Annotated in this window: 50 protein-coding genes (2 of these 50 cut by a window edge); 31 read left to right on the forward strand and 19 right to left on the reverse strand. The window is 49.6% G+C overall.

The window, feature by feature from the left end; all coding sequences use genetic code 11:
* The 3 genes from RS889_RS07970 to RS889_RS07980 all read right to left on the reverse strand — a co-directional run.
* Positions 1 to 742, reverse strand: partial view of a 2OG-Fe(II) oxygenase gene (locus RS889_RS07970; RefSeq protein ID WP_315710137.1) — the 5' portion only. It extends 614 nt beyond the left edge of the window; the window shows 742 of its 1,356 coding nt (coding positions 1–742); its start codon is at positions 740 to 742; its stop codon lies beyond the left edge, outside the window.
* Positions 743 to 753: 11 nt separating this feature from the next.
* Positions 754 to 1,515: a TIGR02466 family protein gene (locus tag RS889_RS07975; RefSeq protein WP_315710139.1), complete on the reverse strand. Its 762-nt coding sequence runs from the start codon at positions 1,513 to 1,515 to the stop codon at positions 754 to 756.
* A gap of 198 nt (positions 1,516 to 1,713) precedes the next feature.
* The gene (locus tag RS889_RS07980; RefSeq protein WP_315710142.1) at positions 1,714 to 2,562 is read right to left on the reverse strand and encodes a 3-hydroxyacyl-CoA dehydrogenase family protein; all 849 of its coding nucleotides are present in this window, start codon (positions 2,560 to 2,562) and stop codon (positions 1,714 to 1,716) included.
* A gap of 84 nt (positions 2,563 to 2,646) precedes the next feature.
* On the opposite strand from RS889_RS07980, the gene RS889_RS07985 reads away from it, so the two are divergent.
* Positions 2,647 to 3,387, forward strand: coding sequence for a 4'-phosphopantetheinyl transferase family protein (locus RS889_RS07985; protein ID WP_315710143.1), 741 nt, complete (start codon positions 2,647 to 2,649; stop codon positions 3,385 to 3,387).
* 289 nt (positions 3,388 to 3,676) lie between these two features.
* On the opposite strand, the gene RS889_RS07990 is transcribed toward RS889_RS07985, so the two are convergent.
* Entirely contained in the window at positions 3,677 to 4,564 is an 888-nt protein-coding gene (locus RS889_RS07990; RefSeq protein WP_315710144.1) for a PhzF family phenazine biosynthesis protein, read from the reverse strand.
* Positions 4,565 to 4,766: 202 nt separating this feature from the next.
* Between RS889_RS07990 and RS889_RS07995 the strand changes: the two genes are divergently transcribed.
* The 14 genes from RS889_RS07995 (at position 4,767) to RS889_RS08060 (ending at position 19,991) form a co-directional block, all read left to right on the forward strand.
* Complete coding sequence (locus RS889_RS07995; protein ID WP_425475144.1) at positions 4,767 to 6,335, forward strand: ABC-F family ATPase; 1,569 nt, start codon at positions 4,767 to 4,769, stop codon at positions 6,333 to 6,335.
* Positions 6,336 to 6,959: 624 nt separating this feature from the next.
* Positions 6,960 to 8,087 carry a hydrogenase 2 small subunit gene (gene hybO, locus RS889_RS08000; protein WP_315710147.1) on the forward strand — a complete coding sequence of 376 codons (1,128 nt, stop codon included), beginning with the start codon at positions 6,960 to 6,962 and terminating at the stop codon, positions 8,085 to 8,087.
* 3 nt (positions 8,088 to 8,090) lie between these two features.
* Positions 8,091 to 9,107 (forward strand): hydrogenase 2 operon protein HybA, encoded by a 1,017-nt coding sequence (gene hybA, locus RS889_RS08005; protein WP_021016606.1) that lies wholly within the window; start codon positions 8,091 to 8,093, stop codon positions 9,105 to 9,107.
* Complete coding sequence (hybB, locus tag RS889_RS08010; protein ID WP_021016605.1) at positions 9,094 to 10,293, forward strand: Ni/Fe-hydrogenase cytochrome b subunit; 1,200 nt, start codon at positions 9,094 to 9,096, stop codon at positions 10,291 to 10,293. The genes hybA and hybB overlap by 14 nt, the downstream gene beginning before the upstream one ends.
* Positions 10,271 to 11,977, forward strand: a complete 1,707-nt coding sequence (gene hybC / locus RS889_RS08015; protein ID WP_315710148.1) for a hydrogenase 2 large subunit — start codon at positions 10,271 to 10,273, stop codon at positions 11,975 to 11,977. The genes hybB and hybC overlap by 23 nt, the downstream gene beginning before the upstream one ends.
* A complete protein-coding gene (locus RS889_RS08020; RefSeq protein WP_315710150.1) occupies positions 11,977 to 12,477 on the forward strand; it encodes a HyaD/HybD family hydrogenase maturation endopeptidase in 501 nt (166 codons plus the stop codon). Before hybC ends, RS889_RS08020 begins: the two co-directional genes overlap by 1 nt.
* Positions 12,478 to 12,526: 49 nt before the next feature.
* Positions 12,527 to 13,024 (forward strand): hydrogenase-2 assembly chaperone, encoded by a 498-nt coding sequence (gene hybE, locus RS889_RS08025; protein ID WP_290183181.1) that lies wholly within the window; start codon positions 12,527 to 12,529, stop codon positions 13,022 to 13,024.
* Positions 13,025 to 13,028: 4 nt separating this feature from the next.
* Positions 13,029 to 13,370, forward strand: coding sequence for a hydrogenase maturation nickel metallochaperone HypA (hypA, locus tag RS889_RS08030; protein WP_021016601.1), 342 nt, complete (start codon positions 13,029 to 13,031; stop codon positions 13,368 to 13,370).
* Positions 13,371 to 13,447: 77 nt separating this feature from the next.
* Positions 13,448 to 14,497: a hydrogenase nickel incorporation protein HypB gene (gene hypB / locus RS889_RS08035; protein ID WP_315710151.1), complete on the forward strand. Its 1,050-nt coding sequence runs from the start codon at positions 13,448 to 13,450 to the stop codon at positions 14,495 to 14,497.
* Positions 14,488 to 14,775 carry a hydrogenase maturation factor HybG gene (gene hybG / locus RS889_RS08040; protein ID WP_021016599.1) on the forward strand — a complete coding sequence of 96 codons (288 nt, stop codon included), beginning with the start codon at positions 14,488 to 14,490 and terminating at the stop codon, positions 14,773 to 14,775. Before hypB ends, hybG begins: the two co-directional genes overlap by 10 nt.
* Entirely contained in the window at positions 14,762 to 15,877 is a 1,116-nt protein-coding gene (gene hypD / locus RS889_RS08045; protein WP_315710152.1) for a hydrogenase formation protein HypD, read from the forward strand. Before hybG ends, hypD begins: the two co-directional genes overlap by 14 nt.
* Positions 15,877 to 16,905: a hydrogenase expression/formation protein HypE gene (gene hypE, locus RS889_RS08050; RefSeq protein ID WP_315710153.1), complete on the forward strand. Its 1,029-nt coding sequence runs from the start codon at positions 15,877 to 15,879 to the stop codon at positions 16,903 to 16,905. Before hypD ends, hypE begins: the two co-directional genes overlap by 1 nt.
* 193 nt (positions 16,906 to 17,098) lie before the next feature.
* Positions 17,099 to 19,384, forward strand: coding sequence for a carbamoyltransferase HypF (hypF, locus tag RS889_RS08055; RefSeq protein ID WP_315710155.1), 2,286 nt, complete (start codon positions 17,099 to 17,101; stop codon positions 19,382 to 19,384).
* A gap of 130 nt (positions 19,385 to 19,514) precedes the next feature.
* A complete protein-coding gene (locus RS889_RS08060) occupies positions 19,515 to 19,991 on the forward strand; it encodes a YlaC family protein (protein WP_315710156.1) in 477 nt (158 codons plus the stop codon).
* A 165-nt stretch (positions 19,992 to 20,156) separates the two neighbouring features.
* Here the strand turns inward: RS889_RS08060 and agp are convergent, their stop codons facing one another.
* Positions 20,157 to 21,467 carry a bifunctional glucose-1-phosphatase/inositol phosphatase gene (agp, locus tag RS889_RS08065; RefSeq protein ID WP_315710158.1) on the reverse strand — a complete coding sequence of 437 codons (1,311 nt, stop codon included), beginning with the start codon at positions 21,465 to 21,467 and terminating at the stop codon, positions 20,157 to 20,159.
* Positions 21,468 to 21,680: 213 nt separating this feature from the next.
* Between agp and RS889_RS08070 the strand changes: the two genes are divergently transcribed.
* On the forward strand, positions 21,681 to 22,016 hold the full coding sequence (locus RS889_RS08070; RefSeq protein WP_315710160.1) for a YgaC family protein: 336 nt from the start codon (positions 21,681 to 21,683) through the stop codon (positions 22,014 to 22,016).
* 115 nt (positions 22,017 to 22,131) lie between these two features.
* Here the strand turns inward: RS889_RS08070 and RS889_RS08075 are convergent, their stop codons facing one another.
* Positions 22,132 to 23,157 carry an IS630 family transposase gene (locus RS889_RS08075; protein ID WP_315710871.1) on the reverse strand — a complete coding sequence of 342 codons (1,026 nt, stop codon included), beginning with the start codon at positions 23,155 to 23,157 and terminating at the stop codon, positions 22,132 to 22,134.
* Between the two features lie 893 nt (positions 23,158 to 24,050).
* On the opposite strand from RS889_RS08075, the gene fdnG reads away from it, so the two are divergent.
* Genes fdnG through fdhE form a run of 4 tightly spaced genes read left to right on the forward strand, consistent with a single transcriptional unit; the run spans position 24,051 to position 29,582 of the window.
* The gene (gene fdnG / locus RS889_RS08080) at positions 24,051 to 27,101 is read left to right on the forward strand and encodes a formate dehydrogenase-N subunit alpha (protein ID WP_315710162.1); all 3,051 of its coding nucleotides are present in this window, start codon (positions 24,051 to 24,053) and stop codon (positions 27,099 to 27,101) included.
* Positions 27,102 to 27,113: 12 nt separating this feature from the next.
* Positions 27,114 to 28,034, forward strand: a complete 921-nt coding sequence (gene fdxH / locus RS889_RS08085; protein WP_315710163.1) for a formate dehydrogenase subunit beta — start codon at positions 27,114 to 27,116, stop codon at positions 28,032 to 28,034.
* Positions 28,021 to 28,656 (forward strand): formate dehydrogenase cytochrome b556 subunit, encoded by a 636-nt coding sequence (gene fdoI, locus RS889_RS08090; protein ID WP_315710164.1) that lies wholly within the window; start codon positions 28,021 to 28,023, stop codon positions 28,654 to 28,656. The genes fdxH and fdoI overlap by 14 nt, the downstream gene beginning before the upstream one ends.
* The gene (fdhE, locus tag RS889_RS08095; RefSeq protein WP_315710165.1) at positions 28,656 to 29,582 is read left to right on the forward strand and encodes a formate dehydrogenase accessory protein FdhE; all 927 of its coding nucleotides are present in this window, start codon (positions 28,656 to 28,658) and stop codon (positions 29,580 to 29,582) included. Before fdoI ends, fdhE begins: the two co-directional genes overlap by 1 nt.
* A 49-nt stretch (positions 29,583 to 29,631) precedes the next feature.
* On the opposite strand, the gene rpiB is transcribed toward fdhE, so the two are convergent.
* Positions 29,632 to 30,087: a ribose 5-phosphate isomerase B gene (rpiB, locus tag RS889_RS08100; RefSeq protein WP_021016588.1), complete on the reverse strand. Its 456-nt coding sequence runs from the start codon at positions 30,085 to 30,087 to the stop codon at positions 29,632 to 29,634.
* A 419-nt stretch (positions 30,088 to 30,506) separates the two neighbouring features.
* On the opposite strand from rpiB, the gene alsR reads away from it, so the two are divergent.
* The 6 genes from alsR (at position 30,507) to alsK (ending at position 36,668) form a co-directional block, all read left to right on the forward strand.
* Positions 30,507 to 31,385: a transcriptional repressor AlsR gene (gene alsR / locus RS889_RS08105; RefSeq protein WP_021016587.1), complete on the forward strand. Its 879-nt coding sequence runs from the start codon at positions 30,507 to 30,509 to the stop codon at positions 31,383 to 31,385.
* Positions 31,386 to 31,541: 156 nt separating this feature from the next.
* Positions 31,542 to 32,474: a D-allose transporter substrate-binding protein gene (alsB, locus tag RS889_RS08110; protein WP_425475119.1), complete on the forward strand. Its 933-nt coding sequence runs from the start codon at positions 31,542 to 31,544 to the stop codon at positions 32,472 to 32,474.
* 57 nt (positions 32,475 to 32,531) lie between these two features.
* Positions 32,532 to 34,064 (forward strand): D-allose ABC transporter ATP-binding protein AlsA, encoded by a 1,533-nt coding sequence (gene alsA / locus RS889_RS08115; protein ID WP_315710166.1) that lies wholly within the window; start codon positions 32,532 to 32,534, stop codon positions 34,062 to 34,064.
* Between the two features lie 11 nt (positions 34,065 to 34,075).
* Entirely contained in the window at positions 34,076 to 35,023 is a 948-nt protein-coding gene (gene alsC / locus RS889_RS08120; RefSeq protein WP_021016584.1) for a D-allose ABC transporter permease, read from the forward strand.
* A 9-nt stretch (positions 35,024 to 35,032) separates the two neighbouring features.
* Positions 35,033 to 35,707: a D-allulose 6-phosphate 3-epimerase gene (alsE, locus tag RS889_RS08125; protein ID WP_021016583.1), complete on the forward strand. Its 675-nt coding sequence runs from the start codon at positions 35,033 to 35,035 to the stop codon at positions 35,705 to 35,707.
* Position 35,708: 1 nt separating this feature from the next.
* Positions 35,709 to 36,668 (forward strand): allose kinase, encoded by a 960-nt coding sequence (gene alsK / locus RS889_RS08130; protein ID WP_315710169.1) that lies wholly within the window; start codon positions 35,709 to 35,711, stop codon positions 36,666 to 36,668.
* Between the two features lie 248 nt (positions 36,669 to 36,916).
* On the opposite strand, the gene RS889_RS08135 is transcribed toward alsK, so the two are convergent.
* Positions 36,917 to 38,110 (reverse strand): multidrug effflux MFS transporter, encoded by a 1,194-nt coding sequence (locus RS889_RS08135; protein WP_315710170.1) that lies wholly within the window; start codon positions 38,108 to 38,110, stop codon positions 36,917 to 36,919.
* Positions 38,107 to 38,712: a TetR/AcrR family transcriptional regulator gene (locus RS889_RS08140; RefSeq protein WP_315710171.1), complete on the reverse strand. Its 606-nt coding sequence runs from the start codon at positions 38,710 to 38,712 to the stop codon at positions 38,107 to 38,109. Before RS889_RS08140 ends, RS889_RS08135 begins: the two co-directional genes overlap by 4 nt.
* A gap of 129 nt (positions 38,713 to 38,841) precedes the next feature.
* Here RS889_RS08140 and RS889_RS08145 point away from each other — a divergent pair, with 129 nt between their 5' ends.
* From RS889_RS08145 to RS889_RS08155, 3 genes are read left to right on the forward strand one after another with little or no spacing between them, the layout of a single operon-like run.
* Positions 38,842 to 39,984, forward strand: a complete 1,143-nt coding sequence (locus tag RS889_RS08145) for an efflux RND transporter periplasmic adaptor subunit (RefSeq protein ID WP_484480295.1) — start codon at positions 38,842 to 38,844, stop codon at positions 39,982 to 39,984.
* A gap of 2 nt (positions 39,985 to 39,986) precedes the next feature.
* Entirely contained in the window at positions 39,987 to 43,127 is a 3,141-nt protein-coding gene (locus RS889_RS08150) for an efflux RND transporter permease subunit (RefSeq protein WP_315710174.1), read from the forward strand.
* Entirely contained in the window at positions 43,128 to 44,555 is a 1,428-nt protein-coding gene (locus tag RS889_RS08155) for an efflux transporter outer membrane subunit (RefSeq protein ID WP_315710176.1), read from the forward strand.
* A gap of 114 nt (positions 44,556 to 44,669) precedes the next feature.
* Here the strand turns inward: RS889_RS08155 and RS889_RS08160 are convergent, their stop codons facing one another.
* Positions 44,670 to 45,446, reverse strand: coding sequence for a transporter substrate-binding domain-containing protein (locus RS889_RS08160; protein WP_315710178.1), 777 nt, complete (start codon positions 45,444 to 45,446; stop codon positions 44,670 to 44,672).
* Between the two features lie 69 nt (positions 45,447 to 45,515).
* Positions 45,516 to 46,679 carry a methionine aminotransferase gene (locus RS889_RS08165; RefSeq protein WP_315710179.1) on the reverse strand — a complete coding sequence of 388 codons (1,164 nt, stop codon included), beginning with the start codon at positions 46,677 to 46,679 and terminating at the stop codon, positions 45,516 to 45,518.
* 157 nt (positions 46,680 to 46,836) lie between these two features.
* Here RS889_RS08165 and RS889_RS08170 point away from each other — a divergent pair, with 157 nt between their 5' ends.
* Complete coding sequence (locus RS889_RS08170; protein ID WP_315710181.1) at positions 46,837 to 47,718, forward strand: LysR family transcriptional regulator; 882 nt, start codon at positions 46,837 to 46,839, stop codon at positions 47,716 to 47,718.
* 436 nt (positions 47,719 to 48,154) lie between these two features.
* Positions 48,155 to 48,622 (forward strand): AraC family transcriptional regulator, encoded by a 468-nt coding sequence (locus tag RS889_RS08175; RefSeq protein WP_315710183.1) that lies wholly within the window; start codon positions 48,155 to 48,157, stop codon positions 48,620 to 48,622.
* Between the two features lie 201 nt (positions 48,623 to 48,823).
* Here the strand turns inward: RS889_RS08175 and ggt are convergent, their stop codons facing one another.
* The 8 genes from ggt to RS889_RS08215 form a co-directional block, all read right to left on the reverse strand.
* On the reverse strand, positions 48,824 to 50,587 hold the full coding sequence (gene ggt / locus RS889_RS08180; RefSeq protein WP_315710184.1) for a gamma-glutamyltransferase: 1,764 nt from the start codon (positions 50,585 to 50,587) through the stop codon (positions 48,824 to 48,826).
* Positions 50,588 to 50,983: 396 nt separating this feature from the next.
* The gene (locus RS889_RS08185; RefSeq protein WP_315710186.1) at positions 50,984 to 52,237 is read right to left on the reverse strand and encodes a glycosyltransferase; all 1,254 of its coding nucleotides are present in this window, start codon (positions 52,235 to 52,237) and stop codon (positions 50,984 to 50,986) included.
* A 150-nt stretch (positions 52,238 to 52,387) separates the two neighbouring features.
* A complete protein-coding gene (locus tag RS889_RS08190; RefSeq protein WP_315710187.1) occupies positions 52,388 to 52,696 on the reverse strand; it encodes a hypothetical protein in 309 nt (102 codons plus the stop codon).
* A complete protein-coding gene (gene dhbA / locus RS889_RS08195) occupies positions 52,671 to 53,429 on the reverse strand; it encodes a 2,3-dihydro-2,3-dihydroxybenzoate dehydrogenase (RefSeq protein ID WP_315710188.1) in 759 nt (252 codons plus the stop codon). Before dhbA ends, RS889_RS08190 begins: the two co-directional genes overlap by 26 nt.
* Positions 53,426 to 54,304: an isochorismatase family protein gene (locus tag RS889_RS08200; protein ID WP_315710189.1), complete on the reverse strand. Its 879-nt coding sequence runs from the start codon at positions 54,302 to 54,304 to the stop codon at positions 53,426 to 53,428. The genes dhbA and RS889_RS08200 overlap by 4 nt, the downstream gene beginning before the upstream one ends.
* A gap of 3 nt (positions 54,305 to 54,307) precedes the next feature.
* Positions 54,308 to 55,936, reverse strand: coding sequence for a (2,3-dihydroxybenzoyl)adenylate synthase (locus RS889_RS08205; RefSeq protein WP_315710190.1), 1,629 nt, complete (start codon positions 55,934 to 55,936; stop codon positions 54,308 to 54,310).
* Positions 55,933 to 57,135, reverse strand: coding sequence for an isochorismate synthase (locus RS889_RS08210; protein WP_315710191.1), 1,203 nt, complete (start codon positions 57,133 to 57,135; stop codon positions 55,933 to 55,935). Before RS889_RS08210 ends, RS889_RS08205 begins: the two co-directional genes overlap by 4 nt.
* Positions 57,136 to 57,321: 186 nt before the next feature.
* Positions 57,322 to 57,671 carry the final stretch of a TonB-dependent siderophore receptor gene (locus RS889_RS08215; protein ID WP_315710193.1) on the reverse strand. It continues 1,867 nt past the right edge of the window, so the window shows 350 of its 2,217 coding nt (coding positions 1,868–2,217); its start codon lies beyond the right edge, outside the window; its stop codon occupies positions 57,322 to 57,324.

The following is a 57,671-nucleotide window of genomic DNA, read 5'->3' on the forward strand; positions in this document are numbered from 1 at the left end:
TTCTCACTACCGGGCTGCCTTCCAGTCGGTAGCGGATCGCCGCCTGCCGGTTTACCCACTCTACCTTCTGTTGCAGCATCTCCAGCGGTGGCGTAGGAAGTGACAGAGGAAGGGCGGTGGCGGCCGCAAAGACGGTGGTATCAGCCAGGTTCTGGTGATGAAAAGTACGATCTTGCAGGGTAGCTACCCGGGCTAATTCAGGCAATGCGACGTCGTAGTGCAACACAATCGCGGCGCCGGTGACTTTGTGGCGTCGAAACCCGCTACTGATTAGCATAGCGCCGGGCAGGAGTGGTATCGCTTCGCCCTCTTCGAACGCTAGCCAGCAAGCAGTATCAGCGTCACCTGATGAGAAATCAAGGCGGACATCAACACTCAACGCATGTCTGCCACGCAGGTAAGGTTCACAACTTTCTGGCGTTCGAACCTGCAAGGACAAATTGAGTACGGTAGCATTGTTCAGTGGGATATTGCGCTCACGCAAATAGCAGTAAAGCTTATCCACCGAGTTCCTGAATGCTTGCTGTTGCTCGCCGCCAAACAGTAGCTTCACGGTGCCGGTGAAGTCATGATACCAGTACTCTTCGGGAAAACCCTGTACAAGCTGTTGGCAGTCATGCCAAAGCGCTTCACTGGAGATATACGGGAAAACAACGGCATCCCACAAGATATGCCCCTGGTGCGGGACCAGAGTGTAATCATCAATAGATTGGTAATAACGGGTGATCGTGGCGAGGTGCATTTTTCATCCTGTTAAACTGGGCGCGGTGTTTCATCTACATCGATTCGCGGGCCTGCCAATAGGGTATTTCTGAGCCTACTGTCAAATTTTTTCCAGTTTTCAGGTGAGGGCATCAAAAATTCTGGGGTTGCCTGACCCATATTTTGTCTGGCGGTAATAATGATATCGTATGAGATAGAGATACGCTCTTCATCGGTCTGGTTGGCAAGCACATCATGAGGTTGTTTGGCTGGAAACAGCAGTAGACGCCCTTCAGTAGGATAATAATTCACATGAGTATAATTAAATGCATTATATTCGCTATAGCCCTCGGTCATATTTGAATCTATACCATTAGACAGTTCGTTACTTTTTTTATCATTAAAAAAACGAGTCTGTCCGGCATCGCCTTCTTTCGGGATAGAGACATAATAAACCGCGCTTAGGTTGGCATTATGATGAGCGTGACGTGAAACCCACTGGCCTTTATTCGCGATAACTGGCCAAGAGCGTTGTATATATAACTCAATTTTATCCAGATCGTGTCCCAGCGTTTTTAGATAAAGTAGTACATGGCGTTCAATTTGCTGTGTTAACCAGGCGAAAACCGGGTCGTTATGTATCCCATCGACTTTATGCACGTCCCCCGTCCAACTGGCTGTTTCTGAGGTGCGTTTTTCACCGGAACCCGCTCGCAACTGCTTAATTCGTTCAATATATACCGCTTTATATTGCTCATGTTCTGGCAGGTCTTCATAGTAAATAGCTAGAGGAAACCAAGCGTCAATAGCCATACAATACCCTTTGTTTTTTGCGATGAAGGCGGTTGTTGATTCTGCTCAATCAGTATTGGCGACGCTGATAGATCTGTCCAACCGGACTTCTGGTCAACACAAGAGCGTGAAATTTATTTTCATCTCTTGGTTTTAATTCTGAGGTTAATTAAATCAAAATAGTGAGTGTGCTATGTCTTTAACGTTGATTATTTCACATTAATATTTATAGAAGCCCTGACCAGACTTTCTGCCATACAGACCAGCGTCTACCATCTGTTGTAACAGCGGAGCCGGGCGGAATTTGGGATCCGCTAAACGTTGATATAACTCTTCCAGCGTCAGTAATACGGTATCCAATCCAATTAAATCAGCCGTTTCCAATGGCCCGGTTTCATGGTTGTAACATTGTCTAAAAATGGCATCGACCTGTTCAGCACTGCCGATTTTTTCTTGCACGACCCTGATAGCTTCATTGATATATAGATGGGAAATACGGTTGGCGACAAAACCAGGGGCATCGTTCACGACAATGTGGCGTTTATTAATCTGAGCGAGGAATGACGCTGCGCGATCAATGGTGGCATCGCTGGTGTGTTTTCCTCGTATGGTTTCGACCACCGGTTTCTGCGGAACCGGATTCATAAAATGCATGCCCAGCACTTTGTCTGCCCGCCGCGTTAAATCGGCCAGGCGGGTAATTGAAATGGCCGAAGTATTGGCCGCAAATATACAGTCAGGAGGGCAAATATCATCTATCTCAGGATAGATTTTTACTTTAGTGGTCCATTTTTCAGTGGTATTTTCTATAACAAAATCAACATCTTGAATATCATTTAGTGACGTTGTTACGTGGATAAGTGAAAACAGGACATTCAAATCCAGATCCCGATTCATTTTGCCCATCAACATATTTAGCCGAATATTTTGCCGGATTGTTGTCAGGGCATTTTCCAGAATAGCTTGCTCAAGATCCACCAGGATGACATCAATATGATGCTCTGCTAATACCTGACTGATGCCGGTACCCATGACACCCGCACCGATAACGGCAACTTTACCGATCATGTTAGATCCTTATTCTTGTACCAAGATTTTCTTGGCATTACGATAGAAACTTAATGATGTTCAGGAAAGGTAGAGCAAATAACAATGTCTTTTTCTAGCTCATTTCTGCTGACTCAATTTATGAAACTGACGGTTTCCCCTTTAGTGTACAACGCGAATTTACATGTCGCCAATTGCTGGTTCGATATCAGTCGGTTTGATGACGACTTGTTTATAAAAGAAAATATTTTCCTGCCGGCCACGGTGAAATGTTCGACGGGAAAAAGGCGCGCCGAATATTTTGCTGGCCGTTATTTGGCAAAGCAGTGTCTTACCGAAATGGGAATACAACAGTTTAATGTATTTAGCGATAGCAACCGGTGCCCGATATGGCCGGAACATTTGCTGGGATCGATCAGCCACAGTAACGATAGCGCCATATGTATTGTTGCTAAGAAAAAAGATTATGTTGCAGTTGGAGTCGATACAGAAAATTGGGTTGTTCAGGCAAACGCAGCAGAAGAGCTTGGCAAGGTTGTACTCGATCAGCGTGAACGGTGGCTGGTTAACACGATGAGTGAAGGGCTGGATAAATACTTTACGCATATTTTTTCTGCCAAAGAATCTATATTCAAAGCGCTATATCCGGCGGTGGGGCGGTATTTCAATTTTTCTGCGGCTAAATTGATAAGTATGGATCTGCCGCAGAATTTATTATGTTTCGAACTGGCGGAGAACCTGGCTGACGCCTACTGCGAGGGCGTGCAGCTACGGGTCTGGTTTAACGAGTCGGCAAGCGGCGTCACCACGTTGTGCCTGATTGAACACAAAAATATTTCCGGATGAGTGATTTTAGCCGTGCGGCAATGATAAAGGCGTCTTGCAGATCGAGATAGGCGGGGCAACCACAGCGCAAGGCGCGCCATCGGCTGACGGAGACGAACTTATCGCTGCGTGCCCCCTAAAAATTGGTTTTATCATCAATCTGACAGGAGAATGCTATATTTCATTACCCTGGAGTATTAAAAATAAAAAATTATATTGTATTGGCTTTTCTCATTATTCTGCGGGCAGAAAACGAAACGGGTTAGCCAGCCATGCTTCCCCGCTATTATTGGTATCTTGATGAGTAATGCTAGATTTTGATAATACCGTCGATAAGGGTTTGGCTGTATCCCCCGATCCAGGGATGTCCATCGATATAAGCTACCTTCACTCGTCCACTGTGATTGAGGATTGTGCCCTGACGGACGCTGTAACCCAGCTTCAGCTTTGTGTCCATGTTATCTGGATAATATTCCATTTGTAGTAACCGGGCGATGCAGGCATTGGCGCTACCTGTCACCGGATCTTCAACCAGTTGTCCATTCTCTATGGTAAATACTCTGACTTCATAATCGTCCTGCATTGTGTTGTCATGAGGCCCGTAAAGGGCAAATCCATTGGACTGGCATTGTTGAAGCAGAGATTCGAGCGATGCCAGGTCGGGCCGGACATTCAGGCAGGTTGTTGCTGTTTCCATGCGTACCGTAATCCAGCAGGTCCCCATACGGACGTTGGCGGGCGCATAACGGTGATCTCTCAAACCGTGTTGTAGTGTCGCATCAATCAATGGGTATAGTTCTTCATGGATGACGTCAATGCAGGCCTCGGGTGCCCGAAACGCGAGCTGACCATCGGCGGCGATATTGATGGATACCAGGCCAATGCCACACTGCTGGATAAGCTGGCCGGAAACATGTGGTTTCAGTCCTGCTTCCAATAAGGCATGTGCGGTGCCCAGCGTGGGGTGCCCAGCAAAGGGAAATTCTGACACCGGTGTGAAGATGCGCACCTGATAATCGGCTGCCGGGTCGGTAGGTGGAAATACGAAGGTGGTTTCAGAAAGGTGAGTCCAGCGCGCGATATCTTGCATTTGCTCATCACTCAGACCGTCAGCATCCAGTATAACGGCCAGTGGGTTGCCTTTGTATGCAAGGTGAGTGAAGACATCGACTTGCTTAAACTTACGTTCTGACGGCATCGGGCACTCCTTTTTGGGCAATGAAAGTGCCCATATTATGGTTATTGAAAGACATTTGTCCTGTGGGGGATAAATATTGGGTCAGAAGAGATTAAAACTCACACAAATCTGACCGGGATTCTGACTCCGGCTTATGGCATAATGCGCGCCAAATCACATTTTAACGTGAGTAAGTGCTGTGTTAAGTACCAACAATATTACGATGCAATTCGGCAGTAAGCCGCTATTTGAAAACATTTCCGTGAAGTTTGGCAATGGTAACCGCTATGGGTTGATCGGTGCCAATGGTTGCGGTAAGTCCACCTTTATGAAAATCCTTGGCGGTGATCTGATACCGACCGCGGGCAACGTGTTTCTCGAACCTAATGAACGATTGGGGAAACTGCGTCAGGATCAGTTTGCGTTTGAAAACCATACTGTACTGGATACGGTGATTATGGGGCACGCTGAGCTGTGGACGGTAAAGGAAGAACGTGACCATATTTATTCCATGGCGGAAATGAGCGAAGAAGATGGGTATAAAGTCGCTGATCTGGAAATAAAATATGGCGAAATGGATGGGTATACTGCCGAGGCCCGTGCTGGTGAGTTGCTGCTGGGCGTCGGTATTCCGCTGGAACAGCACTATGGGATGATGAGTGAAATTGCGCCTGGCTGGAAGTTGCGTGTATTGCTGGCACAGGCATTATTTGCTGATCCTGATATTCTGCTGCTGGACGAACCGACCAACAACCTGGACATTGACACGATTCGTTGGTTGGAACAGGTGCTGAATGAACGTAACAGCACCATGATCATCATCTCCCATGACCGTCACTTTTTGAATATGGTATGTACCCATATGGCGGATCTGGATTATGGTGAGTTGCGTATTTATCCCGGAAATTATGACGAGTATATGACGGCATCGACGCAATCTCGTGAGCGTCTGCTGGCGGATAATGCCAAGAAAAAAGCGCAGATCTCTGAATTGCAGTCATTTGTCAGCCGTTTCAGTGCCAATGCTTCCAAATCCCGTCAAGCGACGTCCCGAGCCCGTCAGATAGAAAAAATCCAGTTGGAAGAGGTGAAAGCCTCCAGCCGCCAGAATCCGTTCATCCGTTTTGAACAGGATAAGAAACTGTTCCGTAACGCATTAGAAGTGGAAGGACTGACTAAGGGTTTTGATAATGGCCCACTGTTCAGCCAGCTAAAATTGCTGATTGAAGTCGGCGACAAGGTGGCTATTCTCGGTAATAACGGGATTGGTAAATCGACGCTGATGAAAACACTGGTCGGTGATTTACCACCGGATGCCGGTACGGTGAAATGGTCTGAGAATGTAAAAATTGGTTATTATGCTCAGGATCATGAATATGAGTTTGAGGACGATCTCACCGTATTTGACTGGATGAGTCAGTGGAAACAGGAAAAGGATGACGAACAGGCGGTACGTAGTGTATTGGGTCGTCTTCTGTTCTCCCAGGACGATATCAGAAAGAATGTCAAGGTATTATCCGGCGGAGAGAAAGGCCGTATGTTGTTTGGCAAGCTGATGATGCAGCGTCCGAATGTATTGGTGATGGACGAACCAACTAACCACCTGGATATGGAATCCATTGAATCACTGAACATGGCGCTGGAAATGTACCCAGGTACGTTACTGTTTGTGTCGCACGACCGCGAATTCGTTAGCTCATTGGCGACACGTATTCTGGAAATTACACCGCAGAAAGTGGTGGATTTTTCCGGTAATTACGAAGATTACCTGCGTAGCCGTGGTATTGAGTAATCGTTAGCGTCAATATACATGGTAATTACTCAAGGTAGTGGAGGAATCTCCGCTACCTTTTTTTATCATCTAATCTCGAATTCGACTTGGTAAGATTAAATCTATTTCAGTATGAAAACAGCGATGAATATCGTGAATGCCACTAAAATTTGCTCCCAGAGAGTGTGTTACTTGCTTAGGAAAAGATAATATCCGTCAGACTTTTTTGCTTTTTAAACTAAAGTATTTAAAGTAACTATAATGCAGTGGTGAATATAAGCCTCATGGTAATAAATGCAGGTTAAAATAACAAAATGAGCATCAGCAGTTTTAATGGAAATTCACTAAAATCAACATAGTATTTTATTTTATTTTTGAGTAATTATCTGTGTTAAATCGATTAAGCACTATCAGTGAAAGTGAAAATAGTGGTCTTAACGAGTGATTGCGATAATTTCTCATTCCACCGGATGACAAAAAATTTCTAAAAGACAGCATGTGTATACAGTCACAGAATATACATAAATAAGATGGTTATTCTCCTGCGGATTGATAGAGATCAAGTCGGTTAAACTAATTTCCTCATTACCATATTCCCACACATCCGCGTGTTACTCCGTCTGAGTTACAGGAGAATAATAAAAAATGAGTGGGGAAAATTTAATGCTTTCCCATCACGGCGTTAATCGTCGTGATTTTATGAAGTTATGTGCAGCACTCGCCGCAACCATGGGGTTGACTGATTCAGCTGCGGCAGAAATAGCGCAATCCATTACATCACCGCAGCGTCCACCGGTGATTTGGATTGGTGCTCAGGAGTGTACCGGCTGTACTGAATCATTATTGCGTTCGACTCACCCGACCGTTGAGACTTTGCTGTTAAATACCATTTCGTTGGAATATCACGAAGTGCTGTCCGCTGCTTTTGGTGAGCAGGCAGAAGAGAACAAACACCGCGCGATTGAACAATATAAAGGGAAATATGTACTGGTGGTGGATGGTTCGATACCGATAAAAGACGGTGGCATCTACTGCGTGGTGGCGGGCAAGCCGATTGTCGAACATATCCGTAACGCAGCAGAAAACGCTGCCGCCATCATTGCCATCGGTTCCTGTTCCTCCTGGGGCGGCGTTCCGGCAACGGGAGGAAACCCGACTGGTGCCGTCAGCTTGCAGGACGTGTTACCGGGTAAAAAGGTCATTAACATCCCCGGTTGTCCACCTAATCCACACAACTTCCTGGCCACTGTAGCCCATATTATTACCTATCAACGAGCTCCTGCCCTGGATAGCCATAACCGTCCGATGTTCGCCTATGGTCGTTTGATTCATGAAAACTGTGAACGTCGCCCGCATTTCGACGCCGGTCGTTTCGCCAAAGAGTTTGGTGATGAAGGTCATCGTCAGGGATGGTGTTTATACCATCTGGGCTGCAAAGGGCCGGAAACCTATGGCAACTGTCCGACGCTGGAGTTCTGCGATATCGGCGGCGGTATCTGGCCGGTAGGGATTGGCCATCCATGTTATGGCTGCAACGAAAAAGGGATTGGTTTTACCAAAGGGATTTTCCAGTTGGCTAACGTGGAGAATCCAACGCCACGAGTTGAAAAACCGGCAACTAACAGTCCTGAAGGTGGACAGAGTTCGGCGACAGCGACCGGGCTTATCGGTGGTGTGCTGGGTGCGGTTGCGGGTGTCAGTCTGATGGCGGTACGCGAACTGGGACGTCAGCAAAAACAGAAGGATGCCGGAAAATCATCCCGGGAGGATTGAGCCGTGAACAGACGCAATTTTTTTAAACTGGCTTCTGCCGGTGCGTTACTGGCCGGCACACCGCTGGCCAGTCAGGCGGAGGCGACCAATAAGCCGCCGATCCCCGGCGCACTCGGAATGCTGTATGACTCCACGTTGTGTATCGGCTGCCAGGCATGTGTGACCAAATGCCAGCAAGTCAACCATCTGGAACACAACCCGGACAGTAAAATTTACACCGGCGGTGCGCCGACCTGGTCCAACAACGACAAACTGAGTCCTTATACCAATAACATTATCCAGGTATGGAGCTCGGGTGATGGTAAAAACAAGGATCAGGAGCAGAACGGTTATGCTTACATTAAAAAACAGTGTATGCACTGCGTTGATCCTAACTGTGTGTCGGTGTGTCCGGTTTCCGCATTAAAGAAAGATCCAAAAACCGGTGTGGTGCACTATGACCCTGACATCTGTACCGGGTGTCGCTACTGCATGGTGGCCTGTCCGTTCGATGTGCCGAAATATGACTATGAAAATCCGTTCGGCAAAATTCATAAATGCGAATTATGCAATCAGCCCGGTGTTGAGCGCCTGGATAAAGGCGGCATGCCTGGGTGTGTTGAAGTCTGTCCTACCGGCGCGGTGATTTACGGTACTCGTGAGGATCTGCTGGCAGAGGCCAAACGCCGTTTGGCACTCAATCCGGGTGATGAGTATCACTATCCGCGTCAGATGTTGGATAAAAACGATACCTATCTGCACGCCGTTCCGAAATATGATCGCTATGTCTATGGTGAAAAAGAAGCTGGCGGCACGCAGGTACTGGTGTTGGCGGGTGTGCCTTACCAGAATCTGGACTTGCCAAAACTGGATGAGCTTTCTACCGGCGAACGTTCCGAGCATATTCAACACACGCTGTATAAAGGCATGGTGCTACCACTGGCGTTATTAGCCGGGATTTCCGTACTGGTCCATCGCAATACCCGTGAAGACAGGCAGGACCATGATAAGTCACAGGAGGACGATCATGACGGCGCATAAAGCAAGTCCGTTGGGTGGGCGCCTGGTCAGTTGGCCCGTGATGCTGCTAGCACCGTTTGTGGTGATCTGTGCGGTGCTTATTCTCAAACGTCTGGTGTTGGGGCTTGGCTCGGTGGCTGACCTGAATGGCGGGTATCCGTGGGGGATCTGGATCTCCTTCGACCTGCTGGTCGGAACCGGGTTCGCCTGTGGTGGCTGGGCGCTGGCCTGGGCGGTATATGTCTTTAACCGTGGTCAATACCATCCATTGGTACGCCCGGCGCTGCTGGCCAGCCTGTTTGGCTATTCGTTGGGGGGGCTGTCCATCACCATTGATGTCGGACGTTACTGGAATTTACCGTACTTCTTCATTCCCGGTTTCTTCAACACCTCATCGGTGCTGTTTGAAACAGCAGTCTGTATGACCATCTACATCGGGGTGATGGCCCTGGAGTTTGCGCCGGTCATCATGGAGCGCTTTGGCTGGAAGGTTTCGCTCCAGCGGATGAATAAAGTGATGTTCTTTATCATCGCGCTGGGGGCGTTACTGCCGACCATGCACCAGTCCTCAATGGGGTCGCTGATGATTGCCGCTGGTTATAAAGTGCACCCGCTGTGGCAGAGTTATGAACTGTTGCCGCTGTTGTCGCTGTTGACCGCCTTTATCATGGGATTCTCGATTGTTATTTTCGAAGGCTCGCTGGTGCAGGCGGGGCTGAAAGGACGGGGACCGGATGAAAAAGTGCTGTTTAACCGGTTGGCACGCGTCACCGATGTATTGGTGTTACTGTTTCTGGTGGTGCGTTTCGGCGAAATTTTCTGGCACCACAAGACCCGTTATCTGCTGGCATTTGATCGCTACTCCATCATGTTCTGGTGTGAATCGGCACTGATGCTGTTCCCGCTGCTGATGTTCCGTCTGGAGCGTTGTCGCCGCGACTCGCGCTGTCTGTTTATCGGCGCAGTCAGTATGTTATTCGGCGCCGCTTTGTGGCGATTGAGCTATTCACTGCTGGCATTCAATCCTGGTGGTGGTTACCACTATTTTCCTAAAGCGCAGGAAATTCTGATTTCCATCGGTTTCGTAGCGATTGAAATCTGCGCATACATCTTGTTAATCCGCCTGCTGCCGGTACTTCCCGCGCTGGAAGGCGTTCATAAGAATCATCAGGCCGAGGTAAAGCATGAGCCAACGCATCACCATTGATCCCATTACCCGCATTGAAGGGCATCTGCGCATTGATTGCGAAATTGAAAACGGGAAAGTCACCAAAGCCTGGTCATCCGGCACTATGTGGCGCGGCATGGAAGAGATCGTTAAGGGCCGCGATCCACGTGATGCCTGGATTATTGTGCAACGTATCTGTGGCGTATGTACCACGGTGCACGCGATTGCTTCTGTACGTGCAGTAGAAAATGCATTGGGTCTGAACGTACCGGTTAATGCGCAATACATCCGTAACCTGATTCTGGCGTCACATAGTATTCACGATCATATCGTGCATTTTTATCAACTTTCCGCGCTGGATTGGGTAGACGTCACTTCGGCATTGAAAGCCGATCCACAAAAAGCGGCTAATTTGCTGAAAGGATTGTCTGCGTGGCCACTCAATAGCGTCGCGGAATTTGCCAAGGTGCAGCAGAAGCTGAAGGATCTGGTCGCCAGTGGGCAACTAGGAATCTTTGCCAACGGTTACTGGGGACACCCGGCGATGGCATTGCCGCCGGAAGTCAATCTGATTGCCGTGGCGCACTATCTACAGGCGTTGGAATGCCAGCGTGACGCCAACCGGATTGTGGCGATTCTGGGGGGTAAATCACCACATATCCAGAATCTGGCAGTGGGTGGCGTTGCCAACCCCATTAATCTGGATTCGCCAAGTGTGCTAAATCTTGAGCGTCTGATGTATGTGAAAAGCTTTATTGACCGGCTGGGGGATTTCATCGAGCAGGTTTATAAAGTGGACTGTGCCGTTATTGCGGCCTATTACCCACAATGGTTGACGTTGGGTCGTGGGGCTGATCACTATCTGAGCGTGCCGGAATTGCCGACCGATGACAAGGGCGGTAGCTTCCTGCTGGCGGGGGGCTACATTGAAAGCGGCAATCCTTCCACCTTCCGGCCGATTACCAGTCATAACGATCGGTTCCTGATCGATGGCATCAAGGAGAGTGGTAAGCACGCCTGGTACAAGGATGACGAACCACTGGCGCCGTGGGAAGGACTCACCCGTCCTGATTACACCGGCTGGCAGGAGGATGGGAAATACTCCTGGGTGAAATCACCGACGTTCTACGGCAACACGGTGGAAGTAGGGCCACTGGCCTGGTTGTTATGCAGTCTGGCTGCCAAACACAAGGATACAGAAACCCATTTTGCACAGCTTGGCGCTGCTTACCGGAAACTCAGTGGCCGCACGCTGGAAGAGAAACAACTGCACTCCACATTGGGCCGTGTGATTGGTCGCACCATACACTGTTGTGTGTTGAAGGATACGCTGGCACACCAATGGCAGGCGTTGGTAACCAACATTGGCAAAGGTGATCACGAGACCTTCATTAAGCCGGATTTTTCTCCGGATACCGAGTTCCGCGGCGTTGGTTTCGGCGAAATGCCACGCGGTATGTTGTCGCACTGGGTGGTGTTCAAAAACGGCAAGATAACCAACTATCAGGCGGTTGTGCCATCGACCTGGACCTCCAGTCCGCGTAACTATGAAGATAAAGCGGGTCCGTATGAACAATCACTGGTGGGAACGCCAGTGGCCGATCCGCATAAACCGTTGGAAGTAGTTCGTACCATTCACTCGTTTGACCCTTGCATGTCCTGTGCGGTGCACGTGGTGGATACGGTAAACGCCAATGAAGTCACACGGGTGAAGGTGCTGTAATGAATATACTGGTGTTGGGGATAGGTAATCTGCTGCTGAGCGATGAGGCTATCGGTGTGCGTATTATTGAGGCGTTGGAACAGCGCTTCATATTTACGCCCGCCATCGATATTGAGGATGGTGGCACGTCGGGGATGGAGCTGCTTGAAACCATGGCTGACCGTGATCACCTGATTGTCGCGGATGCGGTGCTGACGGGAAACGCGCCGGGAAACGTGGTGGTACTACACGATGACGAAGTGCCGGCGCTGTTTACCCGCAAAATATCCCCGCACCAGTTAGGCCTCTCCGATGTATTGATGGCACTGCGACTTACCGGTGAGTTCCCGAAACAACTCACGCTGGTGGGTGTAGAACCTGACTCGTTGGCGCCAGGGATTGGGTTATCTGCTACAGCGACAGCGGCGATAGAGTCGGCGTTGCTGCATATTGTCGCCGCATTACGGCTCAGTGGTGTGACAGTGACTGAGCGTCAGTGCAGTGAGGTGCCTTGTGAGTAATATGGAAAAGCCTGAACACAGTGCTGCGTTGGTGGGCGATCAACACACTATGCCGGGTGAGCGCAAAGAAAATTCACTTATTCCGGTGCATGATCATCATCCGGCGGCCTGGCTGGAAGCCATATTTACCCGGATAGCGCAGGAGAAAATGCAGTCACTGCCTTTTTATCGGGCGGCAGTTCCGGTCCGGGCCTGCGGTTTTACCCTATTTGAACAGCAATGGTTCGGTTGTCTGCTGACGCCCTGGATGATGAGTCTGCTGGTGTTGCCCGGTCCGCAACAGGACTGGCCGAGGCGTACTCTGGCAGAGCGTCTGGCGTTGAGTCTGCCGTGTGGTCATGTCAATTTTATCGTCGGTGAAATGGATGATGGCATTCAGTATCTCTCCTGTTCGCTGATGTCGCCGATAGATTCGGCATTAAGTGGAGAGCAGGCGATACAACTGGCGGAGCAAAGTGCCAAAATGGCGCTGTCCCTGCCAGTGACGGATGGTGAAGTACCGCAGAATCTTGGCCGACGAGCGCTGTTCAGCCTAAATCGGAGTTAGCAGCATGCATGAGATTTCCATGTGCTACAACGCGCTGGAACTGATTGAACAACAGGCCCGTCAGCATGGCGCACGGAAAGTAAAAGAAGTGTGGCTGGAGATTGGGGCGTTGTCCTGTATTGAAGAAAGCGCGCTGCGCTTTTGTTTTGAATCTGTATGCCGTCAGACGATGGCGGATGGCTGTGAACTGCATTTGCAGGTGCAGCCTGCGCGCGCCTGGTGTTGGGAGTGTAGCGAGATAGTCGAAATCACGCAGCATGACGCTGGGTGTCCGCGTTGCGGCAGCTATAATTTACGCGTTGATGGCGGTGACAGTTTGCAGATAAAACAGCTCGCCATTGAGTGACCACTTGTCCCGGAATGCTTGCCGGGCAAAAACGAAAAGTGTCAGAAACGGTTTTGTAACCGGGAGGAATTATCCCTATGTGTACCACATGCGGTTGCGGTGAAGGGGAGAGCAGAATAGAAGGCGATGAACCCCTTCATTCACATGATCACCACCATGAACATGCTCACGAGCACACCCATTCTCATCCCAATACTCACTCACATCAGCACCATCATGCTCACGGGCATTATGATCATCACCATGATGAGGGTGAGGCGCGTTATGTCATTATTCATCACCATCACTATTACCATCAGGGCGACGTCAATCACTATTACTATGCCGCGCCGTCTGCGGAGCCGGTTTCTGCTCCGGTAGTGACCCGTGTATCCGCCGCGCCGGATGAAGAAGACGTGTTCCAGCCAACAGTTGATCAGCAGGATTTGCATTACGGTCAGGGAGTGGCGGGGACTCATGCACCAGGTATTGGCCAGCAACGTCTGCTAAAGATTGAAATGGATGTCCTGAGTAAAAATAATCATCTAGCGGAACATAATCGGGAACACTTTGCGGAACAGAATATTCTGGCGTTGAATCTGGTCTCCAGTCCCGGTTCCGGCAAGACCACCTTGCTTACCAGCACGCTTCATCTGTTGCAGGATCATCTGCCCTGTGCGGTGATTGAAGGTGATCAGCAAACGACCAATGATGCCGAGCGTATCCGTGCGACTGGAGTGAACGCCATTCAAGTCAATACCGGTAAAGGCTGCCATCTGGATGCGCAGATGGTGCATGACGCGGCACATCGTCTGCAACTGCCGGACAACAGTCTGCTGTTTATCGAAAACGTTGGTAATTTAGTGTGCCCAGCCAGCTTCGACCTTGGTGAGCGGCATAAAGTGGCAGTCCTTTCAGTAACGGAAGGCGAAGACAAGCCGCTGAAATACCCACATATGTTTGCAGCGGCATCACTGATGATTATCAATAAGATCGACCTGTTGCCATATTTGGACTTTAATCTGGAAGCTTGTGTGGCCAATGCTCGCCGGGTGAACCCGGAGATTCAGGTCATTGCCTTGTCTGCCCGTACCGGAGAGGGGATGGACGAATGGTTGGCCTGGCTGGAGGGACAACTATGTGCTTAGGTGTCCCCGGTAAAGTGACCTCGGTAGGTGAAGATATTCATCAGCCTGCCTGGGTGGATGTGTGTGGCGTACAACGTGCGGTGAATATCGCGTTGGTGTGTGAAGGTGAGCCTTCTGCGTTGGTGGGACAGTGGGTGCTGGTACATGTCGGTTTCGCTATGAGCTTGCTGGATGAACAGGAGGCTCAGGATACGTTGGAGGCGTTGCAGTCAATGCAGGCTGTCGGACTGGAACTGGATGAAGTACGGCAAACGGGAGCCATTTATGCAGTACGTTGATGAATTCCGTGATCCTGAATTAGCCAAAGCGATATTGCAGCGCATTCAGGCATTGGTGGCGGATATGCCGCAACTGAAGACGCGACCACTACAGTTGATGGAAGTCTGTGGTGGGCATACTCATGCCATCTTCAAATTCGGGCTGGATCGGCTGTTGCCACCGGAAATCGAGTTTGTTCATGGACCGGGCTGTCCGGTGTGTGTATTACCGATGGGGCGTATTGATGCCTGTCTGGAGATTGCCGCCCATCCAGACGTGATTTTCTGCACATTTGGCGATGCGATGCGCGTCCCGGGGCGCAACGGCTCATTGCTGGATGCCCGTCGTCACGGTGCGGATATCCGGGTTGTCTATTCGCCGCTGGATGCGTTGGTGTTGGCGGAAAAAAATCCTGACCGGCAGGTGGTGTTCTTTGGACTGGGATTTGAAACCACCATGCCCAGTTCGGCGCTGACGTTGCAGCAGGCGAAACGGCGTGGTATCAAAAATTTCACGTTATTTTGTCAGCACATCACCATTATTCCGACGCTGCGCAGTCTACTGCAACAGCCCGATTTGCGTATCGACGGTTTTCTGGCGCCAGGTCATGTCAGTATGGTCATCGGCGCGTATCCTTACCAACCGCTGTGTGACCAGTTCCATAAACCGTTTGTCGTGACGGGGTTTGAGCCGCTGGATATTTTGCAGGCGTTGCTGATGCTGGTGCAACAGTTGCACGATGAACGCTGCGTGGTGGAAAATCAATACCGCCGAATTGTGCCGGATAATGGCAATCCGCTGGCCCAGCAGGCGATGGATGAGGTGTTTGAGGTCAAAGCCAGTAGCGAATGGCGTGGTCTGGGTGAAATTGCCTTGTCTGGTATGCAACTGCGCGAAAGCTATGCCGCTTTCGACGCTGAGCGACGCTTCATGCCGAAGCAACAGGATGTGGCGGATGAACCGCTTTCCCGCTGTGGTGATGTGTTGACTGGACGCTGCAAACCGGGTGATTGCCCGTTGTTTGGTCAGCAGTGTACACCACAGAACGCCATTGGTGCGCTGATGGTGTCTTCCGAAGGAGCATGTGCTGCTTATTATCAATACCGCCGGGAGTGTGCCTGATGACGACAGTAGTTCAGCCTAAAGAGATCACGCTGGCCCATGGCAGCGGCGGTCAGGCGATGCAGCAGTTAATTGAGAGTTTGTTTTTACAAGCGTTTGATAATCCATTGTTGGGGCAACGGGAAGATCAGGCGCGTTTGCCGCTGGCGCCGTTGGCCAGTGCCGGTGACCGGCTGGCGTTTACGACTGACAGCTATGTGATTGACCCGATCTTTTTCCCCGGTGGTGACATTGGCAAGCTGGCGGTATGTGGTACGGCCAATGACGTTGCCGTCAGTGGCGCCAAACCGCTTTACCTTTCCTGTGGTTTTATTATTGAGGAAGGGCTTAGCGGTGAAACACTGGTTCGCATCGTCAACTCGATGGCGCAAACGGCGCGGGAAGCCGGTATTCAGATTGTGACCGGTGATACTAAAGTGGTGCCGCGTGGTGCTGCCGATAAAATTTTCATCAATACGGCTGGTATTGGTGTGATTCCGACGGACGTGCGCTGGGGGACCAGTGAAATCCGTCCCGGAGATAAGATTATTGTCAGTGGAACGCTGGGTGACCACGGCGCCACCATCCTTAACCTACGTGAGAATCTGGGGCTGGAAGCTGAGTTGATCAGTGATTGCGCGGTACTGGAACCGATGATTGCTCCGCTGCGACAGATTGATGGCGTGCGTGCCCTGCGTGATGCCACCCGCGGTGGTGTGACGGCTATTTTGCACGAGTATGCGCAGGCCAGTGGCTGTGGCATGGAGGTACTGGAAAGCACGATCCCGGTGAAACCGGCAGTGCGTGGTATCTGTGAGCTATTGGGACTGGAAGCGCTGAATTTCGCCAATGAAGGCAAGCTGGTGCTGGTGGTTTCACCCGAGGCCGAAAATGCGGTACTGGATGCGTTGCGTACTCATCCGTTGGGGCGTGATGCCACCACAATTGGTAGCGTGACAGAGAAAAAGCAGGTCCGTCTGTGTGGGGTATTCGGCGCGACTCGTCTGCTGGATTTACCGCACAGTGAGCCGATGCCGAGAATTTGCTAGTGTCCTTAATTTCTGGGCTATCAAGAAAGTGTCTTTCCATTGTTTATGTGCTTAATCCGTGGTTTTTTCTGACATAATCGGGTTCTTGGGGCGGAGGTGGCTGACCGCCCCTGGCTGGACGTAAACCGGATAGTTGTGGGAGACACAGAATTTTTTAGCGTTCAACATTATTTACGGTGCCCACAGACTCTCTATGTCATCAAACCACAACGGCATTGAAATCCGCGTAAAAGGCAAAGTTCAAGGGGTGGGGTTTCGTCCTTATGTCTGGCAGCTTGCCCATCGACTGCAACTGTGCGGCAACGTCAGTAATGATAGTGCTGGCGTGCTGATCCATCTCTATCCTGCGGCGGCGGCAGATGTGTTTCTAGTGATGTTACAGGCGGAATGTCCGCCGCTGGCCTATATCGACAGCGTGGCGCATCAGCCTTATCACTGGTCGGCTATTCCCACCGAATTTGTGATTGAACACAGCGGCGCCGGGCAGATGGATACCCAGGTAGTGCCGGATGCCGCCACCTGCGATGCTTGTCAGCAGGAGTTACACGATCCCGCCAACCGCCGTTATCACTATCCGTTTATCAACTGCACCCATTGTGGCCCGCGTTTTACCATCATCCGCCAGATGCCTTATGACCGTCCCTATACCGCGATGGCCGCATTTCCACTCTGCCCGGATTGTTTGCATGAATATCAGAATCCGGCTGACCGCCGTTTTCATGCCCAGCCGAACGCTTGTCCGACGTGTGGGCCACATGTGTGGTTGAGTGATGGTCAGTCAACACTGACAACGGGTGATGATGCTATCGTTCAGGCTGCGCAGGCACTGCTGGCCGGGAAGATTGTGGCGGTAAAAGGATTGGGTGGGTTCCACCTGGCTTGTGATGCCACCAACCCGCAGTCGGTGGCATTATTACGGCAGCGTAAACACCGGCCAGCAAAACCGCTGGCTGTTATGTTGCCCGATGAAGCATGGCTGGCGCGTTGCACGACGACGGATGATATCCCGGCGGCATTACGGTTACTGAAAAGTCCGGCCGCCCCGATTGTTCTGCTGCCACTGCGTAAATCGGGGCCGCTGGCGGCGGATATCGCTCCTGCGCTGGACGACGTCGGATTGATGCTGCCCGCCAATCCGCTACAGCATGTGTTGCTGAAGCAGGTAGGGTGCCCGTTGGTGATGACGTCTGGCAATGCCAGTGGCAAACCGCCGGCATTGAGTAACCAGCAGGCACTATCCGATTTGGTGGATATTGCCGATCTCTGGCTGTTGCATAACCGTGACATCGTTCAGCGGGCGGATGATTCAGTGGTGAGGATGCGCGGGCGTCATGCCGAAATGCTACGGCGTGCACGAGGTTATGTACCGGACGCCTTACCGCTGCCACCGGGTTTTGACCCGCAACCGTCGCTGTTGGCGATGGGCGCTGATCTGAAAAACACGTTCTGTCTGCTGCGAGGGAATCACGCCATCGTCAGTCAGCATCTGGGCGATCTGGCAGACAGTGATATCGAACAGCAGTACCAGCAGGCGATCGCCTTGTTTGAGGATATTTACCGGTTTACGCCACAGGCGATCGCCGTTGATGCACATCCCGGTTATCTCAGTCATCAGCGGGGAAAACGGCAGGCGTTACAACAACAGATTCCGTGTATTGAGGTGCTGCACCACCATGCTCATCTTGTGGCTTGTATGGCGGAGCATCAACGCCCGCGTGATGCCGGGCCGGTCATCGGCCTGGCGCTGGATGGTATCGGTTATGGCGACCACGGTCAGTGGTGGGGAGGCGAATGTTTGCTGGTGGATTATGTTCATTGCCGGTCCTTGGGCGGATTGCCAGCGGTGGCCTTGCCCGGCGGTGATCTGGCGGCCCGCCAGCCATGGCGTAACTTGCTGGCGCAGTGGTTGACGTTTGTACCTGACTGGGCTGATTTGTCTGAGGCCGCCGTTATTCCGGCGGCCTCGGTACCGTTACTGACGAAAGCGATTGAGCGAGGTCTTAATGCACCGTTGGCATCCTCTGCCGGACGGCTATTTGACGCGGTGGCTACCGCGACCGGTTTTCCTTCCGTGACCCAGAGTTGGGAGGGCGAAGCGGCCTGTTGGCTGGAGGCGCTGGCCCGACAACATCAGCAGGCGAAGCCGCCGGTTACGATGCCTGTGCTGGAAAACACGCTGGATCTGGCTACTTTCTGGCGGCAGTGGCTGGCGTATCGTGCTGCCCCGGCCGACAAGGCGTATGCGTTTCATGTGGCGTTGGCTCAAGGGCTGGCAGCGCTGGTTCAGCGAGCTGCGGCACAGGTTCAGGTCGACACGGTGGTGCTTTCCGGCGGCGTGATGCACAATCGGCTATTGGTACAGTTACTTCGACAATCGCTGTCTGAGTTTGAGATATTGCAGCCCAGCCGCTTGCCCGCCGGTGATGGCGGTTTGTCGTTGGGGCAGGCGCTGATTGCTGCTGGTCGCTTCTCGTCTTGAGTTGACGCTTAGTCCAGTATGCGTAACGGTGGTGGTTTTAACTCAAGATTGCGCCTTGCCTGGGTGATGATGCTGTGCTTAACTTTTTTGATTAATGTTATTCAGCATATTGCCAACGGGGAGGAACAGCATGGATGTTGTCAGGCGGATTCTTATTGAAGAAATTGAAAGTATTAATCGGGACGAGCGGCGGGACAATCGTATTCGTTTCAGCCGTAAATTTATGGTTACTCACCCCTGGTTGTTTGGCGCGATGCTGGTAAGTTATGTCCCGGTGGCAGTCATCCTGCTTTATTCACCCTATTTCGGTTTACCTTATCTGATTGGATTCACTCTGTTTTTGGCGACGATGGTGCTGGCGCTATCGATGGATATCAGTCCGCGCTATCGGTTTGAAGATATTGATAAACTGGATCTACGGGTTTGTTATAACGGCGAGTGGTATAACCGCCGCCATGTTTCCCCGCAAACGCTAGAAACCATCTTGCATCATCCGCAGATTGACGCCACCGTGAAAACGGGAATTTATCAAATCCTGCAAACCAAGGGGGAGGTGTATTTTTACGATGTATTCTCATTAGCTTATCGTAAGCCATCCGCAGTGTGATATGGCTAATTTGCACTGGTATTGTCAGGACCGTGTTCTTCCTGTGCAGGGAGTGGAGAAAGTGAGAAGACGTGAGGAGATGACAGTCACTGGTTACAGCATCAGTTGCACCCTCATCGGCTAAACCCTCACCGACAGCACTGAGACTGCTGGTGAGGTATCCGGTTATTGTCCTTGCAGATCATGGGCGATAGCGGTCTTGAAGTCCGACATTGGACAGAAATCGTTAGCGTCAGTGTTACAACCGTCAATATGCAACGTCACACGCTGCGCCGGTTTTTTCAGCGACAACGGCGTAGCGTTACGGATTTGCTCGGTAGATTGATATACATATTCAATTTTCATCAGATCCTGATTGGTTTTTTCATCATGCCAGCGCTGAAATACGATCTTGCCGCTGATCGGGGTGCTTTCATATTGATTGGGTAATTGATAAGGCGCGGTTTTCATCGCGGCAAGCAGGGAGGCAATATTGGAGTCATGACCGACCAATACAACAACTTTGGCTTTTTGCGCTATGGCGGCCAGTTTGTTATCTGACGGTGTGCCATTCAATACGGCGCTAATAAAGGTCAGCAATGGTGCGGCGGCATTCTGCGCCACGGCTGGCGAGCCAAACAGTGTTTCATGATATAGGTTTTTAATCTCTTCCAGTTGACGCCACTGTTTTTTATCGGCGATCTTTCCCCAGGCGACTTCATGTTTCGGATAGCCTTCGTAGTATTGCAGCATGAAACCATCGGCTGCGCCGGTACCCATCCGCAGTGGACCACTGATTCCCGGCTCCTTGTTCTGTGCGAGAATCACGGTGTTACTCTGTGTAGCCAGTGTGCAGGTTTTCTTTTCCACACAGAGTTTAGCGTGTCGGTAATCCATCACCTGTTGCAGCACCTGATAGTTATTTTTCAGTCGCTGGTTAATTCCATCGACGCCGCCGGGGCCAGCATGTTGGTTGATGGAAGCAAGCGCCTTGTTCTTAAACTCATCGGTAACGTTGGCGGTAATGATCGGATTGAAGGTGGGGTCCATAGTGCCTACGTTGTCCTGATGGTAGACGGTTATTGCACAGCCAGGAAATCCACCCTGCACAAAACTTTTGGCTGTATCAATCGTCCGCGGCAGACTGTTGGCATACACAAATACCTCACCTTCCGGCGGACAACCTTGCGCTGGCAGAACGCCGTAGTGACTGAGCCATTCATGCGTGTATTGAGCAGATAGCGCTTCTACCTTCGCCCCTTTGGGCGTCAATAATCCGCCTTCGGTTTTCCATTTTGGCCAATGATGGGGCGTCGATTCCGCCAGAATGTCACCATATCCCACCAGTGGCGCCCGGATGCCGTGACGGCTGAAAATTAGCACCTGTTGCAACTGATAGCTGGCTGGTGATTGAGCCGGTTCAGCTGACTGTACCGATAACGGCAGAATCAGCGCCAGGGTACTGAGGGTAAACATGGGAATTATATTTTTCTTCATTATTTTCCATCCTTTTGTTGTGAAACGGTCAGTTACACCGTTCGTATTAACCATTCTCTAGCATAGACGCGGAAATAATGGTCGGACGGGTTAGCGTCGGAAAAATAGCAAAGAAGTCACCACCAGTGCTTCAGGTTCGGATAAGTCTAGTTGTCCGTGATGCTCAGTGAGCTATGGTCACAGATTCCGATTAATAGAGATGGAGGATTGGCGATGTATCTGCGCCCAGATGAAGTGGCTCAAGTTCTTGAGCATGCAGGTTTTACCCGGGATTATGTTACGGATAAAGCCTATGGATTTTATAAAGGCGAATACTACGTGTATGTGAATCGTGAAGCGAAAATGGGGCGTACCTCATTTATTCTTCACCCGGATCAGGGTCCGAAAAGTCTGAAATATGCTTATCCGGCAGAGGCATTACGCAGCAGCCCGGCGTATGTCCGTTTCCCGCGCGATCCCCAGGCTGTGAGCCCCGCATTTATTGGCATTCCACATGGTTTTACCTCGCGGGTGATGCTGAATCGTTATCTGAACAACATGTTTCAGTAGATCCATTGTGCTGCCTGGCATTCGCGGGGCAGCGCCGATTATGTCATCGCCCCGTTGCTGGTATCTTTCCGCCTTCCTGCAACTCGAATTATTTGGGGTATATACCCAATAAACCTCAAGATGCAGATTTCAGTACCTGAAAACGGTCATTAATTCGGGACGTCAGAGAACCCGCCATGTCCGGTAGCGTATCGCTGAAAAATTCAGATATTGCATCCCTGAACTCCCTGCTACTGCTGAAGTAGCGATTATTCCGGGCATGTTCGTTCATTAATTTCCACATTCGTTCTATCGGATTCAGGTTCGGACTGTACGGCGGGAGATAATGAAGTTTTATATTTACCACCTCCGCCCACTCTTTCACTAACTGTGAACGGTGATAGCCTGCACCATCCAGAATAACATGAACTTTCTGGCCATAATCAGGATAAACCTTACGTATCTCATTGAAAAAACGAGATACATTGTATTCATTAATCGTTTTATATTCGCAGATTAGCGGGTGTTCCGGGGCCTTCAGATTCAGCGCCCCCATGATGTTCAGCCGTGTACGACTTCCCGTTGTTTTTACCGCTTTTCTCTGGCCTTTGCGTATCCAGCCATAACTGATTTTAGTGGCCTGAGTAGGATGGACAGCATCAATAAAAAGAACCGGTTCATCACCCGCAGTTGCTTTCAGTTCCTCATAATATTCAATGAATTGTTTTTGTTTCTCTTCACTAAATTTATGGGGAACACCTGACGGTTTTTTGTAGGTAAAGCCGTTACGGTGCAGCCACTTATTCATTCCCGGAACGCTGAAAACGATGTTCCATGTCCGGGCGACAAACGCGACAATATCACGGGTCTGATGAAATACGTTATCAGATAACTGGCTGATTAAAGAGGCTGTTTTTTCAGCACTGAGTTTACTGTCTGAACCGCCATTCTCTGGTTTCAGTTTCCCTTTATTCAGAAACTCGCTGATATGATGGTCAACGGTGGTCTGATGCAGCCGCAAAGCCTGAGCGATCATGGCCGAACTCCAGCCTTCGGAAGCCAGAAGAATGGCTTTAATACGATCGCAAACACGTTTATCACGACTGGAATCGTGAAGGCGCTCAAGTTCAGCTTTTTGTTGGTCAGTGATGAATATTTTCATGGTGAACAGCATGATCTTCTGTTGCCTGAAAATCAAGCATCTTCAATGATCAGGGGTATATAATAGTTGTTATATGAAATTATTTATTGGTGTTATTTAAAACCGAATAAAAACATTGAATTTGACGTTGTCGCTGATATTTAAAATATCATCAGGTGTTGATGTTATGATTTTAACTGTTGGGATAAATAGTCTCTTCGCAGTATTTTAGTCAATGCTGCCTTATTTTTTACGTGGAAGATAAACATCCTCTTTATATCTCTTTTATCGTGGATTAATACAATAATCGTTATGTAATTATATTTATATCGACAGGCGATGACAGCGTGAAAATAATGATAACCATTATCATTAAAGTGATTGGTTGATTTAAAAAAACGCTATTATCGTGAGTAAATGTGATGCATTTGTTGTTATTAAGATAATTACTTGAGGTTTTTATTAACGGATGCATAATGTATTACAGTTAATGTGGCTTTGCCATATTCACGTCTGAAAACAATTTATACCCAATAAATTTCAAGATACAGAAAGGTGGCAATCAAGTGAATTCCCAGGAGCTTATTCCGATAAGTGATGGCGAGTCACCGAGGGCCAATAACGTGAACAATGATGGGTATATATTAATCAATAAACAATTACCACCTATATCCAATGGATTTTGAGTGCCAGGAAGTCGACAAGCAAATGAATCCCGATGAGCTTACTCAGATAAGTTATTTCGGTGATAAATCTGCTCCTGGCGGATAGATTTCGACGCAGCTTGTAGTCGCTCACAGAGGCGAGACGCAGAAATAGTCGAGCCATTGGGCGTAGTCAGCGCATCTGCAACGCGAAAGAGAGTGGATATAGATGGGATATGACTCTGGGTGATGTGGTGCAAGGAGTTCCCGATGCAGATCAGCAGACGACAATTTTTTAAAATATGCGCAGGCGGTATGGCCGGAACCACGGTTACGGCTTTGGGATTTTCTCCCGCGATGGCATTGGCAGAAACGCGGCAGTATAAATTATTGCGTGCAAAAGAAACGAGGAATAATTGCACATACTGCTCTGTCGGTTGCGGTGTTTTAATGTACAGCCTGGGTGATGGCGCCAAGAATGAAAAATCATCCATTTATCATATCGAAGGTGACCCGGACCATCCGGTTAGTCGTGGTTCTTTGTGTCCTAAAGGGGCCGGGTTGATTGACTTTATCCATAGTGCCCAACGCCTGCAATACCCACAGTACCGTGCGCCAGGGTCTGATAAATGGCAACGCATCAGCTGGGATGAGGCTTTGGATCGTATTTCCCGCCTGATGAAAGAAGACCGTGATGCCAATTTCGTGGAAAAAAACAGCGCTGGGGTAACCGTTAACCGATGGCCGACTACCGGTATGCTCTGTTCTTCGGCGGCCAGTAATGAAACCGGCATGCTGGATCAACGTTTTTCCCGGGCACTGGGCATGGTCGGTATCGATACACAGGCTCGTCTGTGTCATGGGCCAACTGTTGCCGCACTTGCCGCCACGTTTGGCCGGGGGGCCATGACCAATAACTGGGTCGACATCAAAAATGCCAACATCGTCCTGGTGATGGGAGGCAATCCGGCGGAAGCGCACCCAGTAGGCTTTAAATGGGCGCTGGAAGCCAAGGTGAAAAACGGCGCTAAACTGATTGTTGTTGACCCACGATTTAACCGCTCTGCCGCAGTTGCCGATCTGTATTCGCCCATTCGCGTAGGCTCGGATACCACCTTTTTGCTCGGCGTCGTAAACTACCTGCTGTCTCATGACAAAGTGCAGATGGCGTATGTCAAAGCCTATACCAATGCCAACTTGCTGGTTGATGCAGATTATCGTTTTGATGAAGGCATCTTTAGCGGCTATAACGAGCAAGAACACCAATATGACCGTACCTCCTGGCAATATGAACGGGATGAAAATGGCTATGCCAAACGCGATCCAACCCTGAGCCATCCGCGTTGTGTCTGGAACTTGCTGAAAGAGCATGTCAGTCGTTATACGCCGGACATGGTTACCAGCGTGTGTGGTACGCCGAAGCAGGATTTTCTCACTATCTGTGAATTGCTGGCGTCAACCAGTGTTCCCGACCGTACCGCAACTATCATGTATGCGCTGGGTTGGACACAGCATACGGCCGGTGCTCAGATCATTCGTACCGCGGCGATAATCCAACTGTTATTGGGGAATGTCGGTATGGCCGGCGGCGGTGTCAATGCGCTGCGTGGACACTCAAATATCCAGGGTTATACCGATTTGGGGCTGTTATCGCTGAATCTGCCTGGCTATATTCCGCTACCTTCCGAAAAACAGCCCACGTTACAGGATTATCTGGTTCAGACCACACCGAAGGCGTTGCTGCCGGAACAGGTCAACTACTGGAAAAACACACCTAAGTTTTTTATCAGCTTGTTGAAAAGTTTTTGGGGAGACAACGCGCAGAAGGAAAATGACTGGGGTTATGACTGGTTGCCTAAATGGGATAAGAGCTACGATGCGTTGGCCTATTCCCACATGATGCAGGACGGCAAGGTAAACGGCTATATTGTGCAGGGATTTAACCCGATTGCCGCGTTTGCCGATTCCAACAAAGCCAGGGACGCACTGGCCAAACTCAAATATCTGGTAGTTATTGATCCATTGGCGACGGAAACGTCCAGTTTCTGGCAGAACCACGGTGAGCTGAACAATGTGGACCCCAGCCAGATCCAGACCGAAGTCTTTCGCCTGCCGTCCAGTTGCTTTGCCGAAGAAAATGGCTCCATTGTGAACTCCGCACGCTGGCTACAATGGCATTATCAGGGCGCGGAACCGCCTGGTGAAGCGCGTCATGACGGTGTCATTATCTCTGGCATCTTCCTGCGTCTGCGCGAGCTGTACGCGAAAGAGGGTGGCGCCAACCCGGCACCGGTACTCAACATGGCCTGGGATTATCTGGAACCGGCGGATCCGTCGGCGGAAGAGATCACCAAAGAGGCCAATGGTCGCGCGCTGGCCGATTTGTTTGATGACCAAGGTAAGCTGATCCTCAAAAAAGGTCAGTTGTTATCAGATTTTTCGCAGTTGCGTGATGATGGCAGTACCGCCTGTTTCTGCTGGATTTACTCAGGCTGCTGGACGGAGCAGGGGAATCAAATGGCCCTGCGTGATAATGCCGACCCTTCGGGGCTGGGATGCACGCCAGGGTGGGCCTGGAGCTGGCCGCAAAATCGCCGCATCCTATATAACCGCGCTTCTGCCGATGAGCAGGGCAAACCCTGGGATCCCAACCGTGAGCTGATTCGCTGGAATGGCAAAAAATGGACGGGAACCGATGTGGCCGATTATGCGGCGACAGCGGCGCCAGGCAGCAGTGCCGGGCCTTTCATCATGCTGTCGGAAGGGCTGGGGCGTTTGTTCGCGATTGACAAAATGGCGGATGGACCATTCCCTGCACACTACGAACCTATGGAATCTCCGCTGAAGTTCAATCCGGTTTATCGCAGGGCGATACATAATCCGGCTGTACGCCTGTATGACGCGGATCGTCTGCGTATCGGCACAGCTGCCGAGTTCCCCTATGTGGCAACCACGTATGCGATTACCGAGCTGTTCCGTCACTGGACCAAACATGCGTTATTGAATGCAATTGCCCAGCCAGAACAGTTTGTGGAAATTGGCGAAGGGCTGGCGAAACAAAAAGGTATTCAGGCCGGGGATGTAGTGAAAGTCAGTAGCAAGCGGGGCTACATCAAGGCTAAAGCTGTGGTGACCAAACGTGTCCGCACGCTGATGATTGAAGGGCATCCGGTGGAAACCATCGGTGTGCCTTGTCATTGGGGGTTTGAGGGTACGACAAAGAAAGGTTTTCTGGCCAATATACTGACGCCAAATATTGGGGATGCCAATAGCCAGACGCCGGAATATAAAGCGTTCCTGGTGAATGTGGAAAAGGCGTAGCGGAGAAATACTATGGCAATGCAATCGCAAGATATTATCCGTCGCTCCGCGACCAATTCACTGACACCGCCGCCACAGGTACGCGATCATAAAGAGGAAGTCGCCAAATTGATCGACGTTACGACCTGCATCGGTTGTAAGGCTTGTCAGGTGGCTTGCTCGGAATGGAACGATATTCGTGATGAGGTGGGGCACAACGTTGGTGTGTACGACAATCCCACTGATTTGAGCGCCAAATCCTGGACGGTTATGCGGTTTTCCGAGGTTGAGGAAAACGGTAAACTCGGATGGTTGATTCGTAAAGATGGCTGTATGCACTGTGCTGACCCTGGCTGCCTGAAAGCCTGTCCGTCGGAAGGTGCCATTATCCAGTATGCCAATGGTATTGTGGATTTTCAGTCGGAACACTGTATTGGTTGTGGTTACTGCATCGCGGGATGCCCGTTCGATGTGCCGAGAATGAATAAGGATGATAACCGGGTATACAAATGCACACTGTGTGTGGATCGGGTGGATGTCGGTCAGGAACCCGCCTGTGTGAAAACCTGTCCTACAGGGGCAATTCATTTTGGCACCAAGGCAGAGATGAAGGTGTTGGCGGCGGAGCGCGTGATAGACTTGACGAGTCGTGGCTATAAAAACGCCGGATTGTACGACCCCACAGGTGTCGGCGGCACACATGTGATGTACGTGTTGCATCACGCTGATCGTCCGCCGCTTTATCATGGTCTGCCTGATAATCCAAGCATTAGTCCGGCAGTCACTTTCTGGAAGGGTGTCTGGAAACCTCTGGCGGCGATTGGTTTTGCTGCGACCTTCGCTGCCAGTGTATTCCACTATGTCGGTGTCGGTCCCAACCGGGTAGAAGAGGACGAATCAGAGACGGATGAGCAGAAGCAGAAGCACGAGGACAAACAGCATGAAAAAGAGTAATCGGATTCAGCGTTACAGTGCGTCTGAGCGCATCAATCATTGGATTGTGGCTTTCTGTTTTGTGTTTGCCGCACTCAGTGGGTTGGGATTTTTCTTTCCATCACTAAACTGGCTGATGAACATTCTGGGTACGCCACAGCTGGCACGGGTTCTGCACCCGTTTATTGGTGTGGTGATGTTTGCGGCGTTTCTGTTGATGTTTTTCCGTTACTGGAAGCATAACCTGATTCAGCGTGACGACATCGAATGGGCTAAAAATATCCATAAGGTTGCTGGAAATCAGGAAGTTGGCGACACAGGTAGATATAATTTCGGCCAGAAATGCGTGTTCTGGCTGGCTATTTCCAGTCTGTTGTTGCTGTTGGCGAGTGGTATCGTTATCTGGCGTCCCTATTTTGCCGACGCTTTCCCGATTCCGGCTATTCGCCTGGCCTTGCTGGTTCACTCAGTTTCAGCGGTCGTGTTGATCCTGGTCATTATGGTTCACATTTATGCGGCGTTATGGGTCAAGGGAACCATTACGGCGATGGTTGAAGGCTGGGTATCGACATCCTGGGCGAAGAAACATCACCCACGCTGGTATCGTGAAATCCAACGTAAACAACAGGAAAATAAACCCTGATGAGTATTCGTATTGTTCCTCAGGAACAGTTAACCGGTAATGAACAATCATCTACGGTGGGCGCAATCCCACCGCTGCTTTTTGCCAATCTGAAAAGTCTGTATAGCAGTCGCGTCGAACGGTTGCGCCAACTGGCGGAAAACAACCCGCTAAGCGACTACCTGCATTTTGCCGCTACGGTAGTTGACGCCCAGCAGACTGTACTGCATGACCATCCGTTGCAAATGGATTTAACCGACATTCTGCAAAAAGCAGCCGGTCGCCCACCGCTGGATATTGCGACTTTCCCCCGCAATGCCCATTGGCATACTTTGTTGCAGGCACTGATTGAAACGCTGAAACCAGACGCCAGCGGTCAGGTGTTATCGACGCTGGAAAATCTGGAAAAAATGCCAGTGCAGGAATGGGAAGCCATGGCTTCAGCATTATTCAATCATGAATTTACGGCGGAAAGTAATGACAAAGCCCCCTTTATCTGGGCTGCGCTCTCTCTTTACTGGGCGCAGATGGCAAGTCAGATGCCGGGTAAAGCTCGGGCCGAACAGGGTGAACATCGTCAGTTTTGCCCCGTGTGTGGCAGCATGCCGGTTTCCGGCGTGGTGCAGTTAGGTACCACCAGCGGTCTGCGTTATTTGCACTGTAATCTGTGTGAAACGGAATGGCACATGGTGCGTGTGAAATGCAGTAACTGTGAACAATCCGGCGATCTCAACTATTGGTCGCTGGATAACGAGCAGTCGGCGATTAAGGCTGAAAGTTGTGGTGACTGTGGTACTTATCTGAAAATCCTGTACCAGGAAAAGGATCATCGCGTCGAAGCCGTCGCAGACGATCTGGCTTCGCTGGTACTGGATGTCAAAATGGAAGAGGAAGGTTTTGCGCGCAGTAGTATCAATCCTTTCCTGTTCCCGGAAAGTATGAATTAATGTTTAAAGACGCCCGGTTCTTATTTTAGAATCGGGGCCGTCTGTTTGTTTATCCCTTCATGTGCTGCGAATGCTCTATCGCGCTGATCTGATCGATCCGTTCCTGATGTCGTCCGCCCTCAAAACGGGCACTGAGCCACTGATCAATAATCATTTTTGCCATCTCTGAACCAATAACCCGTGCGCCCATAGCCAATATATTGGTGTTGTTATGTTCGCGTGACAGTTTGGCTGAATAGGGTTCGCTACAGGCAACCGCACGGATACCAGTCATTTTGTTAGCCGCAATTGAGATACCGATTCCCGTTCCACAGATGAGAATGCCCAGCTCGACTTCACCTGCAATGATGGATTCTGCAACTTTACGTGCATAAATCGGATAATCCGTTCTCGTACTGGAGTTTGTTCCCACATCAATAACCTCAATACCCTGGGATGATAGGTACTGAATGATGCCACTTTTCATGTCAAAACCAACGTGGTCACTGCCGATTGCCATCTTCATAAGTGTCAGTTCCTGCTGTATCAGAGGTGAGTTATAGGCCAGCCAGTGGGTCTGTGCTGACCGAGAGTGGCTTATCGATTTATTTTCACAAATAAATTAATTCTGTGAAGTTTATAGGATTGAAACCCATGTCCACAACTGATTTTCTGAGCATTCATATGATGATAATCAATTTGATATGATGATAGATAACGAATGATTCATCGTGTCTGTTTGCTAAAACAATCAACATATTATTGATTTTAATAAAAAATAATAATTTATCTCATCTGTAATGGTACGATTGGCGCCATTGAGCGATATCTTTTCATGAATTTTATTAATTTATAAAAAAACAATATTTGTGAAGTTTGTTGCATATTTTTACTATCAGATATGGTGTTATTATTACCGGGATATGGATAAACCAGGTAATAACAATGAGCGAAACTGAATCAGAGAAAACGATCCCCAGGGGCATAAGCATTGCGCCTTATATTCGTATGAAGCAGGAAGGCATGACGGCGAATGAAAGCCGGATCGCCGAATGGTTTCTGGCGACGGGTAATGTCGGTGACAGTACAGCGATTAAAGACGTCGCCAATGCGTTGAATGTGTCAGAAGCGATGATAGTCAAGGTATCGAAAATTCTTGGGTTCAGTGGTTTCAGGCAGCTAAGAAGCGCCATTGTCGAATATTTTGAGCATGCGGCACATGACTCATCTGCGGAGCTGTCACTGACGGATAGCCCGGAAGATGCAATTAACAAAGTGTTTAATCTGACGCTGCGAACGATTGCCGAAGGACAAACCATCGTTAACCCGGAAGAGATATACCAGGCTGCCAGACTATTTTATAGCGCAAATCAGCGAGAGTTATATGGCGTAGGCGGTTCTAATTCGATATGCGCTGATATACAGCATAAATTTTTACGCATTGGTGTGCGCTGCAATGCTTATCAGGATGCCCACATCATGATGATGTCGGCGTCGATGCTTAAACCAACAGATGTTGTGTTAGTGGTATCACATTCTGGGCGCACCAGTGATTTGATGAAAGCGGTCTCTATCGCCAAGAATAATGATGCAAAAATAATTTGCATCACACATAGCGCCAATTCCCCCATTGCCAAATTAGCTGATTTTAATATTTGTTCGCCTGCACCTGAGACACCCCTGTTAGGGAGAAATGCCTCTGCACGTATTTTGCAGTTAACTTTGTTAGATGCATTTTTTGTTTCAGTAGCACGGCTGGATATTGAGACTTCCAGTAAAAATCTGGAGAAAACCAGTGCTATTGCGAGTTATCTAAAGCTTTAGCATTCATAACTATGCCCAAATAGATATCAAAATGCAGAAAGGTAGCAACCGAGTTAATTCCTGAAAACTTACGCTGATAAGTGATAAGGGTTAGCGAGGCAAGGCAACGCCTCTGTAACTTGAAAGATGACGGGTATATCTCACGGAGAAAGAGTAATGAATACGCTATTGAAAACGACGGGTGCCGCACTATTGGGATTATGTTTTTCTGCCATGGCTCACGCTGCCGATTATGCCGTCATTCTTAAAACGCTATCAAATCCTTACTGGGTTGAAATGAAAGGCGGAATAGAGAAAGAAGCCAAAGACCTTGGTGTCACGGTGGATATATTCGCCTCCGCTTCTGAAGGTGATTTTCAGGCACAGATGCAGTTATTCGAAGATCTGGTAAATAAAAACTATAAAGGTATCGCTTTCGCGCCGTTGTCTGCATCTAATCTGGTGATTCCTGTATCCAAAGCGTATCAGAAGGGTATTCGTTTGGTTAATTTGGATGAAAAGATAAATCTTAATAATCTGGCGAAAGCTCACGGTAATGTATCGGCATTTATCACTACAGATAATCAGGCTGTCGGTGAGAAAGGGGCAAAATTCATTATAAGTCGACTAGGCACTCAAGGGGGTGATGTCGCCATTATTGAAGGTAAAGCAGGTAATGTTTCCGGCGATGCCAGAAGAACCGGAGCAATGATCGCTTTTAAGGCCGATCCCGCGATTAAACTTGTTGCCAGCCAACCTGCGGATTGGGATCGAATTAAAGCCCTTGATGTTGCCACCAACGTATTACAACGGCACCCGAACCTGAAGGCATTTTATTGTGCTAACGACACCATGGCCATGGGTGTAGCACAGGCTGTAGCGAATGCTGGCAAGACCGGCAAGGTTATTGTCGTGGGAACGGATGGCATACCGGAAGCCCGTAAAATGATAAGTGAAGGCACATTAACTGCAACGGTTGCCCAAAACCCTGCTGATATTGGTGCATCGGGCCTGAAGTTATTGGTTGACGCTGTGAGGTCAGGCAAACAGATTCCTTTGGGTCAGGCACCTAAAGTCGAAATGGTTGATTCAGTCTTAGTGACAAAATAATCGTACCTGGAGACGGTAAAAAACTTGCCGTCTTAAATCACTAATCCGGGGAGTTATATGACCATTCCATATATTAAGATGGAAGGGATCGGTAAGTCTTTTGGTCCAGTCCATGCATTAAGTTCTGTCAATATAGCGATTAACTCAGGAGAAATACATGCGCTATTAGGTGAAAATGGCGCCGGGAAATCAACTCTCATGAAAATACTGTCAGGTGGATATGAACCGGATAGTGGTCATATATTTATTGACGGTAATGAGTATGGAAAGATAGACCATAAACTGGCGGCAAAACTCGGAATAGGGATTATTTATCAAGAGTTAAGTGTCATTGATGAACTGACGGTGATGGAAAATCTATTTATTGGAAAATTACCGGTAAAACGTTTTTGTGGCATCAATGTTGTTCATTGGCAAGAGATGAAAAAACGTGCCGCAATGATGTTGCTCCGGGTAGGGTTAAAGGTCGATCTGTTTGAGAAAGTTGGGAATTTGTCAATCAGCCATAAACAGATGTTGGAAATTGCCAAAACCCTGATGCTGGATGCCAAAGTTATTATTATGGATGAACCGACTTCATCCTTGACCAGTAAAGAAGTTGAGTATCTTTTTATTTTAATAAAACGATTAAAACAGGAAGGGAAAAGTATCATTTATATTTCCCATAAGCTGAATGAAACCAGAAAAATTTGTGACCGTTTCACGGTGCTGAAAGATGGAAGTAGCGCGTGTTCAGGGGAAATTAGCGATGTCAGTAATGACGATATTGTCAGACTGATGGTAGGAAGAGAGCTTCAGAATAAATTTACTGCGATAAAAGAAAAAACGGGTACGGGAAACGAGCCGGTTATTTTCGAAGTCAGGGATATTACCAGTAAAGATAAACAACGTGTGAGGAATATCTCTTTTCAAGTAAAGAAAGGCGAAATTTTGGGATTCGCCGGATTGGTAGGTTCGGGACGTACCGAGTTTATGAATTGCATTTTTGGTGCGGAGCCTATCAGCTCTGGTCAGGTTTTACTGAACGGTGTGGAGATAACGCCTCGCTCGCCACTTGATGCGTTAAAGAAAGGCATGGGATATATCACCGAAAGTCGAAGAGAGAATGGTTTTTTTGACAATTTCTCAATTGAACAGAATATGGCAATCAGTAAAAGCCTGAAAGAGGGTGGATATAAAGGCGCAATAGGTTCGGTTAACCGTCATGATGAGAAACGCATAGCCGAAGAGCAAAGAAAATTATTGTCGTTAAAGTGCCGTTCTGTGGACCAGAATATTACTGAGTTATCGGGCGGTAATCAGCAGAAAGTCCTTATCTCAAAATGGTTGTGTTGCGATCCGCAGGTAATGATTTTTGATGAACCGACACGGGGTATTGATGTCGGTGCCAAAGCGGAAATTTATAAAGTTATGCGCGAACTTACCTTACAGGGGAAAACAATATTAATGGTTTCTTCTGAATTGCCAGAGATTATGTCTGTTTGTGACCGTATAGCCATATTTTGTGAAGGGACGCTTGCCAATATATTGGTTAATGAAGATGGGCTCTCGGAGCAGGATATTATGAAATGGGCTCTGCCAAATGATTGAGGATTATGTCAATGTCAGAATCAACATTTAATTTCCCTCGCTTTTGGGAAAAGTATGGCACGTTTTTTATATTGGCCATTATCGTTGCGATTTTTGGTGGTATTTCAAGCGAGTATTTTTTAACGACGAGTAATATCAGCCAGATATTTGTACAGAGTTCCGTTACCGTTTTAATCGGCATGGGGGAATTTTTTGCCATCCTTATTGCAGGTATCGACTTATCCGTTGGCGCGATTCTCGCTTTATCAGGTATGGTTACGGCCAAGCTAATGCTGGCTGGATTCGATCCCTTCCTGGCGGCGTTGATTGGCGGTGTCATCGTCGGGGGCGGTTTGGGGGCGATTAATGGTCTTTTGGTTAATTGGACCAGACTGCATCCTTTTATTATTACGCTGGGAACTAACGCCATATTCAGAGGGATGACATTGGTTATCTCTGATGCTAATTCCGTTTATGGTTTTTCTTTCGGTTTTGTTAATTTCTTCGCTAAATCGTTGTTAGGTATTCCGATGCCGGTTATTTTCTCACTGGTTGTGGCGATTATTCTATGGTTTATTACCGCACATACCCGGCTTGGTAGAAACATTTATGCTTTGGGAGGAAATAAAAATTCGGCATTTTTCTCAGGAATAGATGTCAAGTTTCATGTGCTGATCGTTTTTGTTATCTCTGGAATATGCGCCGGTCTGGCGGGCGTCGTATCAACGGCACGGCTTGGTGCGGCAGAGCCATTGGCTGGTATGGGATTTGAGACTTATGCCATCGCCAGTGCGATTATCGGCGGAACCAGTTTCTTTGGCGGAAAAGGGCGCGTTTTTTCGGTCGTTATTGGCGGGTTGATTATAGGTACTATCAATAATGGGCTCAATATTCTCCAGGTACAGACATATTATCAATTAGTGGTCATGGGCGGTTTGATTATTGCAGCAGTGGCACTCGATCGACTGATTAGTAAATAGGAATAGAAGATGAAAATTTCCCCTTCATTAATGTGTATGGATCTGTCTAAATTTAAAGAGCAGATAGAATTCATTGATAGTCATGCTGATTATTTTCATATTGATATTATGGATGGTCATTTTGTACCGAATTTGACATTGTCGCCATTTTTTGTACAGCAAGTAAAGAAAATAGCCAGTAAGCCATTGGATTGTCATCTGATGGTGATGAATCCACAAGATTATATTGAACCGTTGGCTAAAGCGGGCGCCGGATTCATCACATTGCATCCGGAAACCTTATCTGGCCAGGCATTTCGTCTCATAGACAAAGTCAGATCGCTTAATATGCGTGTTGGTTTGATTCTGAACCCGGAAACCACTATCGCGGCAATGCATTATTATTTGCATAAAGCGGATAAAATTACGGTCATGACGGTCGATCCAGGGTTTGCCGGTCAGAACTTTATCCCGGAAATGCTGGATAAGATTGCGGAATTAAAACATTACAGAACAAAAAATAATCTTGCCTATGAAATTGAAGTGGATGGTTCGTGCAATCAATATACCTATAAGAAGCTAATAGATGCTGGTGCCGATGTGTTTATTGTGGGTACCTCCGGGTTATTCAACCACTCGCCGCATATTGAAAATGCCTGGGAAGTAATGAAAAGCCAGATTCAGGCGGCGCAACGCGAGGTGTAGCATGAATGACAAACAGCCGGTTGTCGTTGGCGTGGATATGGGCGCAACGCATATACGAATATGCGTACTGTCATTGAAAAATGAAGTATTGGTCACCTCACGGGAAAAAACAGATAACGTTATTCAGACAGGTTTGGCGGATGGCATAGCAAATTTTATTCACGCTTATGTGGGTGCTCAACGCTTTATTTCTGGTATTGTCATGGGCCTTCCTGCGTTGGTAGGGAAAGATAAAAAAACAGTTATATCAACGCCGAATCTTCCCTGCCATAAAAATGATATCGAAGGGCTGGCTGAGAGGCTGGCGAATGTATTGCGATGTCCGGTATTGTTTGAGCGTGATGTCAATTTGCAGCTGTTTTATGATGTCAATGAATTCAATTTGGTTAACAAGTTGGTATTAGGGTGCTATCTGGGAACCGGCTTTGGTTTTTCTATCTGGATGAATAGTATGCCTTTTACTGGTGCCCATGGCGTCGCTGGCGAGCTTGGGCATATTCCTTATGGCAATCATAGCCGACATTGCGGTTGTGGTAATGCAGGATGTCTTGAGACGATCTGTTCAGGTGTGGCATTACGGCGATGGTATGAGAAAGAATCAAGAGAATATGCGTTATCGGATCTTTTTATTCACGCTCAAGACGATGGCGACATTATCCAGTTCATTGACGATGGTGCAAAAGCGATCGCGACGGGAATTAATCTGTTTGATCCTGATGCCGTGGTTCTGGGGGGTGGGGTAATTGATATGACCGCATTCCCGTTGGATCTGCTGATTCAGCACATCAAACGCTATATCAGAAAACCATTACCTTTTGAAACCGTCAGTTTTTTAAAAGCGTCGTCATCCGCTTTTAATGGTGCGATTGGCGCCGCCCGTTTAGGGTTAAAAGATATACCCGTCATCTCTCAGGTCGCAGGTGCGTTGGTGGCGCCCAGTCACCCGAATCACTTACTTTAGTAAGCTTCGGGATGCCTTCACTTGCACCTTCCTGCAACTCGGCATTTATTGGGGATAGTGATATTAATGATTGTTCGGAAGGAAATATTTTTAGCAGTAAGCGTTCTATTTGTAAGGTAATTGTGTGTCACATCAGGGAATATAATTATATAAAAAGAGAATAGCCGGGATATTGGTTTCCCGGCTATTTGATTGTCAGCGTTAAACCACCTCTTCGGGAGGTGGTAATTGTTAAATCAGTATTCTGGTTATTTTCTTTTGGATTTTGGGACTAGTCCAACATAGGTCATGATCGCCAGTACGTAACACAGCATCATAACCAGTGCCATTGAGAAGACGGATGTCCCTGTCAACCCGGTCAACGGTACGCTGACGGCACCCAGCGCAAACATGCTCAGTCCAATCAAGGCCGAAGCACTGCCTGCTTTGTTTCCCTGACCTTGCATCGCCAGGGCTGACGAGCATGGACCAATCAATCCGATGACAATGACAGCGAAAAACAGAGGCACCAATATCCACAATAACGGGGCGTGCAGATAACCGGCAATCAACAGGATGGCTGTCGAAACAACGGCAATGCTTAGCCCCAGTTTCAGTACCCGGGTTTCTCCCCAATGTGGGCTAAGTGCAGCAGAAAGCTGACCAGCAATAATCAGGCCTACACCGTTAATGGCAAAGCACAAGCTGAACATCTGTGGGCTGAGGTGATAAATATCCTGTAGCACAAACGGGGATGCCCCGATATAGGCAAACAGTCCTGCGCCAGACAACCCTTGTGTCAGACATAATCCCATAAATTCACGTTCTTTGAGCAAACTGCCCAGTGAAGATAGCATTACACCAACCCCCCCGGTGACCCGACGTGCTGGCGGCAGTGTTTCACTTAAGCGTAGCGCGGAAAGTACCAGCAGCAGGATGGCGATAACGGCTAACGCGATAAAAATGCCGCGCCAGTCGGTCAAACTCAACAATGCTCCACCCAACACGGGGGCGAGAATCGGTGCGACACCATTAACCAGCATCAGCAGGGCGAAAAAGCGGGTCAATTCATGCCCGGTATAAAGATCGCGCGCCACCGCACGGGAGAGTACGGCACCGCCCGCGCCTGCGAGCCCCTGGAGGAGACGTGCGACGATCAACTGGTTGACATCCTGTGCCAGTGCGCACCACATCGAGGTCACCAGAAAGAGTGCCAACGAGATCAGTAATGGGCGCATTCTGCCCAAGGTATCACTGAGTGGACCAAAGATGAGTTGGCCAGCACCGAGTCCTAGCAAACCGGCAGTCAGGCTGAGCTGGGCTCGAGAGGCAGACGTTGCCAGTTCTGTCGTTAACTGGGGTAACGCGGGGAGATACAAATCGGTACACAGCGGCCCTAGTGCGGCCAACATTCCCAGCACGATGGCATAGCCGAGTCGGGAGGACTTCTTGATATTGTTCATGAATGATTGTCTTCGGGAAAAGTTAACTGAAAGATATGCTGATAGAGCTGGGCTAGCGTAGCGATCGGTGCTTTTGGCGGGAGTATTGATCGAAAGGCGCTCCCTTCTGATAGCACTGCTATGAATTCTACTCGTGCTGCGATACTTTCAGGTGCAAGTTGAGGGTAACGTTGTTGCAGCAAGGTTGTTGCCTGGTGGAAAAGCTTGGCATCGGCTTCCCGCAGAATATTTGCAATACGGGGATTCCGAGTTGCTTCCGCCGTTACTTCCAGTGTCAATGTCTTGTCATCGTCATACGACAAACCTTCATTGGCTGGTAATCGTGTTGTCAACGTATGTGCCATAAATGAGTGTGGATCTTCTTCATTTGACATCAATAGCTGGATTTTTTTATCAACGATATGCTGGACTATCTCCTCGATAATGGCATCTTTATTGGTAAAGTAGCGATAAATTTGCCCTACACTCAATTTTGCCTGTTTGGCGATCTCCGCCATGCTGGCACCATGAAAACCAGAGCAGCGAAAACAGGTTCTGGCGGCGGCGATGATTTGATCGTGCCTGGCTTGAGTTTTGTCATCTTTTTTCTGTATTGGTTGCACATTACCTTCTTGTTTACTTTACTGCAGACAGCCATGTTTACAGGACATTACAGAACATTATCGGACGACTTACTCAAATTCACTTATAGTAAGAATGAACGTTCATTCTCAATTTTAGGGCATGATTTCATGCAAAGTAAAACATTTCTTTTATTGGTGGTACTTTCTCTCGTTGGTTGTGATCGTGCAGCCGGCCCAAAGTTTGATCATGCTCCGGTAACAGTAGTGGTCAAAACGCTGAAAACCCAGCCAGTTGTGCTGAGCAGCGAATTGACCGGGCGAGTTACGGCAGCAATGGTGTCTGATGTCCGGCCGCAGGTGGATGGAATTATCCAGAAACGACTGTTTATCGAAGGTAGTGAGGTGAAAGCCGGACAAGTGCTGTATCAAATCGACCCCGCCAGTTATCAGGCGTCTTATGATCAAGCCGTGGCGGCGTTGAAAAACGCAGAGGCTACGGTGCGTTCGGCCAAATTGAAAGCTGAACGTTATGCCCGGTTGGTGAAGGAAGATGGTGTTTCCCGGCAGGATGCTGATGATGCACAAGCCAGCTACGAGGAAGACGTGGCCACGGTGGCGGAAAAAAAAGCATCGCTGGAAACTGCACGGATTAATCTGGCTTATACCAAAATCAAGGCCCCGATCAGTGGGCGTATCGGTATCTCTTCGGTGACTCCCGGGGCGCTGGTAACGGCAGATCAGACTACCTCACTGGCTACTATTCGCCAGCTCGATCCTATTTTTGTTGACTTAACTCAGTCCAGTAGTCAGCGACTGGCAATGAAAGAACAGCAGAAAAATGCGCAGACGCCGGTAACACTGACATTGGAAAATGATAAACCCTATGCGCAGAAAGGGATCCTGAAACTGGCAGAGTTGTCAGTGGATGAATCCAGTGGCACCGTAACGGTGCGGGCTGAATTTCCCAATCCACAGGAAACCCTGTTACCTGGAATGTTTGTCCGCGCATCGGTGGAAGAGGGTGTTGATCCCACAGCGATTCTGGCGCCACAGCAGGGCATCACCCGGGATGTGAAAGGCAACGCGACGGCACTGGTAGTGAATGATAAACAACAGGTCGAACAGCGTCAGGTGGTTACCGGGCAGGCTATTGGTAACCAATGGCTAGTCACTTCCGGACTGAAGGCTGGTGACCGGTTGATTATTGAAGGTACCGATAAGGTAGCGCCCGGCGATACAGTACAAGCAGTAGAAGACGGTTCGACTGCTCAACAACCCTCACCGACAGCCAATAATACAGGGGATCGTTAAGTATGTTTTCCCGCTTCTTTATTCACCGACCGATATTTGCCTGGGTGATTGCCATTGTCATTATGTTGGGCGGGGCGCTGGCTATTCAGACACTGCCGATAGCCCAGTATCCTGATGTTGCCCCGCCATCCATTGCCATTAAGGCCACATACACGGGAGCTTCGGCACAAACGCTGGAAAACAGCGTGACACAGGTTATAGAACAACAACTGACCGGGCTGGATGGTCTGCTCTATTTTTCTTCTTCCAGCAGTTCTGATGGCGAAGTGAAGATCACGGTTACCTTTAAGCAAGGTACCGATCCGGATATCGCGCAGGTACAGGTACAGAATAAGGTTCAGCAGGCAGAAAGCCGCTTACCGACCGAAGTACAAGAACAAGGGGTAACTGTCACCAAATCGCAGAGTAGCTTTTTGTTAATCACCGCATTATATGATACGACAGATAAAAGCTCTTCATCGGATATCGCCGATTATTTGGCCAGTAACCTGGAGGATCCTCTTGCCCGCGTGAGCGGTGTGGGGAGTGTGCAGGTCTTCGGTTCACAATATGCTATGCGCATCTGGTTGAATCCGGCTCGTCTGGCTGCTTATAGTCTGATGCCTTCCGATATTTCATCGGCGATTGAAGCACAAAATACGCAGGTGTCTGCTGGTAAAATCGGTGCCCGGCCTTCCAGCAGTGAACAGCAGTTAACGGCTACGGTAGTGGCGCAGTCTCGGCTGAAAACACCACAGCAGTTTCGGAATATTGTGGTGAAAAGTGAGTCTGACGGCTCCATTGTGCGGTTAGGTGATGTAGCACGTGTTGAATTGGGAAGTGAGGATTACAGTAATACCACGCGGTTGAATGGACATCCCGCTGCCGGGATTGCCGTCATGCTGGCCCCGGGAGCCAATGCTCTGAGTACCTCGGAGCTGGTAAAAGCCAAAGTGGCTGAACTCGAAGGTAGCATGCCGCAGGGCTATAAAGTGGCCTATCCCCGAGATAGCACCGACTTCATCAAAATTTCCATTGAAGAGGTGGTAAAAACCCTGTTTGAAGCGATTCTGCTGGTCGTGGTTGTCATGTTTGTCTTCCTGCAAAACCTGCGGGCGACGCTGATTCCGGCGATTGCGGTTCCGGTAGTGTTGTTGGGGACCTTTGGCGTGTTGTCGGTGTTTGGTTATTCCATCAACACCCTAACGCTGTTTGGCATGGTGCTGGCAATAGGTTTGCTGGTGGATGATGCCATTATAGTGGTGGAGAACGTCGAGCGTTTGATGCGGGATAAAGGATTGTCTCCCGTTGCGGCGGCGGAAGAGTCCATGCGAGAGATTTCTGGTGCACTGGTGGGCGTGGCGTTGGTGCTGAGTGCGGTCTTTTTGCCGATGGCTTTTTTTGGTGGCTCTACTGGCGTGATTTACCGTCAGTTCTCCATCACGATTGTTTCTTCCATGCTGCTGTCGGTACTGGTGGCCTTGATATTGACGCCAGCATTGTGCGCCACAATGTTAAAACCGGTGGTGCATATAGCAGCACCTCGAGGATTTTTTGCCGCCTTTAACCAGCGGTATGGACGTTTGCAGTCATCTTACATCGAACGAGTTTCCCGGATACTGCGCGGTCCGTGGCGTTATCTGGCACTGTACGGTGTGATACTGATAGTGCTGGGAGTATTGTTTGCGCGTTTGCCGGGCGGCTTTCTGCCGACGGAGGATCAGGGCAGCGTGATGGTGCAATTCACCTTGCCGGCAGGGGCGACAGCAAATCGCACGGACAAGGTAGGTAAGCTGATTGAGCACTATTTTCTTACCAAAGAGAAAAAAAATACCAAGGCCATCTTTGTTATTACCGGCTTTAGTTTCAGCGGGAGCGGCCAGAACGCGGGTATGGCATTCGTGGCGTTGAACGATTGGTCTCAGCGTCCAGGAACGGAGAACAGTGCCGACGCAATAGCCAAGCGCGCGATGGGAGCATTCTCCAGTATCCGCGACGCCAAAGTCTTTGCCCTGACACCGCCCGCGGTGGACGGACTGGGGCAATCCAATGGTTTTACTTTTGAATTGCAGGCAAGCGGTACGACCGATCGCGACAAGTTGTTGCAGTTGCGTAACATGCTACTGGCGTCGGCGGCCAAAGATTCCAAACTTTCGGCGGTTCGCCCCAATGATCTGGCGCAGATGCCGCAGTTGAAAGTGGATATTGATACCGCGAAGGCTGAAGCGTTAGGACTATCAATAAGCGATGTGACGTCCACGCTGAGCAGTGCCTGGGGTGGCACTTACATTAATGACTTTATTGATCGTGGGAGAGTGAAAAAAGTATACATGCAGGGCGAAGAAGATGCCCGCAGTAAACCGGATGATCTGTACAAATGGTTCGTGCGTGGCAGTGGTAGTGTGATGACGCCATTCTCGTCCTTCGCCACTACCCACTGGACTTATGGGCCGGAAAGTCTGTCGCGTTATAACGGACTGGCCTCGTATGAGATTCAGGGAGGCGGTGCTTCGGGTGTCAGTTCTGGTGAAGCGATGGATGAAATGCAGGTGTTGGCGAAAGCCTTACCGACGGGCACCACATATTCGTGGAGCAGCTTGTCTTATCAGGAACGGTTAGCCAGCGGTCAGGCAGTATCGCTATATAGCATCTCCATTCTGGTGGTATTCCTTTGTCTGGCAGCGCTGTATGAAAGCTGGAGTATTCCTTTCTCAGTCATACTGGTTATCCCGCTTGGCATAGTGGGCGCTGTGTTGGCCGCGACCTTCCGTGGGCTGGAAAATGATGTCTATTTCCAGGTCGCGCTACTGACGACCATCGGCCTTTCGGCAAAAAATGCCATCCTGATTGTGGAGTTCGCCGAAGCGGCCTATCAACGTGGGGCCACATTATATGAGGCGGCGCTGGAAGGCGCACGAACCCGCTTGCGGCCTGTATTAATGACGTCTCTGGCGTTTATTGCCGGGGTTTTCCCGTTGGCCATTGCTACTGGCGCGGGTGCCAATAGTCGGGTGTCCATCGGCAGTGGTATTGTCGGCGGTACATTGACGGCGACAGCATTGGCCATCTTTATGGTGCCGATGTTCTTTGTTCTGGTCAGACGCGTATTTCCCCGTCGTGCCGGGAAAGTTGTAACGACGGATGATAAACAGGGAGACGCGTAAATGCGATATGAATTCTGGTTACTGAGCAGTGCCCTGATGCTGTCTGGATGCGTTTCCCTGGATCCGCACTATCAGCGTCCGGCGTTACCGGTGGTAGCTAACTGGCCAAAAGGGCAGTCCTATCCGGCGGCATCACCGGCGGCTCTTAACGCCAGTGATATTCCCTGGCGGAATGTCATGGTGAATACCAACTTGCAGCGGGTCATTGAAATGGCGTTGACCAGCAACCGTGATTTACGCAAGGCTTTGGCGGATATCGAAGCGGCCCGGGCGCAATATGGTATTCAGAGAGCGGAGCAGTACCCTTCGCTTACCGCCGGGGTGGATGGTACGCGCAGTCGCTCATTGACCTCTGGCTCGAACTCCACCACCGAGTTGAGCAGTAGTTATAACGCGGATTTGTCCGTCAGTTCGTTTGAATTGGACTTGTTTGGTAAAAACCGTAGTCTGACCGGCGAAAAGCTGGAAGCGTATCTTTCTCAGGCAGAAACGGCCAAAAGTACATGGCTGACGCTGATTGCCGATACTGCATCTGCCTATATCGCGTTGGCCACCGATCGCAGCAATCTGGCATTGGCGCAGGAGACGGTAATCAGTGCTCGGAAGTCGATGGAGGTAACCAGTAGCCGTCAACGTAACGGTGTGGCCTCAGGGGTGGATGTAGCGGAGGCGGAAACTACTTATCAGCAGGCACGTTCGGATGTCGCCAGTTACATGACCAGTGTTGCCCAGGATAAAAATGCACTTGTTCTGCTGGTCGGGCAGCCTGTACCGGAGACACTGTTACCGCAGAATCTTGCTTCTCTGGCTACGGCCATCAAACCAGTGGCGGCGGGAATTTCTTCCGATGTTTTGTTTCAGCGTCCTGATGTGTTAGCGGCCGAACATACCCTGAAATCGGCTAATGCCAGTATTGGGGCGGCACGCGCAGCATTTTTCCCCAGTATTAGTCTGACTGCCAGTAATGGATTAAGTAGTGGTGAGTTATCGTCATTGTTCAGTGGTGGCGCCCATGTCTGGTCGTTTGCTCCCAGTATTAGCCTGCCGATTTTTGATGGTGGTTCAAATCTGGCTTCATTGCGTTATGCCGAAGCAGAGAAAAAAGGTTATATCGCTAGCTATGAGAAGACGATTCAATCAGCTTTCGAGGATGTGGCGAATGCGTTGGCACGTAAGGGAACGATAGATGAACAGCTCGCAGCACAACGGGCGTATGTCGCTTCGGCGCAACGTAGTTATCAGTTAGCTAACGACCGTTATCGGGAAGGGGTGGATACTTACCTCAATGCGCTGGACTCCCAGCGAACGCTTTATACTGCCAGGAAGTCTTTGATCAGCACCGAGCAAACCCGGCTGGATAATTTGGTGACGTTGTATAACGCGTTGGGCGGTGGAGTGAAAGCGGAATATGGGGTGAAAACGGAATAACTGTCAGGCCCGGTGTTATGCCTGCGTATGCCCGGACATTCCGGGCATACATCGCCATCAGACACACACGCCGTTTGGGACATTTCTATTCAGTACAGAGAACGGATTGACAACTTATTTTACCCGCACATCAAAGCCGGGGAAGTATTTCTTCGCTAGTGTATCAACGGTACCATCGGTCTGAACTTTTCTGATGGCATTGTTGAGTTTGGTGGCTAACGTGGTATCACCTTTGCGCAACCCGAAGCCGATGCCACTGCCCAGAATTTTGCTGTCTTCCATGGGCTGACCAATAAACGCAAAACCTTTGCCTTCGGGTTTGTCCAGAAAACCGGATTGTCCGGCTGCGGCCATAACCAGCGTACCATCCAGACGACCAACCGTCAGGTCGTTATACACCAGATTCTGATCTTTATAGGAGATAACGGTGACGCCTTGCGGTTCCCAGTGAGTTTTGGCAAACACTTCCTGAATCGAGCCCTGCAAGACGCCAATGCTTTTACCTTTTAGCCCTGCCGCCGTTGGGGTCAGACCCGCATTCGACTTGCCGACAAGCTGGGTCGGGATACGGTAAATCGGGTTGGTGAAATTAATGGCTTCTTTGCGTTTATCCGTGATGTTCATCGCCGAGTTGATGGCATCAAATTTCTTGGACTCTAACCCTGGGATCAAAGCATCAAATGATCCTTCCACCCAGGAGCATTTAAAATTTCCGGCTTTACAGATAGCGTTTCCCAAGTCGATATCGAACCCTACTAACTGGCCCTGAGCATTTTTACTTTCAAATGGCGGGTACTCCGCTTCCAGACCAAAGCGTAGTTCAGTTTGCGCTAATGCCACAGTAGAAGACAAGAAGCCCAGCGATAACAGCAATATGCTTAATTTTTTCATTTCTAGGATGCTCTCTGGTGAATAACACGATAATTAACGAAACATATATGGGATTTCTATCAGACGTCTTTATTTCACCTGGCACAAAGCCTTTGCACCGGCGCAGATAGTCATTTCATCTTTGGAAAATGACAAACGAATCAATTTATTATCCGTACCATCGGCATAGAACGCCGACAGTGGAATGGTGGCAACACCATGATCAATAATCAGCCGCTTCACCATATCATTGTCGCTTTCATCACTGAAATGAGCATAACTGGCGAGCATAAAAAATGAACCGGCCGAAGGCAGTAATATAAACGGTCCATCGTTTAGCTGATCGACCATTAGATCTCGTTTCTGTTGATAGAACGCAGATAGTGACAGATACGTGGCCGGATCAGCCATGTAATCCGCCAGCGCGTATTGCATCGGTGTGTCGGCGGAAAACATCAGGAACTGGTGTACCTTCAGGATTTCATTCATCAGATCGGCAGGAGCCAGACAGAAACCCACTCGCCAGCCGGTTACGTGGAAGGATTTACCGAATGACGACACAATCACGCTGCGAGTCGCCAGTTCGCTATGTGTTGCCATGCTGTGATGCACCTGATTGTCAAATACGATGTGTTCATACACTTCATCGGAAAGTACCACGATATCGGTGTTGCGGGTCACATTGGCTAGCTGCATCAGGTCTTCGGCATTCAATACCTGTCCGCTGGGATTATGTGGCGTATTGATGATAATCATCCGGGTATGCGGAGTAATGGCGGCCTGCACTTCATCCCAGTTAATGGAAAATGACGGCACGGACAATTTCAATGCTACCGGCGTGGCCCCTTGCAGCCGGACAATGGGGGCATAACTGTCAAATGAGGGTTCGAAGTAGATCACCTCATCCCCTGGATGCACCAGCGCCGATATACTGGCATACAGTCCTTCGCTGGCACTGGCGGTAATCGTGATTTCGCTGCCGGCGTCATAAGTTTGCCCATAAAGCCGTTTCACTTTTTCAGCCACGATGTCTTTCAGCGACACCAACCCGGACATTGGTGCATATTGATTATGACCTTGCTCCATCGCATGGGTGACCGCGTGAATCAACTTTGGCGAGCACGGAAAATTGGGCGCACCTTGTGACAGGTTGATGGCATGGTGTTGACTGGATAACTGACCAATAACGGTGAAGATGGTAGTACCTACATCCGGTAATTTAGAGCTGAATTGTACCGGGGTTTGAATCGGCATAGTGTTCTCCATTTTTGCCGTTATAAATGAATAAGTATTCACTCATTAGACGTTTCTCGTATTGTCGCCACAATCGAATTGTTGTCATAATAGCCATGAGAAAAACGCATGGCTTATGCGGTAAATATAAATGACTGGACCCGGGTTAAAGGATCGAATGAACAAGCGAATGCCTCCTCTTAATGCACTGCATGCCTTTGTGGTCACGGCGCGGCATCTTAATTTTACCCGTGCGGCGGAAGAGCTGTTTGTCACGCAAGGCGCGGTCAGCCGCCAAATTGCGGCACTGGAAGCCTGGCTGGGTTTTTCCTTGTTCCAACGTCAGGCCAGAGGACTTAGGCTCACACAGCAAGGCAGTTTACTGTTGCCGGAAATCAGGGAAGCGTTTGATCGGCTGTTTACGGCCACTGATAACGCCTATCGTAAGAACGGGATTATCCGAATGAAGGCGCCGACCTGTGCGATGCGCTGGCTGGTACCACGGCTGATGAGTATAGAGCAGGAACGACCAGATATTCATGTGTCATTGACCACCACCACGGAACATGATGTCGATTTCAACATCGAAGATTTCGATGTGGCTATCGTTTTCGCGCCGGATGTTGCGCCGCAGCAGCATGACGGCAAATTATTTGATGAAGTATTGTCGCCGGTGCTGGCACCGCATCTGTTGCCTGACGGGCCGGGTACACTGACGCAGGCGTCGCTCTGCCGACTGACGTTTTTGCATCCGACTTATGACCAACGGGACTGGCGGTTATGGTTGAAAACGCACCCCATCGACGAGCAGGTGATGCGTCGTAACCAGCAGTTTGACACCATGGATTTGGCTATCAGCGCGGCAATTCAAGGGTTTGGTATTGCCATTGCGGATATCACGCTGGTGGCGGAGGATATTCAGCAACAGCGGCTGATAATGCCGTTTGACGACACGGTGAAGACCGGCGCCGCCTATTATCTGGTACACCGACCAGGCATGCAGGCCGAATGGCTGAACGATTTTATCAACTGCTTTACTGGCGGGATCGCCATGCCTTGACGGTGAAGTCAGCCGTTGTTGTCAGTATGCACAGGCATAGTGGCTGCGGTGAACCGCGGGGCAACAACAGCGGTATGCCGCGCGTTTCGACAAGGTGCTCGACTGCATCTAAGATCATCTATATGAACCGATGACGGTGGCGTGTCTCAGCCGGGTTTCTACTTTTTCACACTCTCACCGACGTTTACTGACTGTATTGGTATCACCGTTTCTGGATATATCCTACGGCTGCGGCGCGCCACTAACTGACTTGATTTTGAACGCGGCGTCAGAGTAATTGATGTAGCGCTAGAGGTCGGGTGTAAAATACTGGAGTCGTTTACGTGTTTATTCAGGAGCACCTTTGGCCAGCCGCTGTCTACTTTTCAACGGCCTCCCGACGGGGGATGCCTGACATTATGTGTATCGATTCCGTTTACCGGAAAGGAGAATCATTATGCAGGTTGACATCGTTGATTTCAAAACCACACGGGTGGCGGCACTTGAGCACTGTGGTCCAATGGAAAAACTTAACGATACCATCGATCGGTTTATCAATTGGCGGCGGGAAAGCGGCCTGTCGCCGCAAGGCAGCAACCGGACGTTTGGTATTGCCTACGATAATCCCGAGACCACAGAGCCGGCACTGTATCGCTTTGACATTTGTGGTGAAGTGGCCGCCGACGTCCCAGTCAATGTTCAGGGTGTCATCGCCAAAACGATCCCCGGTGGCCGTTGTGCCAGAGTCAGACACTATGGCGCACATCAGCGTCTGGGGGAAAGCATTTCCCCCTTGTACCGGGACTGGTTACCACAGAGCGGTGAGAAACTGAGGGATTTTCCGCTCTACTTTCATTATGTCAATCTGTTTCCGGAAACGCGGGAAACAGAACTGGTTACTGATATCTATCTGCCATTGAAGTAACACGCTGAAGCGGGAAAGCACCGGGAGAGCCCGTATTCGCTTCACTGGTGCTTTCCGCTATATTCATCGTTACCCGTTTTTTACGCTATACATGGCTATGCATACAAATGCATAGCCATGCGTTTCTCTGCTTCTGAAGGGTAAAAGCAATGTTTTTCCATCACCATGCTTTCACTCTCTTCGTTAGTGTTGTGTGGCGCGTCAATAACCAATAGCGGCACCGGACGGGCGGCGTGAATCGTTGGCACCGTACAAATATCCTTCACGGACTTTGCCGGATACGGCGGCGTCATTGCCAGACGATGCCGAGGAGACGCCTGCTGCGCCAGGCAGACCGACCATAATCAGTTCAGCTGCGCCCCACGGTGTTTGTTCCACCATGTCATAACCCCGTTCTTTCAATAAGTTCAGCGTATCAGCAGACAATCCGCGCTGCTCGTAATAGACCTTATCCGGTAACCATTGATGATGAATACGTGGCGCATCCACCGCTTCTTGTGGTGCCATACCGTAGTCGATGATATTCAGTGCGGTTTCCAGGGTAATGGTAATGATCCGCGATCCTCCCGGCGAACCCAGCACCAGGAATATTTTACCGTCTTTGGTGACCAGAGACGGGCTCATGGACGACAGCGGACGTTTACCGGGCGCAATGGCGTTGCGCTCCCCTTGTACCAGACCGTACAGGTTTTGCACCCCGACCTTGGTCGTGAAATCATCCATTTCATCGTTGAGGAAAAAACCGGTACCAGGGGCGATGACTCCCGCACCGAAACGGCCATTGATGGTGTAGGTGGTGGAGACGGCGTTGCCCTGATTATCGACAATCGAATACTGCGTGGTTTCCAGTTTTTCATGCGGCGCTGCCCCGGGTTTCACCTGGGTGGAAGGCGTGGCGTCTTGCGGTTTGATTTTTTCGCGTATCTCGGCGGCATAGGTTTTGCTCAGCAGTCGGTCGAGTGGGTTTTTTACAAAGGCCGGATCACCCAAATAGGTGTTGCGGTCCATATAGGCATGACGCATGGCTTCGGTCAGAATGTGTATTGACTGTGCGGAGTTGAAACCCATGCTTTTCAGGTCATAACCCTCAACAATATTCAGTATTTCACACATCGTGGTGCCGCCGGAGCTAGGGGGCGGGGAAGAGATAAATTTGTAGCCGCGGTAAGTACAACTGACTGGCGCGGTTTCAGTCACTTTGTAATTGGCGAAGTCTGCCGATGTCAGTATTCCACCGCCTTTTTTGGCTGCCTCGGCGATGATTTGAGGTACTTTCCCCTTATAGAACGCATCCGGGCCTTGATCGGCAATTGCTTGCAGCGTATTGGCCAGATCGGCTTGCACCAATCGGTCACCTGGTTGTAACGGGCTGCCGTCAGGACGCAGGAAAATGCGAGCGGCTTCCGGGTCCTGTTTGAAACGCTTGACAGTGGTATCCAGAATATCGGTATCGTAACGGGTCAGGATGAAACCTTTGCGTGCCAGTTTGATGGCGGGGGCCATCACCTGTTCCCTGCTTAGCTTGCCATACTCTTTCCGCGCGGTTTCCAGACCGAGTACGGTACCGGGCACCCCGGCAGCCAGATAACCGTACAGGCTGGCACCTTTCTTCACGTTACCGTCGGCATCCAGATACATTTTGGCTGTTGCCGCTGCGGGTGCTGTTTCACGGAAGTTAATAAAGGTGTTCTTGCCATTGGCCAGATGAATAGTCATGAACCCACCACCACCAATGTTGCCGCAGCACGGATTCACCACGGCCTGGGCATAACCAACTGCGACAGCTGCATCAATGGCGTTTCCGCCCATTTTTAGCACATCAATGCCCACTTGTGAGGCAAGATGCTGTGAACTGACAACCATGCCATTTTTTGCTTCTACGGCGGGAATAGATGCGGCATGAACGGTTCCACTGATCAGCAATGCGGCCAGGCTTACTGTCAGAAACCTTTTTCCTGAAGCCATAATTACTCCTGTTGGTTTCATTTAAGGTGTTTGTCTTTATATACAACCAATGGGTCATGCAATTTGCATGCACTTTTTTATTGCGTGTCGTCATCGGGTGATGAGATAAATGACTATACCCGTCATACTTCAAGTTGCAGGTGTGTTGGCGGCGTTCGTTCACCCGAATCACTTACCTGAGTAAGCTCCTCGGGATTCACTCTCTTACCGCCTTCCTGCAACTCGAATTATTTGGGGTATAAAATAGTATTGACGGTTAACGGGAGAAAAAATAGGGCATTACGAGGGAAATATTTATGCGGAATGGTTTTTGTGAACTGAACCCAATCTGGATGATATGAAAAATGATCGGAAATGCATCAAACCGGATTGGGTTATTCAGGAAAGTCGGGTTTTTCAGACCATCGGGGTGTTGTGATTCAGTTGTGCGGCACGCACGATGGCGACTATTTGCTCGTACACATTCTGATTTGCCTGAAACTGGTTTTTTATGCAGCAACAATGTTGGGCGATGGAGCGGTCAAATAAAATGCGTCCCAGCTTTTCGTCAAGGATAGCGTCGTCTGTCTCACTGAGGGCCAAACCACAGTTAAGATTGCTGATGCGCCGTGCATTGTCGAACTGATCAAATGCGCTGGGGATAATCAGTTGAGGTATGCCCGCGAAGAAAGATTGCGCGGTCGTACCAATACCGCCGTGATGGATAATAGCGACACAACGATGCAGATATTTTTCCAAATTGATGTGGTTCTCAATACGAATGCCTTTATCATGGTCATAAAGTGAATTCTTTTTCCCAATAATAAGGCATTGAAATCCTTTTTTTCTGACTTTTACTATTAACTCGGCTACCACGCTATTATTAGCACTAAGTGCCCAGCTTGGCATAAATATGACGGTTTTGTTACTGGCATTAAAAAAACAGTCCAGATCATCGGTTTCCTGATGCGCTAATAAATTAAACAGAGGAAACCCGACCTGTTTAATATGTTGCGGCCAGTCAGGTTGTGGCGCGGCGAACCAGTCTGGGAAAAGACAAATAACATTGGAATCTGTTTTATGCGTCCAGGATGTAAGGATTTTATGAATTTTAGGCAAGCCGATAGATACGCGAAACTGATTAATATAGGGGGCTAATTCCCGATCGATAATATATCTTTCGATTAGCCCTAGCACGATTCTACGGATTCTGATCGGAAAGTGTGATAACCTGGCGGTATACCGATGAAGCGCGGTTTCATAAGCTGACATGAAAGTTGAAGGGCTGACTCTGACGGGAATAACACAGCAGCCTTTTTTCTCACTTAACATCTTGGCAGAAAACGCCCATAAAGAGGTCAGTATAATTGAGGATTCATCTGTCACGTTATTCAGCGCATCATAAAGCGGTTGTTGTTGTTGCTTCATAAAGTGACAAATTTCTTTATAGGCATATTTCGGATGCCACATTCGTTTGGAGTCAACAGCGGCCAGATAATTTTCACGGGTACCCACGGAAATAAATTTTAGATGTCTTTCAAGTGCAGTCTTTTCGAAAAAAGGGTTGGTACAAAGATAAACATCATAACCGGCTTGTATAAGTGACTCGCCAATGGCGATAAAAGGATAAACATCACCCGCGGAACCTAAGGTGGCCAAAAATATCTTCATTTCTCCCTCCATAGAACGACTACTTCCATTATTCCTATTTGCCTTATTATATAAAGCAAATATATTACTGTTTTGTTACTATCATCATTTTCAAGAATGAAAATAAACAACTTCATGCAGTGTATGAAAACTGAATTATTCTGTACAGAATTAGTTACTGCCGGTTCCGGCTTCGGAACCGTTGATCATGATAGTTGTTAAAATTCTGCCGGATGATGCTCGGGGAATAGTAAAATTCTCGGTATATTTCTGATGCCGATAACGATATTTGACGTTATTTGTCAGCCAATGACCGCCGTCGTGAATATTGAAATACAGCACAATATGTTCTACTGGTTGAACATCTGTACCTTCCACATTTGAATACGGTGCCTGATATTCCGTGCCGCTGTGATTATGTCCACCGCCAGCCATGGTGTGCGGTGGTACATGATCAGGCACCCAGTGTTGCACCACCATCAATCACCACATCTTGCAATGTGATATGGCCGGCCAGGTCGGATGCCATAAACAGAACCGCGTTGGCGATATCTCGCGGATGGGCAATTTTTCCCAGCGGAATACCCAGCTTGAACTGTGTGGGGAACCCGGTAATGGTGTCTTGTTCTGACGTGGGGGAGTGCCACAAGCCGCGTTGCATCAGCGTATCTGTCGAGCCCGGAGAGATCAGATTACAACGGACACCATAGGGGGCCAGTTCCAGGCCTACTGTCAGACATAAGCTGCGTAACGCGGCTTTGGAGGCGCAGTACGCCGCCATACCTGCTCTGGGAACATGCGCGGCGTTGGATGAAATGGAAACAATGACCCCGCTACGTTGTTGTTGGAACTGGGGAATGACGGATTGAAACAGGTTGAACGCGCCGCCGGCATTGACCGACAGACACGCCTGCCAGTCCTGCTGGCTGAGTATTTCAGTCGCGCCTATGCGCAGAATGCCGGCCCCATTGATCAAAACGTCCAGGCGGGGCGTTCGCATCAGTAACTCGCCACAGCTGTCGGCGACTGCGGCAGCATCACTGATATCCAGCACCCAGGGCGTAAAAGGGGTATCGTAATCAGGAAACGCCAGATCAAAACCGATAACGTTTGCTCCGGCCTGGGTGAAACGGCAGGCGATTTCATAGCCTATACCACGTCCGGCACCGGTTACCCATACCTGCTTACCACGAAAATCGAGCTGTTGGTTCATGCTTCCTCCCGTTGTAGGGCATTGAGCAGCGACAACCAGTGACTAATGGTGGGTTTTTTCACCAGCGAGATAAAGTCCAGGTCGTGACCAGCCTGTCGCCAACGCGCGACCAACGACATAATGTGCACGGAGTCCAACCCGTAATCGAGCAGGTTTTCATCATCGCCAATGTCGGCGCTATCGTCATCCAGCAGTGGCAGTAACTCGGCTCGCAGGCGTGATGGGCTGTAACTCATGGGGGATGGTGTGGTTGCCAGCAACTGATCGGTGGTTATCACACATCCGCAACGACCTGCGGTATAGCGCAGCGCCATCATGTGTTCTTCTCGCGAGAAATCAGCCAGTGCATCGGCGACCATGAAGGGTTTGATATCTCGCATGAAGGCGTCGTTGGCTGTGGTCAAACAACCGATATGCGCATAGACACCACATATCATCAGCTGATTACAACCGGCATCACTGAGCTGTTGTTCCAGCGTGGATCGCTGGAACGCACTGTAGCGCCATTTGACGAGTACGGTATCGGTGATTTCCGGCGTCAGGGCCGCAACAATTTTTTGTTGTTCGGGATAGCGATTGATACCTGGTCCCCACATATCGTTGAGCAAGGCTCGGTCGGCATCGTGTTGATGATTGGGTTGGGCGGTATAAAATACCGGGATACCTTGCTGACGGCAAAAGCGTTTCAGGCGCACAATATTCTGAATCAACTGAGTGGTCAGCGCGCTGTTTTCGCCCCAGAAATTCAGAAAGTAGTCCTGCATATCATGAATCAGCAACGCGGCTCGTTGTGGTTCCAATGGCCAGTTCACTTTATTGCCAGGCAGTTCACCGGATGTGGGAAGGGGGTAGTCAGTCAGTTTCTGGATGCTCATGGGTTATTCTCCTGCAATTAAGGTTGAGCGCGCTGCTTGTGCGAGCTGGCGCAACCGCTGTTTATCAACTTTGCCTACCGGTGTTTCGGGCAATGACGAGATATGTTCAAAACGATCCGGCAATTTATAGTCGGCAATACCTTGTTCTCGCAGATGGCGACGTAGAGCCACGGGTTTGATGTTTTCGCGGGCGACGATAAAGGCACAGCTTTTTTCACCCATCAATGGATCCGGAATTGCCACCAGCGCGGCGTTTATCACCCCAGGGTGGCGTAACAACAGGTTTTCAATCTCTTCTGCGGCAATTTTTTCTCCGCCACGATTAATCTGGTCCTTTTCCCGGCCAACAACCTGCAAGTAACCGTTTTCTGTCTGGATAACCAGATCGCCAGAACAGTAAAATCCTTTTTTATCAAAAACTTGATGATTGTAGTGCGGGCTGCGATAGTAACCACAGAAGGTATAAGGGCCGCGGGTCATCAGTCGACCCACTTGCCCGTATGGCAAGGGATTTCCCTCGTCATCGGCGACCCACACTTCATCATCCTCACTGATAGGACGCCCTTGCGTAGTGAACAGATGAGTTTCATCGTCATCTAGCCGGGTATAGTTCACCAGACCTTCCGCCATACCGAAAACCTGCTGTAACTGGCAGCCGATGCAGGCCGGAATACGTCTGGCCAGCGCTTCACTCAAGCGAGCGCCACCGACTTGCAGTAGCCTGAGACTGTGTAGCGGGGTGTTGTTCCCGCATAGTTCGATGGCTTCCAGCCATAACGTGACGGCCGGCGGTACCAGCGCGGTGACATTAATTTGATGACGTTCAATGAGTGGAAAACAGCTGGTGGCACTGGGATCACTCGCCATCACCACGCTGCCGCCGGCGAAAAATACGCCCAATGCTCCCGGTGAACTCATCGGATAGTTATGGGCTGCCGGTAAGGCACACAGGTAGCGGGTATGGTGATCAAAATGGCAGATCTCCACGCTGGCACGAATGCTGTAGTAGTAATCGTTGTGCGTACGTGGGATCAGCTTGGGCGTGCCGGTACTCCCGCCGGAAAGCTGGAAAAAGGCGACATCGTCAGCCGACGTAGGGGCGGTTGGCAATATAGGCGTTTCTGCCTGTAGCAATATCGTCAGATCGTCGGGGGAGCCATTATCGCCACGTAGTATAATGTGTTGCAGGGAAGGGTAACGCTGCTGTAATTCCTGAATGAAACTGTCATCGTGAAACAGGCTGTGACTGCGATCGGCGATCAGTAATGCCGGGGTGATCTGTTCGGCATAGGCACTCAGTTCACTGCGCTGATGGCTGAACAGGGCATTCACCGGCACTATACCAGCGCGTAACAGTGCGAAATAGGTCAGGTAAAATTCGGCGATATTCCCCAATTGTACCAGTGCGGTTTGCCCATGTTGCACCCCGCGGCGCAGAAGCGCGGAAGCCAGACGATTGGCAGATTGGTGTAGCTGGCGGTAACTGAACGTCCGCTCACCGCAGATCAGGGCGATAGCATCGTTGTTGGCCTGACGATCAAGAATATCGCACAGTGGCAAATCGATCCAATATCCACGTTCCCGGTAGCGTTGTTCCCGCTCTGCCGGCCAGCGAGTGAATTCAATACTCATGCCGCACACTCCTCATCCTGCCTCAGACCAAAGGCGCGCAACATGGTGCTTAATTTGACGCCGGTTTCGTGCCACTCCGCCGTGGGCTGTGAGTCTGGCACAATACCGGCACCGGCAAATAGTCTGATGCTGTTCTTATGCACTTCACCGCAGCGGATGGTCACCACCCATTCACCATTACCTTGTGCATCACACCATCCGACAATGCCGCCGAAGCGTTCACGGTTAAACGGTTCCAGTTTGTCGATCAGGTTTTTAGCCTGCTGATATGGCGCACCGCATAACGCCGGCGTCGGATGCAACAGACAGGCGATCGACAGTGCATTCTCCAGTGGATCACTGACTTCACCGATAATGTGGGTCGCCAGATGCCACAGCACTGGCGTGCTGAGTAGAGAAGGGGTTCCCGGTATCTGTAATGTGCGACAGCGAGGGGCCAGCACGTGCCGCATCTCTCTGATTACCAGGCTATGCTCGTGACGATCTTTGGCTGAATCCAGCAATGATTGGCGCAGTTGGCTATCTTCGCCGGAATCTTCGCTACGGCGGACGGAACCGGCCAAGGGCTGAGAGGTGATGTGATTGCCCTGTTTATGTAACAAGAGTTCCGGGCTGGCTCCCAGCAGCGCGCCCTGAGCCAGCGGCACATGAAAGTTATAACTACCGGGGTTCTGCTGATTAAGCTGTAATAACAGGTGGATTGAGTCTAGCGGCTGATCGGTTTCTATCTCCAGCAGGCGGGAAAGTACCACTTTATCCAGTATGCCACTGCGGGTGGCATTAACACCCTCACGGATCATTTGGCAAAAGTCTGCGTTGGCCGGTATTTGGCGCAGCTGACGGATACGGATAGCCGCTTCTGTTTGTGCACCGGTTGCCAGCGTATCGCGCGAAAACCAGTGTTGACGCTGTGGTATAAACAGATTGGCTGGCTGCTTTTTATCAAAAGGGATAGCACCAACAATCAGCGGTTTTTCAATACCATCGCGGTGTGCCTGGGCGAATAACTGACGAACCTGATGCTGAAAATGGCCGTTGAGCATCGCGCCATCATCAACCGGGTGCGTTAGTGACGCATAACATCCGTGAGTATGCAGACTTTTATCGGGTGACAGGAAAAGAAAATCGTCATGATGAAGATCGCTGATATCCAGAGACGAGGAGTGAGCAAATAAAGGCTGAGCAGATTGAATAGACACGGTTTGTTCCTTATGTCTGTTAAATGAGCATCGCAGCAGGTGCGATTCGCATTTCTATAGGTAAATGTACCGATTACAGATAAATGAACGACGGTTAGTGCATGTGACTTCTTCAGGACACGGTGCAACGCTATCCGCGCCTGCCCTTCAGACCGGGGCGTCGTGCCCCGGCGTTATAACTATGGGTTACCAGCTGTAGCTGACGGTGGCGACAATGCTACGACCACTGCCATAGAAACAGGAGGTAGTGCCGCTACAGGACGCGACATAATGTTTATCTGCCAGGTTATTGACGTTGAGCTGTACCGCCGCCCCTTTCAGGTGTGGCGACGCTTCGGCCAGATCGTAACGGACCATGGCGTCATACAAGGCATATGAGGGAACCTTGAAACTCTCGGCGTTATCACCATAACTGGTGCCGATATAACGCACACCGCTGCCAACGGTAACGCCTTTCAACGCGCCGTCCAGGAAGTGGTAGCTGCCCCAGGCTGACGCGGTATGGCGAGGAATTGATGACGGGCTCTTATCGATCT

This window comes from Brenneria uluponensis, from assembly GCF_032395385.1.
GTDB lineage: Bacteria > Pseudomonadota > Gammaproteobacteria > Enterobacterales > Enterobacteriaceae > Prodigiosinella > Prodigiosinella aquatilis.

Coding starts and splice junctions, on each gene's coding strand:
- RS889_RS08155 (WP_315710176.1), top strand. CDS start 43,128: ATGCGATATGAATTCTGGTTACTGAGCAGTGCCCTGATGCTGTCTGGA.
- RS889_RS08200 (WP_315710189.1), bottom strand. CDS start 54,304: ATGAGCATCCAGAAACTGACTGACTACCCCCTTCCCACATCCGGTGAA.
- hybC (WP_315710148.1), top strand. CDS start 10,271: ATGAGCCAACGCATCACCATTGATCCCATTACCCGCATTGAAGGGCAT.
- RS889_RS08135 (WP_315710170.1), bottom strand. CDS start 38,110: ATGAACAATATCAAGAAGTCCTCCCGACTCGGCTATGCCATCGTGCTG.
- hybO (WP_315710147.1), top strand. CDS start 6,960: ATGAGTGGGGAAAATTTAATGCTTTCCCATCACGGCGTTAATCGTCGT.
- RS889_RS08185 (WP_315710186.1), bottom strand. CDS start 52,237: ATGAAGATATTTTTGGCCACCTTAGGTTCCGCGGGTGATGTTTATCCT.
- hypD (WP_315710152.1), top strand. CDS start 14,762: ATGCAGTACGTTGATGAATTCCGTGATCCTGAATTAGCCAAAGCGATA.
- RS889_RS07985 (WP_315710143.1), top strand. CDS start 2,647: ATGTCTTTTTCTAGCTCATTTCTGCTGACTCAATTTATGAAACTGACG.
- rpiB (WP_021016588.1), bottom strand. CDS start 30,087: ATGAAGATGGCAATCGGCAGTGACCACGTTGGTTTTGACATGAAAAGT.
- hypA (WP_021016601.1), top strand. CDS start 13,029: ATGCATGAGATTTCCATGTGCTACAACGCGCTGGAACTGATTGAACAA.
- RS889_RS07995 (WP_425475144.1), top strand. CDS start 4,767: ATGCAATTCGGCAGTAAGCCGCTATTTGAAAACATTTCCGTGAAGTTT.
- ggt (WP_315710184.1), bottom strand. CDS start 50,587: ATGGCTTCAGGAAAAAGGTTTCTGACAGTAAGCCTGGCCGCATTGCTG.
- RS889_RS08020 (WP_315710150.1), top strand. CDS start 11,977: ATGAATATACTGGTGTTGGGGATAGGTAATCTGCTGCTGAGCGATGAG.
- RS889_RS07990 (WP_315710144.1), bottom strand. CDS start 4,564: ATGCCGTCAGAACGTAAGTTTAAGCAAGTCGATGTCTTCACTCACCTT.
- RS889_RS08175 (WP_315710183.1), top strand. CDS start 48,155: ATGCAGGTTGACATCGTTGATTTCAAAACCACACGGGTGGCGGCACTT.
- RS889_RS08070 (WP_315710160.1), top strand. CDS start 21,681: ATGTATCTGCGCCCAGATGAAGTGGCTCAAGTTCTTGAGCATGCAGGT.
- hypE (WP_315710153.1), top strand. CDS start 15,877: ATGACGACAGTAGTTCAGCCTAAAGAGATCACGCTGGCCCATGGCAGC.
- alsR (WP_021016587.1), top strand. CDS start 30,507: ATGAGCGAAACTGAATCAGAGAAAACGATCCCCAGGGGCATAAGCATT.
- hypF (WP_315710155.1), top strand. CDS start 17,099: ATGTCATCAAACCACAACGGCATTGAAATCCGCGTAAAAGGCAAAGTT.
- RS889_RS08160 (WP_315710178.1), bottom strand. CDS start 45,446: ATGAAAAAATTAAGCATATTGCTGTTATCGCTGGGCTTCTTGTCTTCT.
- RS889_RS08165 (WP_315710179.1), bottom strand. CDS start 46,679: ATGCCGATTCAAACCCCGGTACAATTCAGCTCTAAATTACCGGATGTA.
- RS889_RS08190 (WP_315710187.1), bottom strand. CDS start 52,696: ATGGTGGTGCAACACTGGGTGCCTGATCATGTACCACCGCACACCATG.
- hybG (WP_021016599.1), top strand. CDS start 14,488: ATGTGCTTAGGTGTCCCCGGTAAAGTGACCTCGGTAGGTGAAGATATT.
- alsC (WP_021016584.1), top strand. CDS start 34,076: ATGTCAGAATCAACATTTAATTTCCCTCGCTTTTGGGAAAAGTATGGC.
- RS889_RS07975 (WP_315710139.1), bottom strand. CDS start 1,515: ATGGCTATTGACGCTTGGTTTCCTCTAGCTATTTACTATGAAGACCTG.
- fdnG (WP_315710162.1), top strand. CDS start 24,051: ATGCAGATCAGCAGACGACAATTTTTTAAAATATGCGCAGGCGGTATG.
- dhbA (WP_315710188.1), bottom strand. CDS start 53,429: ATGAACCAACAGCTCGATTTTCGTGGTAAGCAGGTATGGGTAACCGGT.
- alsE (WP_021016583.1), top strand. CDS start 35,033: ATGAAAATTTCCCCTTCATTAATGTGTATGGATCTGTCTAAATTTAAA.
- RS889_RS08060 (WP_315710156.1), top strand. CDS start 19,515: ATGGATGTTGTCAGGCGGATTCTTATTGAAGAAATTGAAAGTATTAAT.
- RS889_RS08205 (WP_315710190.1), bottom strand. CDS start 55,936: ATGAGTATTGAATTCACTCGCTGGCCGGCAGAGCGGGAACAACGCTAC.
- RS889_RS08150 (WP_315710174.1), top strand. CDS start 39,987: ATGTTTTCCCGCTTCTTTATTCACCGACCGATATTTGCCTGGGTGATT.
- RS889_RS08075 (WP_315710871.1), bottom strand. CDS start 23,157: ATGAAAATATTCATCACTGACCAACAAAAAGCTGAACTTGAGCGCCTT.
- hypB (WP_315710151.1), top strand. CDS start 13,448: ATGTGTACCACATGCGGTTGCGGTGAAGGGGAGAGCAGAATAGAAGGC.
- fdxH (WP_315710163.1), top strand. CDS start 27,114: ATGGCAATGCAATCGCAAGATATTATCCGTCGCTCCGCGACCAATTCA.
- alsK (WP_315710169.1), top strand. CDS start 35,709: ATGAATGACAAACAGCCGGTTGTCGTTGGCGTGGATATGGGCGCAACG.
- alsA (WP_315710166.1), top strand. CDS start 32,532: ATGACCATTCCATATATTAAGATGGAAGGGATCGGTAAGTCTTTTGGT.
- RS889_RS08170 (WP_315710181.1), top strand. CDS start 46,837: ATGAACAAGCGAATGCCTCCTCTTAATGCACTGCATGCCTTTGTGGTC.
- hybE (WP_290183181.1), top strand. CDS start 12,527: ATGCCGGGTGAGCGCAAAGAAAATTCACTTATTCCGGTGCATGATCAT.
- fdoI (WP_315710164.1), top strand. CDS start 28,021: ATGAAAAAGAGTAATCGGATTCAGCGTTACAGTGCGTCTGAGCGCATC.
- alsB (WP_425475119.1), top strand. CDS start 31,542: ATGAATACGCTATTGAAAACGACGGGTGCCGCACTATTGGGATTATGT.
- hybB (WP_021016605.1), top strand. CDS start 9,094: ATGACGGCGCATAAAGCAAGTCCGTTGGGTGGGCGCCTGGTCAGTTGG.
- RS889_RS08145 (WP_484480295.1), top strand. CDS start 38,842: ATGCAAAGTAAAACATTTCTTTTATTGGTGGTACTTTCTCTCGTTGGT.
- fdhE (WP_315710165.1), top strand. CDS start 28,656: ATGAGTATTCGTATTGTTCCTCAGGAACAGTTAACCGGTAATGAACAA.
- agp (WP_315710158.1), bottom strand. CDS start 21,467: ATGAAGAAAAATATAATTCCCATGTTTACCCTCAGTACCCTGGCGCTG.
- RS889_RS07980 (WP_315710142.1), bottom strand. CDS start 2,562: ATGATCGGTAAAGTTGCCGTTATCGGTGCGGGTGTCATGGGTACCGGC.